Annotated in this window: 61 protein-coding genes, 1 pseudogene and 1 riboswitch (2 of these 63 only partly in view); of the genes and pseudogenes, 16 read left to right on the top strand and 46 right to left on the bottom strand. The window is 41.9% G+C overall.

The features are described 5' to 3' along the window. Positions 1–317, top strand: the end of a protein-coding gene (locus C6Y03_RS05020; protein ID WP_106038938.1) for a S8 family peptidase. It extends 2,110 nt beyond the left edge of the window; 317 of the gene's 2,427 nt are visible here — the last part of the coding sequence; its start codon lies off the left edge, out of view; it ends in the stop codon at positions 315–317. A 309-nt stretch (positions 318–626) separates the two neighbouring features. Here C6Y03_RS05020 and C6Y03_RS05010 read toward each other — a convergent pair whose 3' ends face one another. The 3 genes from C6Y03_RS05010 to C6Y03_RS05000 form a co-directional block, all read right to left on the bottom strand. After that, on the bottom strand, positions 627–1,631 hold the full coding sequence (locus C6Y03_RS05010; protein ID WP_189318311.1) for an LLM class flavin-dependent oxidoreductase: 1,005 nt from the start codon (positions 1,629–1,631) through the stop codon (positions 627–629). Positions 1,632–1,685: 54 nt separating this feature from the next. Then, positions 1,686–2,435 (bottom strand): oxygen-insensitive NADPH nitroreductase, encoded by a 750-nt coding sequence (gene nfsA, locus C6Y03_RS05005; RefSeq protein WP_034660404.1) that lies wholly within the window; start codon positions 2,433–2,435, stop codon positions 1,686–1,688. A 110-nt stretch (positions 2,436–2,545) separates the two neighbouring features. Continuing rightward, the gene (locus C6Y03_RS05000) at positions 2,546–3,757 is read right to left on the bottom strand and encodes an FtsW/RodA/SpoVE family cell cycle protein (protein WP_066031564.1); all 1,212 of its coding nucleotides are present in this window, start codon (positions 3,755–3,757) and stop codon (positions 2,546–2,548) included. Positions 3,758–4,233: 476 nt separating this feature from the next. Here C6Y03_RS05000 and C6Y03_RS04995 point away from each other — a divergent pair, with 476 nt between their 5' ends. Next, on the top strand, positions 4,234–4,500 hold the full coding sequence (locus C6Y03_RS04995) for a spore morphogenesis/germination protein YwcE (protein ID WP_003215279.1): 267 nt from the start codon (positions 4,234–4,236) through the stop codon (positions 4,498–4,500). Between the two features lie 78 nt (positions 4,501–4,578). Here the strand turns inward: C6Y03_RS04995 and qoxD are convergent, their stop codons facing one another. From qoxD to C6Y03_RS04955, 8 genes are all read right to left on the bottom strand, one after another. Continuing rightward, positions 4,579–4,959, bottom strand: a complete 381-nt coding sequence (gene qoxD, locus C6Y03_RS04990) for a cytochrome aa3 quinol oxidase subunit IV (protein WP_003215204.1) — start codon at positions 4,957–4,959, stop codon at positions 4,579–4,581. Between the two features lies 1 nt (position 4,960). Then, on the bottom strand, positions 4,961–5,578 hold the full coding sequence (gene qoxC, locus C6Y03_RS04985) for a cytochrome aa3 quinol oxidase subunit III (protein ID WP_106038937.1): 618 nt from the start codon (positions 5,576–5,578) through the stop codon (positions 4,961–4,963). Next, positions 5,578–7,536, bottom strand: a complete 1,959-nt coding sequence (qoxB, locus tag C6Y03_RS04980) for a cytochrome aa3 quinol oxidase subunit I (RefSeq protein WP_034660406.1) — start codon at positions 7,534–7,536, stop codon at positions 5,578–5,580. Before qoxB ends, qoxC begins: the two co-directional genes overlap by 1 nt. A gap of 27 nt (positions 7,537–7,563) precedes the next feature. Next, positions 7,564–8,520 carry a cytochrome aa3 quinol oxidase subunit II gene (gene qoxA, locus C6Y03_RS04975; protein WP_095285740.1) on the bottom strand — a complete coding sequence of 319 codons (957 nt, stop codon included), beginning with the start codon at positions 8,518–8,520 and terminating at the stop codon, positions 7,564–7,566. Positions 8,521–9,035: 515 nt separating this feature from the next. Further along, positions 9,036–10,118: a M24 family metallopeptidase gene (locus C6Y03_RS04970; protein WP_106038936.1), complete on the bottom strand. Its 1,083-nt coding sequence runs from the start codon at positions 10,116–10,118 to the stop codon at positions 9,036–9,038. Positions 10,119–10,122: 4 nt separating this feature from the next. Beyond that, the gene (galT, locus tag C6Y03_RS04965; protein ID WP_106038935.1) at positions 10,123–11,643 is read right to left on the bottom strand and encodes a UDP-glucose--hexose-1-phosphate uridylyltransferase; all 1,521 of its coding nucleotides are present in this window, start codon (positions 11,641–11,643) and stop codon (positions 10,123–10,125) included. A gap of 35 nt (positions 11,644–11,678) precedes the next feature. Beyond that, positions 11,679–12,671 carry a UDP-glucose 4-epimerase GalE gene (gene galE, locus C6Y03_RS04960; RefSeq protein WP_106038934.1) on the bottom strand — a complete coding sequence of 331 codons (993 nt, stop codon included), beginning with the start codon at positions 12,669–12,671 and terminating at the stop codon, positions 11,679–11,681. Continuing rightward, positions 12,671–13,849, bottom strand: coding sequence for a galactokinase (locus C6Y03_RS04955; protein WP_411266084.1), 1,179 nt, complete (start codon positions 13,847–13,849; stop codon positions 12,671–12,673). The genes galE and C6Y03_RS04955 overlap by 1 nt, the downstream gene beginning before the upstream one ends. Positions 13,850–14,030: 181 nt before the next feature. Between C6Y03_RS04955 and C6Y03_RS04950 the strand changes: the two genes are divergently transcribed. After that, positions 14,031–14,876, top strand: coding sequence for an AraC family transcriptional regulator (locus tag C6Y03_RS04950; protein WP_034660412.1), 846 nt, complete (start codon positions 14,031–14,033; stop codon positions 14,874–14,876). 35 nt (positions 14,877–14,911) lie between these two features. On the opposite strand, the gene C6Y03_RS04945 is transcribed toward C6Y03_RS04950, so the two are convergent. Both C6Y03_RS04945 and C6Y03_RS04940 read right to left on the bottom strand, forming a co-directional pair. Next, the gene (locus tag C6Y03_RS04945) at positions 14,912–15,169 is read right to left on the bottom strand and encodes a hypothetical protein (RefSeq protein WP_003215318.1); all 258 of its coding nucleotides are present in this window, start codon (positions 15,167–15,169) and stop codon (positions 14,912–14,914) included. Between the two features lie 27 nt (positions 15,170–15,196). Further along, positions 15,197–15,580, bottom strand: coding sequence for a GtrA family protein (locus C6Y03_RS04940; protein WP_012011676.1), 384 nt, complete (start codon positions 15,578–15,580; stop codon positions 15,197–15,199). A 456-nt stretch (positions 15,581–16,036) separates the two neighbouring features. Between C6Y03_RS04940 and C6Y03_RS04935 the strand changes: the two genes are divergently transcribed. The 3 genes from C6Y03_RS04935 to C6Y03_RS04925 all read left to right on the top strand — a co-directional run bounded on the left by C6Y03_RS04935 (position 16,037) and on the right by C6Y03_RS04925 (position 17,827). Further along, positions 16,037–16,177 (top strand): anti-repressor SinI family protein, encoded by a 141-nt coding sequence (locus C6Y03_RS04935; protein ID WP_008345506.1) that lies wholly within the window; start codon positions 16,037–16,039, stop codon positions 16,175–16,177. A gap of 296 nt (positions 16,178–16,473) precedes the next feature. Next, positions 16,474–17,163 (top strand): class I SAM-dependent methyltransferase, encoded by a 690-nt coding sequence (locus C6Y03_RS04930; protein ID WP_106038932.1) that lies wholly within the window; start codon positions 16,474–16,476, stop codon positions 17,161–17,163. Next, positions 17,156–17,827, top strand: coding sequence for a glycosyltransferase family protein (locus C6Y03_RS04925; RefSeq protein WP_034660733.1), 672 nt, complete (start codon positions 17,156–17,158; stop codon positions 17,825–17,827). The genes C6Y03_RS04930 and C6Y03_RS04925 overlap by 8 nt, the downstream gene beginning before the upstream one ends. 140 nt (positions 17,828–17,967) lie before the next feature. Here C6Y03_RS04925 and C6Y03_RS19320 read toward each other — a convergent pair. From C6Y03_RS19320 to C6Y03_RS19125, 4 genes and pseudogenes are all read right to left on the bottom strand, one after another. Beyond that, positions 17,968–18,117, bottom strand: a pseudogene (locus tag C6Y03_RS19320) (transposase); the annotation flags it as partial. A 125-nt stretch (positions 18,118–18,242) separates the two neighbouring features. Further along, positions 18,243–18,527 carry a hypothetical protein gene (locus C6Y03_RS04920; RefSeq protein WP_017360144.1) on the bottom strand — a complete coding sequence of 95 codons (285 nt, stop codon included), beginning with the start codon at positions 18,525–18,527 and terminating at the stop codon, positions 18,243–18,245. Beyond that, positions 18,517–19,644: a Rap family tetratricopeptide repeat protein gene (locus C6Y03_RS04915; protein WP_106030651.1), complete on the bottom strand. Its 1,128-nt coding sequence runs from the start codon at positions 19,642–19,644 to the stop codon at positions 18,517–18,519. Before C6Y03_RS04915 ends, C6Y03_RS04920 begins: the two co-directional genes overlap by 11 nt. A gap of 331 nt (positions 19,645–19,975) precedes the next feature. Continuing rightward, complete coding sequence (locus C6Y03_RS19125) at positions 19,976–20,143, bottom strand: hypothetical protein (protein ID WP_155758699.1); 168 nt, start codon at positions 20,141–20,143, stop codon at positions 19,976–19,978. Positions 20,144–20,750: 607 nt separating this feature from the next. Between C6Y03_RS19125 and C6Y03_RS04905 the strand changes: the two genes are divergently transcribed. After that, positions 20,751–21,329 (top strand): hypothetical protein, encoded by a 579-nt coding sequence (locus C6Y03_RS04905; RefSeq protein WP_126268974.1) that lies wholly within the window; start codon positions 20,751–20,753, stop codon positions 21,327–21,329. A 466-nt stretch (positions 21,330–21,795) separates the two neighbouring features. Here C6Y03_RS04905 and C6Y03_RS04900 read toward each other — a convergent pair whose 3' ends face one another. Beyond that, on the bottom strand, positions 21,796–22,173 hold the full coding sequence (locus C6Y03_RS04900) for a hypothetical protein (RefSeq protein WP_106030652.1): 378 nt from the start codon (positions 22,171–22,173) through the stop codon (positions 21,796–21,798). Between the two features lie 177 nt (positions 22,174–22,350). Next, positions 22,351–23,139, bottom strand: coding sequence for a YkgJ family cysteine cluster protein (locus C6Y03_RS04895; protein WP_106030653.1), 789 nt, complete (start codon positions 23,137–23,139; stop codon positions 22,351–22,353). A 353-nt stretch (positions 23,140–23,492) separates the two neighbouring features. Here C6Y03_RS04895 and C6Y03_RS04890 point away from each other — a divergent pair, with 353 nt between their 5' ends. Next, entirely contained in the window at positions 23,493–23,807 is a 315-nt protein-coding gene (locus tag C6Y03_RS04890) for a DUF485 domain-containing protein (protein ID WP_034660734.1), read from the top strand. Beyond that, positions 23,804–25,345 (top strand): solute symporter family protein, encoded by a 1,542-nt coding sequence (locus tag C6Y03_RS04885; protein WP_034660414.1) that lies wholly within the window; start codon positions 23,804–23,806, stop codon positions 25,343–25,345. The genes C6Y03_RS04890 and C6Y03_RS04885 overlap by 4 nt, the downstream gene beginning before the upstream one ends. A gap of 26 nt (positions 25,346–25,371) precedes the next feature. On the opposite strand, the gene C6Y03_RS04880 is transcribed toward C6Y03_RS04885, so the two are convergent. The 4 genes from C6Y03_RS04880 to cidR form a co-directional block, all read right to left on the bottom strand. Further along, the gene (locus C6Y03_RS04880) at positions 25,372–25,746 is read right to left on the bottom strand and encodes a nuclear transport factor 2 family protein (protein ID WP_060597556.1); all 375 of its coding nucleotides are present in this window, start codon (positions 25,744–25,746) and stop codon (positions 25,372–25,374) included. A 134-nt stretch (positions 25,747–25,880) separates the two neighbouring features. Further along, complete coding sequence (thiE, locus tag C6Y03_RS04875) at positions 25,881–26,549, bottom strand: thiamine phosphate synthase (RefSeq protein WP_106036402.1); 669 nt, start codon at positions 26,547–26,549, stop codon at positions 25,881–25,883. 35 nt (positions 26,550–26,584) lie between these two features. Then, positions 26,585–27,358: a hydroxyethylthiazole kinase gene (gene thiM, locus C6Y03_RS04870; RefSeq protein WP_106038931.1), complete on the bottom strand. Its 774-nt coding sequence runs from the start codon at positions 27,356–27,358 to the stop codon at positions 26,585–26,587. Between the two features lie 17 nt (positions 27,359–27,375). After that, on the bottom strand, positions 27,376–28,263 hold the full coding sequence (gene cidR / locus C6Y03_RS04865) for a cidABC operon transcriptional activator CidR (protein WP_003214744.1): 888 nt from the start codon (positions 28,261–28,263) through the stop codon (positions 27,376–27,378). 164 nt (positions 28,264–28,427) lie between these two features. Between cidR and C6Y03_RS04860 the strand changes: the two genes are divergently transcribed. Beyond that, positions 28,428–28,811 carry a CidA/LrgA family holin-like protein gene (locus C6Y03_RS04860; RefSeq protein ID WP_012011691.1) on the top strand — a complete coding sequence of 128 codons (384 nt, stop codon included), beginning with the start codon at positions 28,428–28,430 and terminating at the stop codon, positions 28,809–28,811. Beyond that, entirely contained in the window at positions 28,805–29,485 is a 681-nt protein-coding gene (locus C6Y03_RS04855; protein WP_034660418.1) for a CidB/LrgB family autolysis modulator, read from the top strand. The genes C6Y03_RS04860 and C6Y03_RS04855 overlap by 7 nt, the downstream gene beginning before the upstream one ends. A 35-nt stretch (positions 29,486–29,520) precedes the next feature. Here the strand turns inward: C6Y03_RS04855 and C6Y03_RS04850 are convergent, their stop codons facing one another. Then, on the bottom strand, positions 29,521–30,702 hold the full coding sequence (locus C6Y03_RS04850; RefSeq protein ID WP_106038930.1) for a class I SAM-dependent rRNA methyltransferase: 1,182 nt from the start codon (positions 30,700–30,702) through the stop codon (positions 29,521–29,523). 118 nt (positions 30,703–30,820) lie between these two features. Between C6Y03_RS04850 and glxA the strand changes: the two genes are divergently transcribed. Further along, on the top strand, positions 30,821–31,204 hold the full coding sequence (glxA, locus tag C6Y03_RS04845) for a glyoxalase GlxA (protein ID WP_034660421.1): 384 nt from the start codon (positions 30,821–30,823) through the stop codon (positions 31,202–31,204). Positions 31,205–31,314: 110 nt separating this feature from the next. Here glxA and C6Y03_RS04840 read toward each other — a convergent pair whose 3' ends face one another. The 3 genes from C6Y03_RS04840 to C6Y03_RS04830 all read right to left on the bottom strand — a co-directional run bounded on the left by C6Y03_RS04840 (position 31,315) and on the right by C6Y03_RS04830 (position 33,518). After that, positions 31,315–32,043 carry an amino acid ABC transporter ATP-binding protein gene (locus C6Y03_RS04840; RefSeq protein ID WP_060597561.1) on the bottom strand — a complete coding sequence of 243 codons (729 nt, stop codon included), beginning with the start codon at positions 32,041–32,043 and terminating at the stop codon, positions 31,315–31,317. After that, the gene (locus C6Y03_RS04835; RefSeq protein ID WP_003215015.1) at positions 32,040–32,684 is read right to left on the bottom strand and encodes an amino acid ABC transporter permease; all 645 of its coding nucleotides are present in this window, start codon (positions 32,682–32,684) and stop codon (positions 32,040–32,042) included. The genes C6Y03_RS04840 and C6Y03_RS04835 overlap by 4 nt, the downstream gene beginning before the upstream one ends. Before the next feature lie 69 nt (positions 32,685–32,753). Then, entirely contained in the window at positions 32,754–33,518 is a 765-nt protein-coding gene (locus C6Y03_RS04830; RefSeq protein WP_106038929.1) for a transporter substrate-binding domain-containing protein, read from the bottom strand. 528 nt (positions 33,519–34,046) lie between these two features. Here C6Y03_RS04830 and C6Y03_RS04820 point away from each other — a divergent pair. Both C6Y03_RS04820 and C6Y03_RS19120 read left to right on the top strand, forming a co-directional pair. Next, positions 34,047–35,132: a Rap family tetratricopeptide repeat protein gene (locus C6Y03_RS04820; RefSeq protein ID WP_060597562.1), complete on the top strand. Its 1,086-nt coding sequence runs from the start codon at positions 34,047–34,049 to the stop codon at positions 35,130–35,132. A gap of 19 nt (positions 35,133–35,151) precedes the next feature. Beyond that, complete coding sequence (locus C6Y03_RS19120) at positions 35,152–35,292, top strand: hypothetical protein (RefSeq protein WP_162839379.1); 141 nt, start codon at positions 35,152–35,154, stop codon at positions 35,290–35,292. 48 nt (positions 35,293–35,340) lie between these two features. Here the strand turns inward: C6Y03_RS19120 and ywaC are convergent, their stop codons facing one another. The 5 genes from ywaC to C6Y03_RS04795 all read right to left on the bottom strand — a co-directional run bounded on the left by ywaC (position 35,341) and on the right by C6Y03_RS04795 (position 41,584). Beyond that, positions 35,341–35,973, bottom strand: coding sequence for a GTP pyrophosphokinase YwaC (gene ywaC, locus C6Y03_RS04815; RefSeq protein WP_003215004.1), 633 nt, complete (start codon positions 35,971–35,973; stop codon positions 35,341–35,343). Between the two features lie 94 nt (positions 35,974–36,067). Beyond that, positions 36,068–37,081 (bottom strand): ABC transporter permease, encoded by a 1,014-nt coding sequence (locus tag C6Y03_RS04810; RefSeq protein ID WP_106030657.1) that lies wholly within the window; start codon positions 37,079–37,081, stop codon positions 36,068–36,070. Then, positions 37,078–38,574, bottom strand: coding sequence for a sugar ABC transporter ATP-binding protein (locus tag C6Y03_RS04805; protein ID WP_106030658.1), 1,497 nt, complete (start codon positions 38,572–38,574; stop codon positions 37,078–37,080). The genes C6Y03_RS04810 and C6Y03_RS04805 overlap by 4 nt, the downstream gene beginning before the upstream one ends. Positions 38,575–38,643: 69 nt before the next feature. Further along, positions 38,644–39,762, bottom strand: a complete 1,119-nt coding sequence (locus C6Y03_RS04800; RefSeq protein ID WP_106030659.1) for a sugar ABC transporter substrate-binding protein — start codon at positions 39,760–39,762, stop codon at positions 38,644–38,646. 168 nt (positions 39,763–39,930) lie between these two features. Continuing rightward, a riboswitch (SAM riboswitch) is annotated at positions 39,931–40,040 on the bottom strand. Positions 40,041–40,156: 116 nt separating this feature from the next. Further along, entirely contained in the window at positions 40,157–41,584 is a 1,428-nt protein-coding gene (locus tag C6Y03_RS04795) for a DUF1565 domain-containing protein (RefSeq protein ID WP_106039020.1), read from the bottom strand. 368 nt (positions 41,585–41,952) lie between these two features. On the opposite strand from C6Y03_RS04795, the gene C6Y03_RS04790 reads away from it, so the two are divergent. Continuing rightward, positions 41,953–43,044 (top strand): branched-chain amino acid aminotransferase, encoded by a 1,092-nt coding sequence (locus C6Y03_RS04790; protein ID WP_060597564.1) that lies wholly within the window; start codon positions 41,953–41,955, stop codon positions 43,042–43,044. 314 nt (positions 43,045–43,358) lie between these two features. On the opposite strand, the gene C6Y03_RS04780 is transcribed toward C6Y03_RS04790, so the two are convergent. The 13 genes from C6Y03_RS04780 to sigY all read right to left on the bottom strand — a co-directional run bounded on the left by C6Y03_RS04780 (position 43,359) and on the right by sigY (position 54,649). Further along, entirely contained in the window at positions 43,359–43,757 is a 399-nt protein-coding gene (locus C6Y03_RS04780) for a hypothetical protein (RefSeq protein ID WP_034660737.1), read from the bottom strand. 117 nt (positions 43,758–43,874) lie between these two features. After that, positions 43,875–45,203, bottom strand: a complete 1,329-nt coding sequence (locus C6Y03_RS04775; RefSeq protein ID WP_106038928.1) for a 6-phospho-beta-glucosidase — start codon at positions 45,201–45,203, stop codon at positions 43,875–43,877. Continuing rightward, positions 45,200–45,526, bottom strand: coding sequence for a PTS lactose/cellobiose transporter subunit IIA (locus C6Y03_RS04770; protein WP_003215078.1), 327 nt, complete (start codon positions 45,524–45,526; stop codon positions 45,200–45,202). The genes C6Y03_RS04775 and C6Y03_RS04770 overlap by 4 nt, the downstream gene beginning before the upstream one ends. 26 nt (positions 45,527–45,552) lie before the next feature. Continuing rightward, positions 45,553–46,902 carry a PTS cellobiose transporter subunit IIC gene (gene celB, locus C6Y03_RS04765; protein WP_060597567.1) on the bottom strand — a complete coding sequence of 450 codons (1,350 nt, stop codon included), beginning with the start codon at positions 46,900–46,902 and terminating at the stop codon, positions 45,553–45,555. A gap of 14 nt (positions 46,903–46,916) precedes the next feature. Further along, entirely contained in the window at positions 46,917–47,222 is a 306-nt protein-coding gene (locus C6Y03_RS04760; RefSeq protein ID WP_034660433.1) for a PTS sugar transporter subunit IIB, read from the bottom strand. Between the two features lie 122 nt (positions 47,223–47,344). Next, entirely contained in the window at positions 47,345–49,288 is a 1,944-nt protein-coding gene (locus tag C6Y03_RS04755) for a BglG family transcription antiterminator (RefSeq protein ID WP_106038927.1), read from the bottom strand. 237 nt (positions 49,289–49,525) lie between these two features. After that, the gene (locus tag C6Y03_RS04750; RefSeq protein ID WP_106038926.1) at positions 49,526–50,140 is read right to left on the bottom strand and encodes a class F sortase; all 615 of its coding nucleotides are present in this window, start codon (positions 50,138–50,140) and stop codon (positions 49,526–49,528) included. 70 nt (positions 50,141–50,210) lie between these two features. Beyond that, positions 50,211–51,593 carry a copper amine oxidase gene (locus C6Y03_RS04745; protein WP_106038925.1) on the bottom strand — a complete coding sequence of 461 codons (1,383 nt, stop codon included), beginning with the start codon at positions 51,591–51,593 and terminating at the stop codon, positions 50,211–50,213. A gap of 123 nt (positions 51,594–51,716) precedes the next feature. After that, positions 51,717–51,830, bottom strand: a complete 114-nt coding sequence (locus C6Y03_RS19315) for a hypothetical protein (RefSeq protein WP_223250414.1) — start codon at positions 51,828–51,830, stop codon at positions 51,717–51,719. 83 nt (positions 51,831–51,913) lie between these two features. After that, a complete protein-coding gene (gene gdhA, locus C6Y03_RS04740; RefSeq protein WP_095285627.1) occupies positions 51,914–53,284 on the bottom strand; it encodes an NADP-specific glutamate dehydrogenase in 1,371 nt (456 codons plus the stop codon). Between the two features lie 314 nt (positions 53,285–53,598). Then, entirely contained in the window at positions 53,599–53,811 is a 213-nt protein-coding gene (locus tag C6Y03_RS04735; RefSeq protein WP_034660437.1) for a hypothetical protein, read from the bottom strand. After that, positions 53,808–54,119 (bottom strand): YxlC family protein, encoded by a 312-nt coding sequence (locus tag C6Y03_RS04730; RefSeq protein ID WP_034660438.1) that lies wholly within the window; start codon positions 54,117–54,119, stop codon positions 53,808–53,810. The genes C6Y03_RS04735 and C6Y03_RS04730 overlap by 4 nt, the downstream gene beginning before the upstream one ends. After that, entirely contained in the window at positions 54,116–54,649 is a 534-nt protein-coding gene (gene sigY, locus C6Y03_RS04725) for an RNA polymerase sigma factor SigY (protein WP_106036395.1), read from the bottom strand. Before sigY ends, C6Y03_RS04730 begins: the two co-directional genes overlap by 4 nt. 511 nt (positions 54,650–55,160) lie before the next feature. On the opposite strand from sigY, the gene C6Y03_RS04720 reads away from it, so the two are divergent. Continuing rightward, a complete protein-coding gene (locus C6Y03_RS04720) occupies positions 55,161–56,171 on the top strand; it encodes a pectate lyase family protein (RefSeq protein WP_471666317.1) in 1,011 nt (336 codons plus the stop codon). A gap of 57 nt (positions 56,172–56,228) precedes the next feature. Here C6Y03_RS04720 and cydC read toward each other — a convergent pair whose 3' ends face one another. Beyond that, positions 56,229–57,671, bottom strand: partial view of a thiol reductant ABC exporter subunit CydC gene (gene cydC / locus C6Y03_RS04715; protein ID WP_106038924.1) — the 3' portion only. It continues 291 nt past the right edge of the window; 1,443 of the gene's 1,734 nt are visible here — the last part of the coding sequence; its start codon lies off the right edge, out of view — the gene reads right to left on this strand; it ends in the stop codon at positions 56,229–56,231.

Below are 57,671 nucleotides of genomic sequence, written 5' to 3'. Positions count from 1 at the left end.
AGCCTGATTATCCGCGCGTCACTTCGGTTTCCGTCGAGCCGGATAACCGTGCTGGAAGCTATGTCATTAGCAGCTATCTGCCTGGTGGCGCTGAGAACCTTGCATTTCTCGTCTACTCGACAGATGGAGAGTATTTAGGTGAAGCAGGTGTTTATCAACATGTAGATAAAGGAGAACACCGCGTAAAATGGAATGGCACGATCAATCAAGGTCAAAAGCTGGAACCTGGTGAGTATACAATGCTTGCGTATGCAAGTTTGAAAGGGAAATCAGACACTGTTCAAACGAAGGAACCCTTCGATATTTATCCTGAATAAACGTGAATCACAAGAAAAGCCTTGTATGAGCGGATTAGCTCATCAAGGCTTTTTGATTATATATGGAGGAAAGAGAGTTTGATGTTGATATTGCTATGGATCGTTTCTTTTTTGACTGCTTTTTTTCTAACGATCACTTTGGTGTATTTTTTCGAAACATCCTCGTCCTTTTCATCAACCATGCGAGCTGACGGTCTATGTGTCCTTCATTACCCGCTTAGTTTGCTGGTGACAGCCGCGTTTATTTTCATCATGATGCTCCTTTTCCCCCTCTATTGGCTGCGTGGACGGTAAACAGACATACATACGTTATGCATCAAAGGCTTCTTTTAATAAACGATACGATGTGAGCCGGTCTTGCATGTGGTGAGTGATCGTCACAGCGATTACTTCATTTGTACGATACGCTTTCGCTAGTGCCGTCAGCTGCTTTTTCACAGAAGATGGCGTTCCAACCACCATCCTTTGACGATTGGCAGCCACTCGTTTTTGTTCATATGGACTGTAGGAATAAGCTTGTGCCTTTTCATATGAAGGAAAGCCCCCGAGGTTTTGCCCCTGTTCATTGGCGAGTAAGGATAAATCTAAGCTGACTGCCAGTTTTTCTGCCTGTTCCTCTGTTTCAGCACATAAAACGAAGACCGCAAGACTGACGCGCGGCTCATCACCGAATGCTGAAGGTTCGAACCGGTTGATGTATTGCTCCACAGAATCTTCTCCGCCTTCGCCATTGATAAATAGAGCAAACGTATAGCCTGCACCTGCTTTCGCCGCAAGTCTTGCACTCCCTCCGGAGGAACCAAGAATCCATACCTCTGGTGCAGTCTCTACCTTCGGAGAAGCGGTTAAATGGGGCAGCGGGTAAAATTCATCCGCTAGGTCGTGTAAATAGACCTTCAATTCTTCTACCTGCTCAGGATATTGATCACCTAGTCGTTTTCGTTCACCATGATGAAGGGCAATGGAGGAAATGGGCATACCACCAGGAGCACGTCCAATCCCAAGATCAATTCTGCCAGGAGCCAGTGCTTCGAGAACCCTGAAGTTCTCTGCTACTTTATAGGCACTATAGTGAGGCAGCATCACACCGCCTGAGCCAATACGTATATGTGACGTAACGGCTGATAAATGACCGAGTAGCACCTCTGGACTCGACCCTGCAAGCCGGTTTGAAAAGTGATGCTCTGATACCCAAAAACGGTGATAGCCCCACTTCTCTGCCTGCTTTGCCAATTCAACCGTTTGCTTCAATGCTTCAACAGGTGTTGCATCTCCGATCAAAGGAGATTGATCCAGTATACTTAATTTCATCATGCTGCACCTCTTACAGAAATCCCCCTCTCTCAATCGAAAGGGGGGATGTCTTATTTATTTTCGATTAAAGCCCTTCTCTTTAACAAATTCTCCAAGGAAGGCACGCTTTGGCTGACTAAAGCCGCGAAGCATCTGCTTAGACCAAGTATCTTTTCTCTCTCCGTTTGTTCGTTCTTCATAATATGATGAAATACGATCATCGTATTCTTTTAAATAACGATCCACATGCGCTTCATCTTGCTGATATGCATTTTCATGATAAATGAGTTCAACTGGCAGCCGTTCCTTTTGTGACGATTGACTCGCTGGATGTCCGACAGCCAGACCAAATAACGGCAGCACATAAGATGGCGTTTCAAGTAATTCAGACACTTCTTTCAGTTGATTACGCAGACCGCCAATATAGCAGATCCCAAGTCCCATTGATTCTGCGGCTACACTCATATTTTGCGCAGCGAGCGCCGTATCAATGACGCTAATGAGAAAGGCTTCCGTATTCTCAAGCGCCTCCTGATGATTTTCCCCTGCTTTTTTTGCAATATCATCATGGCGTTTCAAGTCTGCACAGAAGACAAAGAAATGCCCATTCTTCTCAACGTATGGCTGATTCCCAGCCAGTTCAGCAAGCTTGGCCTTCTTCTCTTGATCTGTCACTCCAATAATACTATACGCCTGTACATAGCTTGATGTCGAAGCAGCCTGTGCACTTTTAATGAGTGTCAGCACCTCTTCTTCGGACAAACGCTCGTCTGTAAACGAACGGATGGACCGATGATTTAATATCGTTTCTATCGTTTTGTTCAATTCGAAGACCTCCTTCACTTGTACTATCATATGACAAAGACATATGGCTTTTCAAAAATTAAAACTCGCATGAAAAAAGACAGTCTATACTTAGACTGCCCTTACCCGTTTTATTTAAATAAATAACTTTGGTATTTCGTTAATTGAACACTTGCGTTATAAGCAATCCCGAATCCAATGAGGACAGATAAGACAGAGCTTCCTCCGAAGCTGATAAATAGGAGCGGAATCCCTGTTACAGGCATCACGCCTATGTTCATCCCAATGTTCTGGAACGTATGGATCACAATCAGTGCTGTATATCCTACACAGAAGAATGACGCAAACCGGCTATAAGGATGGATACGGTCGATCAGCACGACAAGCCGATAGATCAAGAAGAAGAACATGATCACAACAAACGCACATCCGACAAAGCCAAAGGCTTCTCCTATAATGGAGAAAATCATATCTGTTTGTGCCTCTGGGACATAGACTTTTAAGTTTTTAACCCCATTCCCAAAAATCTGTCCAGCACCAATAGCCATAATGGCCTGGTCTACTTGATATTTATCAGACCCAGACGCATCCTGAGTCTGCGCTTGGTTGGCTGACGTAGAGCTATCAGGCAGCCAAGCGGTAATCCGGTTAATCTGATACTGCTGAATGCCAATTGTTTTCGCAACATCAGGGAAGAGAATGATCACGGCTAACACAGCGGCAACTAAAAGCACAACCACAGAACCGATGAGAGAAATCAGCTTCCAATTAACCCCTGATAAAAACACCATCACAACGACAATAAACATACAGACAGCTGCCGTACCTGCGTCCTGTAAGAAAATCAGTCCAACTGGAACGGCTGCTACACCGGCAATTTTTAATAGTAGGAAGATATCATCTTCTAATGTCCGTTTTCCTCTAGGGCTTGACTTACCGATGACAGATGCAAGCATCATAATCAAACCAATTTTCATAAACTCTGAAGGCTGAAGTGTCCCAATCCCTGGTATCACAAACCAGCTTTTTGCACCATTTTTAATTGGAGCAAAATCATGACCTCCGATTTGTGCAGGAGCGACTTTCAGAAAAAGTAACAACAGTATGCCACCTATAAAAATATAGAGGCTTAGCTTCTCTAATTGCTCCAAATCAAAGTAATTTATGGCTACAATACATATAACTCCGACCATGTAGTAAATAATCTGCCTCGTCCATGCATTAGATCCATACTGTCCAAATTGACCCGCAGCATAAATCGCAATGACACTGATGGCAAAGAAGGCTAAAAATATAAAAATTAAATCCCCTTGATAGTACGGAGATGTATTCTGCTTGTTCATGAACTAACCACCCTTATTACAAAACATAAAAGCCCTTATTTATATTAGATTGAATTTTTCACAAAAGCAACTCACCTTAAATATGACGGAAGATACATCCGAAAGGTTCCAATCATTTTTCAAAAAATGAAATACTTTTCATTCTAACAATAGGAAAAAATTCCTCTATACTCTTTCCATTCATCCGATCATGAGTCCTTTAAAAAGATTATTTTACAGATATTAAGGGGAAAATTCAATGACCTATGTGGCGATATGACAAGCAATTATCAAGCCAGCATAAGCTGTACGGAGAGAAAAGGAAAAAGCCACTTTCTACGGAATAAGGCCTATTTTCCAATTATTGAGTTTACTTCAAAGTCAATTGTGGTATAATACTTGTAACAAAATGTTCACAATATCTCCTAAAAACAGACACAATTGCATCCTGACCTCTCATTTGATTTGGATATCAACTTACAAAGGAGTTGGATACGATGGATATGTTCTTTGCGTACCTATGTATTGCAACGGCTACACCCCTGTTTTTATGGCTTGAAAACAGAAAAATTGCACTAGCTTCTATTCCACCCATTATGATTATGTGGATTTTCTTCGGTCTTTACATGACGAGCAGTTTATCTCCAGCAGGACATACCTTCATGATCGCATTCTTTGCCATTAACGTCATTTTGGCACACATTGCAGCGTTTCTCATTTATGGACTTCCATTCATTCGCAAAAGATTCAGCAGCACCAGATAAATCACGCACCACCTATTGGAGGCGTAATCAACATCATGATAAAAACCACTCACCTTTGAGGGATGAGTGGTTTTTTTATTATTTCTCTGAATGCTCAGACTGCTTTGGCGCAGAAGGTGAATAACCATCTTTGCTGTTCTCTCCGTGGCTGTAGTGAGCCGCAAAGATCCAAACAGATCCGATAACGAAGATAATCGCACAAAACAGACCAAACAATGTATTTCCGACTTGAACAGTTCCGTTCTCGCTTTCTGTCATGTGCATAAACATGAATAGCTGCAAGAACGCTTGAATGAAAGCAAAACCAAAGATAATCCATAGTTTTGCAGAACTGCCAATTTCAGCTCCAATGGCAATCCAGAATGCTAAGATTGTTAGCACAATGGATAGGATGAAGCCAACTACGTGTTTCCAAGGGAAGTGTTCGTGCTCTGCTGAGGAATTTGTTTTTCCAGCCATATCACAAAAGCCCCCCTAATCCGATCAAGTAAACAGCTGTGAAGATGAAAATCCATACAACATCAAGGAAATGCCAGTATAGACTTGAGATAAAAATCTTCGCTGCTGTTTGTGGAGTTAATCCACGTTTTTTAATTTGGAACAAGACCCCGGTAATCCAGAAGATACCGATGGATACGTGTAGTCCGTGAGTTCCTAAAAGTACAAAGAATGCAGACCAATACGCACTTGTATGGATGCTCGCACCCTCATGTACATAATGGAAGAACTCGAAAATCTCAAAGCCAACGAAGCCTGCACCTAGAAGCAGTGTCAGAATCGTCCAAATGATAACCCCTTTTGTACTTCCACGGCGCATTTCATGAACAGCAATCCCGCATGTAAATGAACTAACCAATAGCAGGAATGTCATGATCAATACAAGCTTCATATCGAACAGCTCAGCTGGTAAAACGCCGCCAGCTGTTCTGCCATGAAGAACAAAGTAGGTCGCAAAAAGTGTTGAGAATAACACGATTTCCGCGCCAAGGAATATCCAGAAACCAAGGATGTTTAAACGTCCTGTTTCAGACTGATATTCAAGCGGTGCATTTGCATAGCTGCTATCATTATGTCCCATTACTTCTGCGCCTCCTTATTCTTTTTCTCTGTTTCAATCACTTCTTCAACAGGAATATAGTAGCCATCGTCATATTCAAATGAGCGTAGAATCATTGTTGCGAATACACCGATTAAGCCAATAACGCCAATCCAGTACCATTCAAATACAAGACCGAATGCACCAAGTCCGAAGAATGCAGACATGATGAGTGGTCTGCCTGAATTGTGCGGCATGTGAATTTTCTTGAATTCTTTTTCAGGATGAACGTCTACGTTGTTTTGCTTCCAATGATGGAATGCATCTGGTGTTGTCACTTCTGGAAGTGCTGCAAAGTTATAATGCGGCGGAATTGCAGAAGATGTCGCCCAGTCAAGAGTACGTCCATCTCCCCAGCTGTCTCCAGACACTTCACGTTTCGCGTGTCTCCAGCTGTAGTAGATGTTGTAGCAAAGGATGATGAATCCGATACCCATCATAAATGCACCAATTGTTGAAATAAAGTTTAGTGCAGTCCAGCCATCTTCTGGTCCATACGTATAAATACGTCTTGGCATTCCTTGCAGTCCTAAGAAGTACTGCGGGAAGAAACAGATGTTAAATCCGATCATGAATACCCAGAAGAACCATTTGCCGATTCTTTCGTTTAGCTTGTAACCAAACATTTTTGGATACCAGAAAACAAGACCAGCAAAACAAGCAAAGACAGTACCTGCGATTAATACATAGTGGAAGTGGGATACAAGGAAGTACGTGTTATGGTACTGGTAATCCGCAGCTGCCATCGCAAGCATAACCCCAGTGACACCACCGATAACGAAGTTCGGGATGAAACCAAGTGCCCAAAGCATTGGTGAAGTAAAGCTGATACGGCCTCGATACATCGTAAAGAGCCAGTTAAAGATTTTCACACCTGTTGGTACAGAAATCGCCATTGTTGTAATCGAGAAGAATGAGTTAACCGCTGCACTGTTCCCCATTGTAAAGAAGTGGTGAACCCACACAAGGAAACTAAGAACAGAGATTGCCACAATCGATACAACCATCGCTTTGTAACCAAACAGCTGTTTTCTTGAGAACGTCGCAAAGATTTCTGAGAAAATACCGAAAGCCGGCAGGATGACGATATATACCTCAGGATGTCCCCAAATCCAGAAAAGGTTCGCCCAAAGCATTGGCATACCGCCTGCTTCGAGTGTAAAGAATGCAGAACCGAATAAACGATCAAATGTCATAAGTGCTAAAGCAACTGTTAATACAGGGAATGCGAATACGATGATGACAGACGTAATCAATGTTGTCCATGTAAACATTGGCATACGCATAAGTGTCATACCTTTTGTTCGCATTTTTAAGATGGTCACCATGAAGTTAATACCTGTCATAAGTGTACCAATACCTGCAATTTGGAGCCCGAGCAAGTAATAGTTCTGTCCAGGTCCTGGTGAGAAATCATTTCCGGCGAGCGGCATGTAACTCGTCCAGCCTGCACTTGGTGATCCTCCAATGACGAAGGAAATGTTGAACAGCATCGCTCCAACCATGAATGTCCAGAAGCTAAGGTTGTTCAAATAAGGGAATGCAACGTCACGTGCACCAATTTGAAGAGGAACAACGACGTTGATTAAACCAATTAAAAATGGCATCGCCATGAATAGAATCATGATCGTACCATGCGTTGTGAAAATTTCATTATAGTGGTTGGAATCTAAAAACGTATTATTAGGAAGCGCCAGCTGTGCGCGCATCATCAGTCCGTCTACCCCACCGCGGAAGAACATAATCACAGCAGCAAGGATATACATGATCCCAAGCTTTTTATGATCAACTGATGTTAGCCATTCTTTCCAGAGCCATTTCCACTTTTTAAAGTAGGTTAAAACAAACACGATGGCAATGGAAGTAAGAGCGATAGAAATTTGCGCACCAAGAATTAATGGGTCTCCAGTTACAAAAAACTCATCCCATTTCAAATGCATAACGGCCTCCTCCTTTCCTTAGTCAGTTTATTCATTATCTAGTTTTCTTTTATAGTTCTTCACATTCTCGAAAGGATCTGTTTTGGAATGCGGAGAAACTGATTGGTAACCTAAACGTTTGCGTGCTTGGAGTGCGTATTCAGAATCCTCTCCATGCTTCGCAAAGGATAAATGTGTTGATGAGAATGTCTGCACATCTGCAGCATCCGGAAGCATCAAGTAGTCATACGTTTTCTTCGTTAACTTTGGTGCTTCTTTCTTCGTTTTGCTTACCCATTTATCATAGTCAGACTGCGTCATCGCATTGACTTTGAATTTTTGCTGAGCAAAGCCCTCGCCTGTGAAGTTGGCGTTTCTTCCTTCATATGTGCCAACTTGATCAGCTTGAAGATATTGTTCCATCTCCATTCCAGCCATCGCATACTTCTCCCCGCCTAGCTGAGGAATCCATAGTGATGCCATTGTATCAGCGGAAGTGATTTTGAATAAAACCGGCTGATCTTTTGGAATGTTTAAGTAGTTCACTGTCTCAATATTTTCCTCTGGATAGCTAAAGATCCATTTCCAATCAACAGCTGTAGCATAAACGACAAGTGGATCTTTATGGCTTGTTGCTTGAGGTGCCTCTTCCAAAGAGTAAATTGTTTTTACAGTTGGAACCGAAAGGGCAGCAACGATTAATATTGGGATCACTGTCCAGATAACTTCTAGAAGCGTATTCCCGTGTAGTTCTGGGTTATAAGAGGCGTTTCCAACGTCCTTACGCTCACGGTATTTAACCAAAATGATGGTAAACAGTACAAATACCGCACCAACGATAAAGAGCATGAATCCGATGGATAAAAGGATTAAGTCTTTTTGTTGTGCTGCGACAGGTCCTTTAGGATCTAAAACAGCGATATTGCTGCAACCTCCTAATAAAAAAACACTCACGAGCATCGCTAATAAAAGCATAGGTTTAATGGCTCTGAACAAGAAGATCACCATCCTTCCTTAGATAATGTATAAATTGCTGAATAATTGTGAAAAGCCATCTGCCTTCGAAAACTTTTCTTCCCTTTGTAATGCTATCAAAATCTGTTAGAGTTAGCTTCCCTTTTTTCAAAAGTTCATTTATTTTTCAACAGATTTCTATTAAAATGTCATAAATTCGACATAAATTTATATTATTGCACACACAATAAATTTCTAGGATTTTGAAAAGTTGAGAGTTGAAGGCAAAGGACAAACAATCAAGAACTTTGTCAAATTTAGGTTTACCACAATAAAAAAGTTTGGTCGAATTTCAATTTAACTTAATGAAATTTTATCTAGGTAAACAATTTTGAAATAGGTATCCCCACATTTAACAAAAACCTTACTCATTTTAACGCAAGTTCACAAGAAAAGAAAGTATCGATTCTCTGCGATACTCTGTAAGAATTGGTAATGATGCTGAATTAGTGGAATCTCGCTAAAGACTTCCAGCAAAAAACCGGCTCAGCGCCGGCACTCTGCATTTATTCATCTCTCACTAAGATGTCAGGTCGTCTATAGATCTCCCCTTCATGTTCAATGTCCATGTACGTCCACTTGCCTGTATAGGTTAAAAAGCGGTTGCCCTCTTTTTCTACTACTATCGTATCCTCTGATTTCAGTCCAGGCAATGAAGGATTCCACGTAAACACTTGATGCAGCTGAATTTCTTCCTTCGATGAGGGAACAGCAATGATTTCCCTAGATACAAATCCCGTCTTTCCCCCTTGATGAAGCTTTTTCCAGCTATCAGGGAAGCCCTCTTTTTCATACTGAGCAATACCTGCTTTCAGTACATCTCCTAATGTTTTACCAGGACGTGTGGCGGCATTCATGACTGTATCAATTCGTGCAAGCCGCTCTTTGTTCTCTTCAAGCTCCTTTGGAAGCTGACCAAAGTAAACAGACCTTGAGACATTCGCTACGAGCCCGTGCCGTTCTGCACAGAGGACAACAAGCGCGTGCTTTTGAAGTGCTTTCTCTGTTGGAATCGGGTGACGGTATTGATGGATCCGGTCATCCGTTGCCACAAGCAGGACTTCTATCGTCATCCCTTGTGCAATGGCTCTTTGAGCAATAAGCGAAGCAATTTCGTGTTCGGTCTGCCCTGGCACGATTTCTTGACAGACACTTTCTACAATGACCGCTGTTTCATGACAAAGGATTTCATATTGACTGAGCAGCGAGGCAGTAAGGATCGATCGAACATGTGACAAATCCGGCTCGATCCATTCGAATCCATCCATTTGAATGTCCGCCCCAATTCGTTTACCTTTTGTGAGTTCTTGAATGTAGGAGGTCTCATCCTCATACCAATCCATTGTGACCACCTGAAAGGGATGATCGACATACGCCATTTCCTCTTCAATGATCCGCTTTTCTTCCATTTGATTCACAATGAGGACGAGGTCGTCTTTTAAGACGAGCAGCTGGCACACGCCCTCTGGCGTATTTAACACAATGTGATTCCTTCTTCCGCCTGTCAGCCAGGAGAAGTTATTTCGCTTTTGAATCAAGACACCATCAAGCTGCTTTTCTTCCATTAGCTCTCTTACTTGTTCAATCATCTAATCACCTGCCTGTATGAAGTGTTTGAATGAAACGGTTAAAAGCTGTTTTCCCTTGCTCAGTTCTTTTAAACACACCCGCCTGCGAGAGAATTCGAGAAAAAATAGAGCCAATTTCTTGTTGTAAAATGGTTTCGGTATTGTCCTCTGTAAAGGTGTTCTCTTCAAGCAGCCGCTTTGCCCATGTTTCGTGTTTCATGATAGCAGGACGGGCTTTGATTTCTTCAAGAGGACTTTCGGATAGCAATGCCTCTTTTAATTGGCTTAACTCCTCTGCTAATCTGCCAGGAAGGACAGCAAGGCCCATGACTTCAATTAATCCGATATTCTCTTTCTTAATATGGTGAACTTCTTCGTGCGGATGGAAAATGCCGTCTGGGTGCCGCTTGTCTGTACGGTTATTACGCAGCACTAAATCTAATTCATAGTCATCCCCGTGGCGTCGCGCAATAGGTGTAATGGTATTGTGCGGAGTCTCTCCTGTATGAGCGATCAGCCCCACCTCTTCATCTGAATACAATTTCCACTCATGTAAGATAAAGTCTGCTGCGTCCGCGAGCGACTGCCGCTCGCTGCTTCGAAGGCGGATCACAGACATCGGCCATTTCACAATGCCAGCTCGCACATCCGGAAAGGCTTTGAGAGAAAAGACTTCTTCCATCTCTGCTTTCGCCATCGGAAATTCATGTGCACCGCCCTGAAAATGGTCATGACTTAATATACTGCCTCCGACAATCGGAAGGTCGGCGTTCGACCCGATGAAATAGTGCGGGTATATAGATATGAAGGAAAGCAGTCGTTCAAAGGTTTTTTTGGTGATGCTCATTGGCTCATGTTTACCTTTGAACACTATGCAGTGCTCGTTGTAATACACATAAGGTGAAAATTGCAGAAACCACGATTCACCTGAGAGTGTCACAGGAATAATCCGGTGATTCTGTCTCGCTGGATGGTTGATCCGCCCCTCGAAGCCAACGTTTTCTTTACAAAGGAGACAAAGAGGGTATTGCTTTTGACTGAGCTTCTTGGCTTCAGCGATGGCTTTGGGGTCCTTTTCCGGTTTTGATAGATTAATGGTGATTTCCAGCACACCATTGTCTGTTGGTGTAAACCACTGTACATTTTTGGCGATCCTGCCTGTATGAATATAGTGGGCATGCTGCTGCATCGCATAGAACCAGCTTGTAGCTGCCTCTGGTCCCTCATGTTGGCGTTTTTCTTCAAACATCGCATAGATGACACTTGGAGGTGCCACCAAGCAGCCCATGATTTTCGCATCTAGTAAATCACGATACGTATCCGTCCCCTCAGGAATAAGGCCTGTTTCTACTGCCCAATCCAGCATCGGCATTAAAATGTCTTCAAGGTCTCCTTCTCCTGAGACTGTTCTTGCTTCAGCGTCATCGAGCCCGAGCACCTCAAGCAGCCGATTTCTCGTATAATCGATATCTAGTGATGTCATCAGCTCTTTATTGATCCCGTATTGAATCAGCTGTTCCAATTTTTCAAAAATATCAATCGCCATTCCCTCTGTCCCCTCTCTTGCCTGCCTGTTACGCTTTATTCACTTCGGTAGCCATCTGGATGCTTCTGAAACCAATCCCACGCGCTCTGAATGATCGTGTGAAGGTCAGCATATTGAGGTGTCCATCCCAATTCTTGCAGCGCTTTTTCAGAAGAAGCAATCAGCTTTGCTGGATCTCCCGCGCGTCTTTTTGCCACTTGTGCCGGGATGGCATGCCCCGTGACTTTTCTGACAGCTTCTACGACCTGCTTCACGGAGAAACCTGTTCCATTCCCTAAGTTGTAGGTCGCACTGCCTTTTCCAGCACGCAGCCGGTCAACGGCTAAGATGTGCGCCTCTACTAAGTCCATCACATGAATGTAATCTCTAATACACGTGCCGTCCTCTGTCTCATAATCATCACCGTAAATCATGATCTGATCCCGTTTTCCTAAAGCAACTTGCAGAATAATTGGAATGAGGTGTGTCTCAGGCTGATGATCCTCTCCGACAATTCCTTCTGTATGGGCACCAGCTACATTAAAGTACCGAAGCACCACGTATTCTATTCCATACGCTTGCTCAGACCACTTCAGCATTTTTTCAATCGCTAATTTTGTTTCTCCATAAGGATTCGTTGGGTTCGTTTCATCCGTTTCAACGATCGGCACGCGCTTCGGTTCACCGTATGCAGCAGCAGTTGAAGAAAAGACGATGTGTTTCACATCAAATTCATTCATTATTTGTAGTAAAGCGGTTGCTCCGCCGACGTTGTTGTCATAGTACTTAAGCGGGTCTGTCACACTCTCCCCGACAAGTGAATCTGCCGCAAAGTGCATGACCGCTTCTATTTGATGCGTTTTGAAAACCTGTCTTAAAAAGACGTGATCCCGTAAATCTCCCTCTTCTAAGACAGCTCCTTCCAAAACAGCTTCTTTGTGGCCTGTCTGCAAATTATCCACTACCACTACTCGTTCGCCTTTCGCTAAAAGAGCCGCCACCGCATGACTGCCTATGTACCCTGCTCCTCCACAAACTAAAATTGTCATCACATTTCCTCCTTCGTGAGTTCTCTTGCGCCTCCTCCAATTCCAGCTGTGTAAAAAGAGGCTTGAAGTCCTGTTTTCTCTTGATACATCGCACCAGTTTCTTCTATAAATGAACCCAGCAGCTCTTCTTTCACAATGCTGATCGTGCATCCGCCAAAGCCTGCACCTGTCATACGGGAGCCAATCGTCCCAGGGTGACGCCAAGCCGCTTCTGCTAGTGCATCTAGTTCAAGTCCTGTTACTTCATAATCATTCTTTAAAGAAAGATGAGAAGCCTTCATGAGGGCGCCTAACTTTTCAATTTTATCATCTTTCAAGAAATTTATCGCTCTTATGGTCCGCTCATTTTCCATCACGACATGTCTTGCACGTTTGCGGCATATGTCATCTTCAATCAAGTGGGCAAGCCCCGAAAATTCATCCGCAGTGAGCTCACATAAGTGGGTGATGTCGATTTTTTTCCGAAGATCATTTAAAGCTGATTGACACTCTGCCCGGCGCTCATTGTATTTGGAATCAGCCAGTGTCCGCTTTTTGTTTGTATTGGCGATGACAAGCGCCAGTCCCTCTTGTCGAAACGGACTGTATTCAAAGGCAAGGGTGTCACAATTGAGCAAAATGGCGTGATCTTCTTTTCCAAGAGCAATCGAAAACTGATCCATAATCCCGCAATTGACACCAATAAATTCATTTTCTGCACGCTGTGAAAGGAGGGCAAGACGGGCATTTGAAACGCTGAATGAATGCCATTCATTGATGAGAACAGCGGTAACAAGCTCAATGGAGGCAGAAGAAGACAGGCCTGCACCATTTGGAATATTGCCGCCGTATACAATATCAAAGCCTTCTTCGATCTTCATCCCTGTTTCGATAAACTGACTGAACACGCCCTTCGGATAATTCGCCCAGCCGTCCGACTCCAAGTAAGCGATTTCAAAAAGGTCGAATTCTTTCACACCATCGTCATCAAAGTTCAAGGAATACATTCTCACGCGGCCATCTGAACGCTTCGCACAAGCAGCATACGTTCCGAGAGTAAGTGCGCATGGAAACACATGGCCTCCATTGTAATCTGTATGTTCACCAATCAAGTTCACTCTTCCTGGGGCAAAAAAATAGCGAAGTTCTTCTCCATCTCCAAATTGCTGGTGAAATGCCGCGCGTAACGTCTCGATCATATCCATTCCCCTTTTCTCTTCTGATACTTTTATTTTAGTTGTCCCAGCAACATCAGTTCAATGGTAAAAAAACCGTTAAAAAATACCCTTTTTTTGCTGTGAATGGTACGATGTGATATGAGGTGTAACATGATTCTAAATAGAAAAAGGTTGTTTTTTGCTGTGAAGGAGGGTTTCCAATTTGAAGAAGGAAGCATTTGCATTTCGTTTTCACCATTCTGATGTGACATTGCCGGCGCAAATATGGTCTGTTGGCTGGGAAGTACAATCATCTTCGTTATATAGCTGGAATGGCGTGGAGCGGAAAGATCAGGGCAAGTGCATCTTTCAGCTCACACTGTCTGGACATGGCATGATTGAAATCGGAGAGAAACGTTTCAAAGTGTTGCCGGGTCAGGCCTTTCTCGTGAAAAGCCCAAGTGCCTATCAATATTATTTTCCAGAGGACAGTGAGCATTGGGAATTCCTTTATTTAACGCTTTACGGGGAAGCCTGCGATCTTTGCTTTGACCAATTTATTGACCAAGGAAAGCAGGTCATGCGTTTTCACCCAAATTCCAGACCGATCCGCCTGCTCAAGAACATTTATGATGAAGCCAGTGAAAGACGGATTACCAATCCATTTGAGGGGTCTAGCCTTGCTTATCAATTTGTCATGGAACTATATTCATATTTGCCAAAGCTTGAGGGACAAATGGAGAAATGGCCCGAGCCCATCGTTCAAGCTGCCTTGTTTGCCAGCCATCATTTTCACGAGGAAATTGGCCCGGACGATATGGCAGCTGCGGCACGTTTATCCAAAAGTCATTTTACGAGGGAATTCAAAAAGGCCACTGGCTTCACACCTATTCACTATCTAACCAATATCCGGTTAGAAAAGGCGGAAACGTTACTGAAAACAACAAAATACTCGATTGAAGAAATCGCCATACAGTGCGGCTACCGAAATGCGAATTACTTGAATAAAGTCTTTCGAAAGAAAATCGGCATGTCTCCAAAGCAACTGCGGGAAACAAGCGATGCATAATAAAAAGCAGCCGCTTTCACAATTGGCTGCTTCTTTTACGCTTTCGTCAGGTCAACATGAATTCTCCCTTGTCTTAAAACAATGGTCATTTGCGTGTCAGGTGTCATTAAGTTTTCTAAAATGTCCGTTGCCGTTTGAAGCGCAATGTCCATTCGGTTGATCTTTTCCTTTTCTTGTTCCGAAAACGCTTCTGGATGTGCGGTCATTTCTTTGACTAGCCTCAGCACTTGTTCATGCTGCTTTTCTGTTTGCTGATATATGACATCATATAATTCGTCTGGCCTGCTGCTCATTTCACATCACCTATCTTTTTTCATGTGTTAAATCGCATCTTCTTTTGTTTTCTTGAAGACGAACCATTTACTGGCGACATAATTCACGACCACAATCACAAAGTTGACAAGAATTTTTGCGACGGTTTCATTGAGCGCCATTTGGCTCACAAATAAAATCATCAGCCCCAGATCTACACCTAGAGACATGAGACGAACACTAAAAAATGAAGAAAGCTCACGCATAAGGCTTTTCGTATCACGAGCCTTTTGCTTGAAGACATACTTCTTATTGGTGATATAAGCAAAGAGAACAGCAAATACCCATGAAACAACTGTAGCTGTTTTATAATCCATGGAAAACATCTCAACGAATAAGTAGAAGCTGACTATGTTGACAATGGTTGTACACACACCCATCACAAGATACATGACAACTTCTTGATACTTTTGAAAAAGGCTATACATGTCTTTCTTCATTCCTTCTTGGTGGTTTCTGTTTCTTTTAGAATACCATCTTGAGAAGAACTTCCCAAACGAACAATATGTACGTCCTGAACAGATGAAATTTGTTCTACTTGATGGCAAATGTCAACCTAATTGGTTTATATAAGCCAAATGATTTAGGTCTTTTTCATTATTTTAATTTATAATCTTTTAACTGACTTTACAATTGTTTATTATTAGAAGTAAGAAATCAATATTTATGGGTTTTTTAGTCATTTTTTTAGGAACGTGGTAGGTGATAGATTTTACAAAATAGGTTAAATGTCATCATTTTTCGACAAAATCTATTTTGCGCTGTTTTCATCCACACGTACAGTTACTAGACGGTTTGTTCAAGTCATTGGTTGCAGATGAATATGTCTTATTGAACTGGAGGATATTATGGATACGCAAGTGAAAAGAAGAGTTGACGAAGAGTGGGTTTATTTGATTCAGGAAGCGAAAAAAATTGGACTAGGCATCGAAGAAATACAAGCTTTTTTAACATCCAACGGTGATCAGAAGATGATAAACAAACCGTAAATCAACGCCGTTATCCTTTGTCTTTCAGACTGCTTTGGCTAAAAGACTTGTCAATTGACCTTTTGAAAATCCTTTCATGACGATACGCTACAGTAATTGAACACCCCTTCATACCAATCCCTTCCACTCATGGGGTTCTGTCTTTCTATATTAGGAGGACAGTCCGTTTCCCGTTCTTTATATGATCCCTTTATAGCCGCTATTCATGAAAATTGTCATTCTCACGTTATAAAACCAAGCTCCCCACCCATATATTAAGCATGAAAACAATGAGAAAGCAGAAAGGTGGGTAGAGCGTGAGTTCAGATTCCCTTTCCTATTATCACCAAAAAAAGGATCAGTATTATCATGGCGTGAACCCGGTCATTGTCAGCCGTATTCGTGAGGAATGGACGTCTTTATTGGATATCGGATGCGGCACAGGCAAACTTGGAAAAGTCCTGAAACAAAAGGGCCGGACCATTTATGGAATTGAATCGTTTGAGGATGCAGCAAAAGAGGCTGAGCAAGAGCTAGATCATGTGCTATGCGGAAATATTGAACAGATGACTCTCCCTTACGAACATGAACACTTTGACTGCATCATTTTCGGAGATGTCCTTGAACATTTATTGGATCCGTGGGCCGTTTTAAAGAAGGTCAAACCCTTCCTTAAAAAAGAAGGAGTCATCCTGTCATCCATTCCGAATATCGGTCACATATCAACAGTTTTAGAATTACTAGCCGGCAGATTCACTTATACAGATGCAGGATTAATGGATCAAACACATTTACGTTTCTTCACCCTTCACGAAATTCATGCACTCTTTCATTCAGCAGGCTTTCGTATTCGCGAACTCGAAACCATTCGCGTAAAGCATCCTTCCTATGCAAGCGTGATGAGTGATTTACATGAATTACTCATGAAGCATGGCATTCGTTCAGATTTTCACGAGGCCGCTACCGCCTATCAGTATGTGTTTGAGGCGGTTCAGTTTCATGAGTAACCCCACCATCCTGTTTGTTTTATGTGTAAATGATGAATCGATGTTTCAGGCTTGCTTTCGGCAGCTCGCTTCACTTCCTGCTCCCCATGGATATCATGTGGAGGTTTTGCCGATTAGACATGCATCCAGTATGACCTCTGCTTATAATGAAGCGATCACCCATCCAGCTCAGTTTAAAATTTATCTTCATCAAGATACCTTGATTGTCAAACAGCATATGCTGCTTGAGCTGATCCCGCTTTTTTTACAGCATCCATCACTTGGGATGGTTGGGGTCATAGGTGCAGAAAGCGTGCCTGACAATGGGATTTGGTGGGAGAGTTCTCATTGCCGGGGGAAAGTCATTGAATATCGTCACGACACTTATCAGCTGCTTTCGTTTGAAAGAGGTCGTCAACAACAGGCGGAAACACAAGATTATATCAACGCTTCGGCGATTGATGGTCTTTTCATGGCGACGCAGTATGATGTGAAGTGGCGTGAGGATCTCTTTGATGGCTTTCATTTTTATGATGTTTCGCAGTCCTTTGAATTCGTCCAGCAGGGCTATGAGGTTGGAATTGCGAGACAAGAAGAGCCTTGGTGTATCCACAAATGCGGAGATCATTTTGATGCAGAAACATATGAAAAAGCGAGACAAACATTTCTTGCGAATTATCGATAGAAAGCACCCTTTTCGGGTGACCAGAATGTAGAGAAACTCATGTTTTTCTACATTCTTTTTTATTTTCCACGTCATGATGTTAGGTACCCGATAAACATCATTTTGAACAAAATAAGTGGATCGAGAGAAGGACGACCTTATTTCTCACTATAATACGGTTTTACTTTATCTATGATAAATGAAAAATCAATGTACTGATCAATTTTACGAAGCAAGTGATCGTGTTCAACCAATTGATCTAGTCATACAAATTCAGCTTCGTGCTGAGAAGAATGTCTAATGTGGAACATGAGAAAAACACCTTCCTTTAATATGCTTTTCTCTATTATAAAATGGGGAAATGTAAATTTTAAGGGGGAAAATAAAGCTGTCGAGATTTTCTCGACAGCCTGACCCTAAAGGTCTGTTTGATTCATCAAGTAGATAATCTAGAATCACGTGTTCCAAAACGAACATCAGGATTTTCACTAGAACGGGTTCCATTCCTCACAGCAAAATCGTTATCTTGTTGAGATAAAGTTATAAGAGGAAAATCCTCAGTAGTAACGCTACTGCCTGTAGCATTCCTTACAGTCAGATCAGTGGATTCTGGAGAAGTAGCATTTCTTGAATTCACATCAAAATCGACAGATGATAAAGAGATCACACCTAGCAATGCTGAAGCACTCAAAAAACCAGTAAGAACCGTTTTAAAATTCATATGAACAGTCGCCCCTTTGGATTTGTTTTCGGGCGTACATCACTTTTTCATACATTTTTACAGATTCATCCATACGCCCATTCTCATTATAGTACCGAGCCGCTTCAAGCGCTAGGTCTTCCATATATGGATAACCCCTCTCATTCTCTAATTTTTCCAACGAGCTCAAGACTTCACTTAGGTTTGCTGTTTTTAAAAATAAAATTTCCAATACCATCAGCAACGATAAAAACAGATCATTTTTTCTATTCTTCGCTTCTTCCAAGCCTCTTTTGAAAAATCTTTCACCCTCAATAAATTCCTTTTGACTCAAATGAAATAACGATAATTCATAAAAAACCAAAAGCAACTCTGTAGCATTAATAGGCTCTCCTTCTAGAATAACCTGATTAAAATAAGCTAGTGCCCTATTAAAATCACCTAATCCTTTATAACAACACCCAATATTAAATAATGACTTCACAATCATTGGCTTATTAGAAATTGCCTTAGATTTTTCTAAAGCTGACAATAAATGAGGAAGCGCCTTTTCTCTGCATTCAAAATCAATGAAATTACCTGCCATAACAGTTAGACAATTAATTTCTCGAATCATATAAAGGGAATTGCTCTTATGCGCCTTATAAGTATCATAAGAAAGACCAACGTAATACATAGACACATGTGTCTGTTTCATGTGATAAAACACTTCAGATAATTTGTAATAAAATTCCGCTCTTTCTAACTCATCCCCTACTTGCTCCAGGCGCTTTTCCGAGCGCTTATAGAACACAATAGCTCTAATAAACTCACCATTTTTGAATTCATACATGCCTTGAAAAAAATTAAAATAGTATTCAAGAATGGCTGACATCTTTTTTCCTTGTCCTTCTACAGCTTTCAAGTAATCCGATTTTTCAAGTGGTTCTTTAGAAGGCTGCACATAGTCTGTCATCAATTGATGACGAAACTCCATCAACTGAAAATAAAGAACCGCCTGTTCATCTTCTTCCATGACATCTATATCTTTTCTAACCTCTTCCCTTAGCATCTGGGCCTCTTTAACATTGAATCTTTTTATATGCTTATACCATTCATTTATCTTGATCGCTACAACTGGAGACGGTATAGACGCCATCTACAATCCCCCCCTAGAAAACCAATTTTTAATAAATGTTAGCACAAGAATTCCTAATAAAACCCTATTTATCCATTAATATGTAAAATTTTCGGCATGACGCAAACACTTTTTAAGCAAGTAGGACACAAGACATATCGGTTTTTAGATGCTATCACAGCAGTTAACGCATTTATATCCCATATAAGCGTTCTTGAAGCATCACACTATGAAAAACCCGAGCATAAATAAAGATGCTTAGAAACGAATATGAACGCTCTTGGTGGTGTTTTTAAAATAGGTGCCATGTTTTTTAAGAAACAAAAAAACAGGCTCTTTAGCCTGTTCTTTATTATCCAGTGATGACCATATTGATGAATGGGACACTCAGTAAAAAGTAAACAACGGCAAAAACAACTTTATAACCCATCTCTTTTTCTTTATTATTCTTACGTTTTTTCATATAAACAGCAAAATAAGAAGCACCAATTAACATCATCAATACTGGTATTACAGTCATCATAAATTATCCTCCCTAATAAAAGAACCTATATTGCGGTCACCGCAACCCAAAAAGAAACTTTCCATCACATTACCAATTATCAAGAAATAAATGGTAGCATGGAAATATATCAAAGAAAGTGAGTGATTCTTATAAATCCATGTCTCCTATGCTTCTTTATGCAACCATTTTTTTGACTCTCTTATGATCCCCCAAAATAGGAACCTGTACAGAATTACAAGCAAGAAAAAAGTATAAACAAACTCAAAGGGAGAGAATGGTTCATAATCAATTATGTATGCATTAATAAACACTATTACCAAAGAAAACAATTCCATCAAAGAATCTATAAATCTGTTTTCTTTGAACACGTCCCTTGTCTTTTTGAAATTAAAGATGTCTTTAATTTCCACACTAGAAAGTCCTTTGATTAAAGCTAAACCTATCAAGTACACACCAAAAGACATCTCAAAGGAAAAACTCAACATCTGTGTGATTACACAATAAATCAAAGTGAATAAGAATAAATACATTTTATTACTCTCCTTAACCTCTAAGTATTCCACCCCAATAGAAGGAAATATCATGTATGCGTTACCCCAAAAAACAAATAGGAGTGGTACGTATGTTTAAAAAATTTCTAGTAGTGTTATGTGTGCTTACTATTACATTTGGTTTCTCTTCTCCAATGATTAGTCATGCCAGTCAAGGTAATAATGAGACCCCTCCAGTCAGTGTAGATAAAAAACAATTGGAATTAGCAGAGAAACTATCTAATTATTTCGAATTAGATAAGGATGGAAATATTCATTTTACAGCTGATAAAGAAACCCTTATGGAAATGGGAATTTCAGAACACGACAGTCTACTAATGACTTCAATGAAGTCAGAAGAATTTAGCTTTGAAGAGAATGAGAAAAAAGGTGACATGCAGACTTTAGGTTTTGTAGGTTTACACCTCAAATTAGGACCGAAAGTTAGAAGCATGAATGCCATAGTAGCAGGTGGATTTGCAGCCGGATATATCGGTTGGTACACAAGTCGAATTGCTGCTGCCGGACCATGGGGTGCTGGAGCAGCTGCGGCTATTACTGCTGGAACTTCTGGTGCTGTTGCATGGGCAGTTAAAAACAAATATAAGAAAGTTGATGTAGGCGTAAATATTATGTTTGTTAATTTAGCATATACTGTAAAAATACCTTAAAAATAACTGTTAAGCAACAATAAATAAAAAAAGCAGGCTCCAGTAAGAGCCTGCTTACTCTTAATATAAGACTTCAACACAAAATTTTTGAAATTCCTGAAAATATTTTGGTTCTGCATTAATTAGTGGTAAGCGTATAGAAAGTGTTGCAGCGTGCAGACGATCGGTAAGCCCTCACATTCTTCTCCTAGTAAAACAACCCTTTTTACATAAAAAAGAAGCCATTAACGGCTTCTTATGTTGATTTTCACTTTTCCACTATTTTATATCCGAAATCTATAAGGCACAGTTGAAAACCTCTCTTGAATGAATTTTTATCATCTTTATCTAACATACCATCCTTGTATGTTTCAATAAAGATTATAGCGCGCGACTATTCCATTTCGGGTATGCCGGCGTGTACCGGTACTAATTTATATTCCATAATACGATTTTCTCCTTGATCCTCGACTTCAAAATACCCTTTTTATAAAGCTATTTCAATTACGGCCACATCTTCACCATTGGACTTTGTTATGAAAGAAACCTCTTCTTCTGGAATTCCCACATTTATTAAAAATGACTGAAAAGCGTGGCTGCCTTCGCCGTTATAATTACTGGCTAAACCTTGGTAAATAAATAATTTATAGGCAACAGTCTCCACATACGTATAATATCTCACTTTTTGACCATTTCTAAAATGCGTAATACGTGTGACCTTTCCTAATGTCGGCAACAATGCTAAAGCAAAGTCTAAAGTCGGTTGGCTACTCTGTTCCTGAATAATGATTGTTGCTTCTTCCTTTTGAAATGGTGGTTTAAATTCTGTATGCTGCTCTAAATATTGTTCTTTAATAATTGCCATGTCTAAATCCTCCTTTAAGTTTCATGTTAAAATAACGAATTTCAGTTTTTTGTTGTGTGGAGAGAATGCGAACAAAACAGCTGCCCTGGAAGATCCAAAATGAGCTAAAACACGAATGAAAAAGTGTGGCCAACTATACAAGCGAAACGATTTCACGAATATTGTCTTTTATCTCGTTTAAATCAGATTAAATCCTTTTAAAGTGTATAAGTTTGCCTGTTCAAGTGACTGATTAAAATTGATTGGGCTATCATAATGATTATACTGCGCTTCTTTTTTTCCGGTCCGATCGAAGAAAATCTTAAACCAGTAATAGATCGGATAGGGCCTTTGTTGAATTGTACTTCCGTCTGGCAAACGTAAATGTACATATTCAACAGTCTCTGCCGTTTCATCTTCAACATTAGGAGTCATTGCAGCGTGTTCCACAGAATCAGGTATATACTCGCATATCTCAACACGAGTATCTTGATTGATGCTATGATGAGTCGAACCAAAAGAACGGCAAATCAGAGGGCGAGAATCGTAAATTGAACATGATTTTGTTTCTGGATCAAGTAGTGGACAAGGAAAGCTATTCCGTCCAACTGCCATGTGCTTCTTCATTTGTTCAACAATTATTGTGCCATCGTTCGTTGTATATATCTCCAAATTTCTCCATGTGTCAGGTCTTTCATTTTTAATTGTTTCACACTGATCCAAAGCAGTATCATATATTTTTTCTGCTCGATCTTTGCTCCAAGTCTTCAACTCACGCATAATAAATTCAAACTCAATTTCAGTTATAGAAAAATCCTCATAGCAGCAGTTATAACACCCCTCTTGACATGGAGGAATATTTCCTGTTGATTTTTGATAATCCTCTATTTTTCGTTCGTACTTTTTTTGTGTTTGGATAAGCCGTGCAGCTCTTGATTCAGGATGAATGTCACTATGACACTTTTTATATACAGAAACACGGGTCATTTCTTGAGATTGCCTTAACCATTTGCCTTTCCCCCTCTAACAACCGGATAAACCCATTAATTCCCAAACAATTTTATCATAGATTACTAAACCAGTACGAAGCAAAAAATACCGTCTTGCGCCTGCAAGACGGTCAGTAACCTTTCCATATTTCACTCTTCCAAGGCCGATATTTCATATAATAGAATGCTTGCCCCTTCTCGACTTAACACAATACCTCAAGATAAAGTCATGTTTTGATCAGGCTCAGCACCCTTTTCGGGTGCCTTTTTTATGATATACTGTCATAAACAACCAGATCGTCTCATATGCATTGGAGTACCTTGTCCCTAATTCGTACAAAGGAGGAAACAATGGCAGACAAAAAAGTTCATTATAAGAAGGTTGCCGCTTCAGAGGATTTTCGAAAACTTCTCGAGGAAAAACGCAGATTTATCGTACCGATGACGATTTTCTTTTTTCTCTTTTACTTTTCACTTCCGGTTGCTACATCTTACTTCACCTTTTTGAACACGCCGGCAATTGGCGCGATCTCATGGGCTTGGTTATTCGCCCTCACACAATTTGTGATGACCTGGGTATTATGTGGACTTTATGCGAGAAAAGCAGCTCAGTTTGACAAATATGTAAGCGCTTTAAAAACTGAATCAAGAGGTGATGACGAATGAGCATGACCGCTTTTATTTTATTCATAGCGATCGTAGGGCTCACATTGGTCATCACATATTTTGCTGCGAAAAAAACGAGCAATGCGAGCGATTTTTACACAGCAGGCGGAGGTTTGACTGGGTTTCAGAACGGCCTTGCCATCGCCGGGGACTATATGTCTGCCGCATCATTTTTAGGGATCGCTGGAATGATCGCGTTAAATGGATTTGACGGCTTTTTCTATAGCATTGGCTTTCTAGTGGCGTATCTTGTCGTTCTTTACGTTGTGGCCGAACCGCTTCGAAATCTAGGGAAATATACGATGGCCGATATGATTGCTGCACGATTTAAGCGTCCTGCCATTCGAGGGGTTGCCGCGTTTAACACAATCACAGTCTCTACTTTTTATATGATTGCACAGCTTGTTGGGGCAGGTGCATTAATCAAACTGCTTCTTGGCATTGATTACTGGATTGCTGTGCTGGTCGTAGGTGTCTTGATGACCATTTATGTCGTGTTTGGCGGCATGATCGCTACCAGCTGGGTACAGATCACAAAGGCTGTGCTTCTCATGCTTGGGACCCTGATTATTTCACTGCTTGTATTTGCAAAGTTTGATTTTAGTCTGCTGAAGATGTTTGAGGAGATGAAAACAGCGACCCCGCTCGGTGGGGCATTTCTTCACCCGGGAAATAAATATGATGTGCCTTTAGAGACACTGTCTTTGAACCTTGCTTTAGTGCTTGGGACAGCAGGTTTGCCGCACATTTTGATCCGGTTTTATACGGTAAAGGATGCCATTTCTGCGCGTAAATCTGTTCTATCCGCTACGTGGATCATCGGTATTTTTTATTTAATGACGGTTTTCCTTGGCTTCGGTGCTGCTGCCTTTGTTGGAACAGAAGCGATCACAGCAGCAGATGCAGCAGGAAATATGGCCGCTCCTCTGCTCGCCCAAGCCCTTGGAGGTGATTTATTATTTGCCTTTGTTTCCGCTATTGCCTTTGCGACCATTTTGGCAGTGGTAACTGGTCTCGTCTTATCCGCAGCGTCTGCCTTTGCCCATGACTTTTATAGTCAGATCATCCGCAAAGGGAAAGCGAGTGAACGGGAACAGGTGAAGGCGGCACGCTTTGCTTCCATCGGCGTGGCCATTCTTTCCATCATTCTTGCATTATTTGCCCAATCCTTAAACGTCGCTTTTCTTGTGTCACTTGCCTTCGCCGTGGCAGCAAGTGCAAATTTACCATTGATTATCTTCACTGTCTTTTGGAAACGATTTAATTCTACGGGTGCCATTGCAGGGAGCTTAGTAGGACTGCTGAGCGCACTGATCATCGTCTCGCTCAGTCCAAGCGTCTGGGACCCATCGGGAGCAGCCATCTTTACAGGAGATCCGCTCATCCCGCTGTCGAACCCTGGAATTATCTCGATCCCACTCGGATTCCTTGCCGCTTACTTAGGCACGATATTCTCCTCTGAAAAAGCAGATGAAGACACCTTTACGGAAATTCAAGTAAAGGCACATACAGGCATGCATATGGATACTGATTCATAAGGAAAAGCCGGCAGCGAGCCGGCTTTTTAATAGCGCTGAAATAACTCTGGATTTTTCGGAACGTTTTCTAAATAAACGATCTTTCCTTTGTCGTCCAGTTCTGCAATGTCAATTCCTTCTGCTGTATAGACACGGCCATCCGAAAGTTTCCCGCAAACAGCCCAGTTCGTTTCATACTTTCCGTCTTCTCTTTTTTTCCATCCATCCCACATATGCTTGATGTCTTCATGCACGTGGAAAAACGTGTTTAAAAACTGTGTAAACGCTTGGATGCCAGGCTTCTCGGCACCATTTAAGACAATCATGACATCGTCAGAAAACAATGCTAGCAATTCATCCATTTGCTCCTGTCCTTTTCCTGCTTCATCGTAGCGGCGAAAATACGTATCGAGCACTTCCATTGTTCATTCTCCTTTATTTACCTGTCATTTCGAAAATAATCGAACAATTTAATTGTACACAATTGTTTCTCACCTGTCTATTTTCCCTGAAATCAGAAAAGACATGAATTGAGTCAATCCATGTCTCCTACAGGTTAAAGAGATGCTTTTTCTAATGCAACAAGTGCTTTCAATTTTTCTGCTGCTTTTTTTGGATCAGCGCTCTGGCTAATGGCGCTAATGATGCTAATACCATCTGCCCCTGCTTGGATGACTGGTGCAGCATTGTCGTATGTGATACCCCCAATGCCAACAATTGGAATATGAAGACCATGACGACGTACTTCAGTGATCAAAGATACTCCTTGGACACTGCGTGTATCCTTTTTCGTTTCTGTTGGATAAACTGGGCCCATGCCGACATAATCTGCGCCGTCCTTCATGGCTTGTTTCACTTCATCTAGGTTATGCGTAGACACACCTAATATTTTATTCCCGATCCGTTGTCTGACGTCTTCTGCATTTGTGTCTTCCTGTCCAACATGAACGCCATCTGCATTAAGGTCTATCGCTAGCTGTACATCATCATTCACAATAAAAGGAACATTTGCTTCTTGGCAAAGCACTTGAAGTTGACGAGCCAATTGTTTCTTCTCTCCTCCTTGCAAGGCTCCCTCGCCCTTTTCTCGAAATTGAAACATGGTGATTCCGCCTTGAATGGCTTCTTTTACGACATCAAGCGGCGGTCTGCTTGTATTCGCTGTTCCCATAATAAAATAAACCGATAATTGCTGTTTGATTTGCTGTTGATCAGCCTTTGTCATGTGAAATTCCCCCTATTCTCCCCATAGTCACCACATCATCGCCAGTTGTGTGTGAGTGCATTTAACAATTCCATTTGAAACGTCCCTGGCCCTTTATCCTGAGTGTAATGAGCTGCCCTTTCAGCTGCGACACCATAAAACAGTAATGCAGCTGCTGACGCATGAATAGGCCGTTCACCCACTGCACAAAATGCCCCGATGACAGACGTCAGTAAACAGCCGGTTCCCGTCACCTTGGTGAGCCATTCATGTCCATTATGAATAGACAACACGTCCTCTCCATCTGACACCACATCGACTTTTCCTGTGATCACCACAACGGTCTGAAGTGTCCTTGCCGCTTGTTTGGCTAGTGCCGATACATCTCCGTTCGCTGCTTTCGCATCAACGCCTTTTGACTCCCAGCCATCCACTCCAAGTAAATGAGCCATTTCTGCAGCATTTCCTCTGACAACGGTCATGTTCACTTGCTCTAACAGCTGTTTTGCCGCTTTCGTTCGAAACGTTGTCGCACCGACGCCGACAGGATCTAATAGAACAGGTACACCATTTTCATTGGCAGCTTGTCCAGCCAGAACCATGGCCTCCACCGTGTCCTTTGTCAATGTGCCGATATTGAGCACAAGTGCATCCGCCAACTGCGCCATTTCAGCCACTTCTTCTTTGGCATTTGCCATGACTGGCGAAGCGCCTAAAGCAAGCAGACCATTCGCTGTAAAATTCGTCACGACTTGATTGGTGATATTATGAACGAGTGGATTTTCCGCTCGAACCCTCTCCAATAAATGAGACACGCAGCTTGTTTTCATCCGTATCGTCCTCCCTTTTACTCTGCTCCCCACACATAGGATTTAGTATGCTTTAACCATTCTCTTGCCGCAAACGACAAATAGCGATCCTTTCGCCAAATGACTCCTAAATGCCACGGGATCGACGTGTTTAAGGAAATGACTTTCACCTTTTCAGGATCAAGATCACGGCAGATCCGCTCAGGCAGAAGACCAATTCCCAAGTTCTCGGCTACCATCTCACTAATGAAATCCCATTGAGACGTTTCATAAATGACATTGGGCCGGAATCCCGCATTCATACATTCATTCAATATCCGGCTATGCAGAACAAAATCTTCTCGAAAGAAAATAAAAGACTCTTCCTTTAAATCAGCTAAATCAACCTTATCACGACCTGCCATCGGATGTGATGGATGCGTCACGAGCTTCATGTCTTCTTTAATAATGGTGTACGTATGAAAAATTTTATCATTTGCAGGCAGAACAATGACACCAATATCTAACGAACCATCTTCGACCCCTTCCTCTACTTTAATAGAGCCGTGCTCCACCAATTGAAATGTGACATCTGGATACTGCTGGCGGAATTCTCCCATGACATTCGGGAAAAAACTCGATCCAATCATCGGCGGCAGCCCGATGCGAATATGTCCTTTTTTGACATTCATTAAATCATTTAGCTCGCTCGTTAAATTCTGAAATGATTGTGTGATTTCACTCGCCTGTGTATACATCGTTTGTCCAGCATCTGTCATTTCAACCTGCCGGCCATTTCGATAAAACAACTGCACCCCCAGCTCATCCTCGAGATTTTTGACCATCTTGGAAATGGTAGGCTGCGACACATAAAGAGATTGTGATGCTTTTGTGAAGCTTTTTAACCTCGCCACTTCTAAGAAATATGTTAAATGTCTAATGTCCACATGACTCACCCTTCCTATAGACAAAAGGAATACTAACTATTCGATATATGTATTTTACCTATAACTGAACGTGCTGTACACTTTAAAGTAAGCTAATCAATTGGAACGTTGTCATGTTTTTGTGAAACAGTGAACAATTTATATAGAAAAAGGAGTGAAAGAAAGTGAAATTGCTCAAAACGCCGCTGATTGCTGTCCTTCAGATTATGGCTTTGTTTGTTTTTGCGAAATTGATGAATGTGCTCGCGGCCTTTTTGCATTTAAGAATTCCGGGCACGATTTTAGGCATTCTGGTCATTTTCTTATTACTTCATTTTAAAATCATTCAATTAAAATGGATTGAACTTGGCGCCGTATGGCTGCTTGGAGAACTGCTGCTATTCTTTATCCCGTCAGCAGTTGGTGTCATTGATTATGGAACATTGCTTTCTCAATCTGGCACAAGTATTGTCCTTGTCGTCTTACTTAGTACCTTTGTCGTCATGCTCTCAACTGGTATCATGACGCAAATGATTGCGAAAAGAAAGGAGCGAAAAAAGCTATGTTAGTTGGCGCACTATTTCTGATCTTAACGGTTCTTTTATATCTCGGATCAAAAGCGGTGTATAAACGGCATCCGAAGGTCTATGTCTCCCCATTACTTGTGACGCCGCTTGTCCTTGTCGTCTTGCTATTAATCGTCAACATTCCTTACGATGCATACAATCAAGGCGGTAAATGGCTCACGAATATGCTTCAGCCTGCGACTGTTGCTTTTGCCATTCCTTTATATAAGTATTTTCACATTCTGAAGAAGCATGCAGTGGAAATTATTTTGAATGTGGCTTGTGGTTCTGTCATTGCGATCCTATCAACAGCATTTATCGCCAAGTTGTTTCATTTGGATACAGGCCTTATTGAAAGTCTTGTCCCAAGGTCGGTCACAACACCAGTGGCGATGAGTGTGTCAGAAATGATTGGCGGCATGCCGTCCGTTACGGCTGTATTCGTCATTTTAACCGCACTGTTTGGGTCAATCATCGGTCCAATGGTCATTCGTTATTTCCGTATTGATAATGACATTGCCATGGGCGTCCTGCTTGGAACAGGTGCACACGGGGCAGGAACATCGAAGGCATTTGAAATGAGCTCCGTCTCAGGGACGATCTCAAGTGTGTCGATGATTCTTTCAGCTATTATTACATTATGTGCAGCGCCTCTCCTCATGTCGTTTGCCTTATAAAAAAGCCATTTCCTTTATCGGAAAATGGCTTTTTCTTATGCTTGGATAAAGACAACCTTTAAATAATTTCCTTCAGGATAATTCTTCGTTGTACGGAAATCCTCAGGAAGTGTATATTCTTCAAGGATACGATAGGTTTGCCCTGTTTCTTTAAAGGCCTGCGCAATAAATCCTTTGAATTTCTTCATACCAAATGCACTGCTATTCGTTGATGCCACAATGACGCCGTTCTCAGCTGTGATTTGGATGACTTCTATTAATAGCTTCTTATAATCCTTCGCCGCACTGAATGTGTGCTTTTTCGTGCGTGCAAAGGATGGCGGGTCTAAGATGACAAGATCATAAGTCCATCCTTTTTTCGCAGCAAACGGAAAATATTTAAAGACATCCATGACTTTCATATCCTGCCCGTCCACATCTATATGGTTGACTTCAAACTGTTCAGATGTTTTTTTCAAACTGCGGTTTGCGACATCTACACTTGTCGTCCGGCTCGCTCCGCCAAGCGCTGCTGCCACGGAGAAAGCGCCTGTGTAAGAAAATGTATTAAGCACGGTCTTTCCTTTTGCATAACGATCTCGAATCGCTTTTCTCACATGACGTTGATCAAGAAAAATGCCTGTCATCGCACCATCATTTAAGTAAACCGCTACGTTCATGCCATTTTCTTTCACGATGAGAGGAAATTCACCTTTCTCTCCCTTCACAAAATCATCATCTTCTATATACTGTCCAGACGTATCAAATCGTTTCTTTTCATAAATGCCTTTATAGTCTGGATATACGTGCTCAAGTGCAGCCAATACTTCCGCCTTGAATGTATAAACTCCTTCGCTATACCATTGGATGAGATAGAAACCGTCATAATGATCAATCGTGAAGCCGCCAATTCCATCACCCTCTCCGTTGAACACACGGAAAGCAGTCGTCTGCGCATCACGAAATAAATGCGTTCTGCTTTTCGCTGCCTGCTCAAGCTTGGAGACAAAAAAGGCTTGGTCTATTTTTTCGTTGGCATCAAATGTGAGTACCCAGCCGATTCCTTTATTTTGTACACCATAATATCCTTTTCCTAAAAAGGCGCCTCGCTCATCCACCCATTCAATCAGCTCGCCTTCTTTCACACCGCTTACATGCGATACAGCATCTTTGAAAATGAGCGGATATCCCTTTTTCACTTGTTCTGCAAATGTTTGTTTTAATGAGATTTTTTTCATTTGTGTCATCCTTATCCTAAATTGACTCTCTCTATCCTATCATATGAATGTATACGTTACTCCTATTATGATAAGATGAGGAGAAAAATATCAACACACCATAGAGGAGGCTCTTTTTTTGACGACATTACGATTAGATCATACAGGTATTATGGTCACAAATATTGATCAGTCCATTGATTTTTATGAAAAGGTCGTGGGCATGAAATTAAAGGATCGCATCACTCATACAAACGGAGTCATTGAGCTTGCATTTCTCGGTTTTAAAGATGAAACAGAAACGGAAATTGAGCTCATCCAAGGGTACAGCAGCGACCTGCCATCTGAAGGAAAGGTCCATCACCTTGCCTTTACAACAGACAATATTCATGCTGAATTCAATCGTATTCAAAAGCTGCAAATTGAATTAATTGATGAAGAAATTACGACGTTACCAAATGGATACTGCTACTTCTTTTTCAGAGGACCAGACCAAGAATGGATCGAATTCTTCCAGCGCTAATATTTCCTAGGAAATGGGGCCAGTTACCTTTATCATCATATAAACTGCGATATTTCTTAGGCTCCATAAAAGAAAAAGAGTAAGAGCATCCATATGCCCTTACTCTTTTTTTATAACACCTTACTAAGAAATGATTTTGTCCGCTCATGCTGCGGGTTTCCAAAGAGAGCCTCCGGTTTGTCTTCTTCGACAATATATCCGCCATCCATAAAGAGCACGCGGTCTCCTACCTCTCTCGCAAAGCCCATTTCATGTGTGACCACAATCATTGTCATGCCTTCGACGGCTAATTGTTTCATAACTGCTAATACATCCCCGACGACTTCAGGGTCAAGAGCAGATGTCGGTTCATCGAATAATAACACTTTCGGGTCCATTGCCAAGGCTCTTGCAATGGCGACACGCTGTTTTTGTCCACCAGATAATTGGTTAGGGTAGCTTTTGGCTTTGTCTTTTAAGCCGACCTTTTCAAGCAGGTCTATTGCTTTATCGACTGCCGCCTTCTTGTCGGCGCCTTTTACCTTCATCGGTGCGATCGTGATGTTTTCTAAAACGGTTTTATGAGGAAATAAATTAAAGTGCTGAAACACCATCCCCACTTCTTGTCGTACTTTATTGATATTCACCTTTGGATCTGTAATCGTATGTCCGTGGACAACGACTTCGCCAGCCGTAATATCTTCTAATTTATTGAGACATCTTAGAAACGTGCTTTTGCCTGATCCAGAAGGACCAATCACACACACTACTTCCTTTTCCTCGATGACTGCATTAATGTCCTTTAACACTTCGTGATCGCCAAAGGATTTCTTTAAATTTTTCACCGTAATCATACTCATTTGATATCAAATCTCCTTTCTGCGTAGCTAGCCAGTAGAGAAAGTAAATAAATGATCACGAAATAAATGATACCGACAATGAGCCAGACATTCAAAGGATCAAATGTTGCCGATGCTTGTACTTGTCCCCGCTGCATAATATCGGCGATTCCGATAATCGATAAGAGAGACGTGTCCTTCAAGCTGATGATGGCTTGGTTTGTAATCGCTGGAAGCATGCGGCGAAATGCCTGCGGAAGGACGATAAAGCGCATGTTTTGTCCCCCTGTAAAACCTAAGGAACGTGCAGCTTCTGTTTGTCCTTTATCAATGGACTGAATTCCTGCACGAATAATTTCTGAGAAATAAGCCCCTGCATTAATCGCTACTGTAATAATCCCTGCCGGCACTCGATCAAGCGATATGAATTCAAGTGTATTCAAACCAAAGTAAATGAAGAATAGCTGTACGATAAATGGTGTGCCTCGAATGGCATTGACAAAGACAAGTGCGATGAAGTTTAAGATTTTAAAAGGTGACAGACGGAATAATGCCACAATCAAACCGATGATAAATCCTAAAATGATGGCAACAACAAAGATATATAAAGTGGTTTGCAAACCATCCATTAAATATGGAAATGCATTAATAATCGTGTCCATGTTTCTCCCTCCCTAATTCACATACGGTGCCACATAAAGAAAGCGCGCTCGGAGCGCGCCTCGCTTGTGTTATGACTTCAAATATTTATCAATAATTTTGTCATATTCACCGTTTTTCTTTAGGTTCTCTAGACCTTTATTGATCTTTTTCAATAGGTCTTGTTTTTTCCCCTTCATCACAGAAATACCATACTGGTCTCCATTCAATCGGTCTCCAACTGTTTTCAATTTTAAATCTTGTTGTGCGATTGCATACGTAATGACAGGATAATCCTCTATTAAGGCATCTGCATTTCCGTTTGAAACTTCTTGGAACATCGATGGGCTGTCATTAAATTGAATCACTTCATACCCATATTTATCTGCGTTATCTGATGCAAATTTTGCACCTGTCGTCCCATTTTTAACAGCTAGCTTTTTCCCCTTTAAATCATCAATTGATTTGATGCTGCTGTCCTTTTTCACAACAACTGTCAGTCCAGCGTCGAAGTATGGATCTGAGAAATCTACCTTCTTCTTACGCTCATCTGTAATACTCATCCCGCCCATTCCTACATCAAGCTGGCCTGCCTGCATTGCTGGAATAATGCCTGAGAAGTCCATAGCTTCAAGTTTCACTTTGAAGTCTTGGTCTTTCGCGATTGCGTTAATCAGATCAACGTCTATTCCTTCATATTTACCGCCCTTTTCAAATTCAAACGGCGGATATGTTGTATCTATCCCTATTTTATATGTGCCTTTGCCTTCTCCCGAACCGCTGTCCGATTTTGATCCACAGGCTGCCATGACGAGCACAACAATGAGTCCCATGATCAGTAACATCGATTTTTTCATAAAACACGACCCCCTATTGTCAGTTTTGTCTAAATATTCGCAATACCAATAATACTATACCACGCTAAATCTATAGCGTGTGATATTTTTTATCAATACCAAAGATCCATACAATACTAGATCAATAGTCTCTTTAAATTTTACTTTTTTGCGAATAACTCATTTTATTCTAAAAGAAGAGTGATTCACAATCATGATGTGAGATAATCTTACGAAAAAACGAGACATCACCTTGAAAATCTCCGTTTTTCTAACATACGAAAACAGACTCTTGAATTACCTTCTTCTCTCTATTGATATCGTAATATATTTTTTCCAAAACCCTCTTTTTACCTAAAAATATGTAAACGCATACAAAAAAGATGGATGATCCCTATTTCTCTCACAACTGGTTGAATTTACATCAAAAAACATGTTTTACAAATTGCAAGAGAGCGCTTAAAATATAAGAAGATACTGAATATGGAAAGTGAATTCAGATGAATGGACATCGAACTAGATGGATAGATGAAGAAAGGAGGATATAAATTGGCCGAAACAGGTGTTTTGTCGTCCGTTGATGTAGCGAATATGTTAAATGACTGGTATGTCATGATGAAAAAAAGAGAAATACAAGGTGCGATCCAGCTAAAAGAAGAGATTCTTCAAGCGTTTGATCGAATGGAAGAGAATCAAGACGTCTTACTTTACTATCAATTGCTAGAGTACCGTTTTAAGGATCTCATCGAAGATACAGCTTCGTTGGATCATAGTCTTTTTGTTGATGAAAATGCGATCCGTACAGATGACATGCTCAGTTACTATTTCTATTTCTTTAAAGGGATGTATGAAATGCGCAGAGGCAATCAGGATACGGCATTTCACCTTTTAAAATTGGCCGAGGATAAATTAGATCTCGTGCACGATGACATTGAAAAAGCAGAATTTCATTATAAAACAGGGTGTCTTTACTATAATATAAGGTCCACGCTTCTCTCCATACACCACTTAAAGATGGCTTCATCTATTTATGACGCAGATCCATGTTATGTGAAAAAATCAATCAGCTGTCAAATGATGCTCGCTTTGAATTATGCTGATCAATCGAAATATGATGAGGCAGAGTCATTATTTGAAGAAGTGATTCATTCACTAGAACAAATGGAAGACCCAGATTTACTTGGTCACGCGTATTGCAATGCAGCTTTTATTAAAAGTCTTAGAAATGAATACAGTGAAGCTGTGCCGCTCCTAGAAAAAGCTTTATTGATCGAGACATTTGAAACGTCTTCTCCAGGCGGCTACTTACTTGCCATGTATGCCTATACAAAAGCACTGTTCAAGCTGAAAAAGCCTGGTTTGTTCCACTATTATGTACAGCTTTCACTACAAAAAGCAGAAAATTTAAAACAACGAAACATTTCACTTAAATTATCCATTTTAGAAACACTTATGCTTCAGCCAGACAACATGATGGAGCAAATCAAATCTTATTGTGATCAATTAGAATCTATGAATTTCCTTGTCGATCTTGAAGCCATCTGTCAGGATGCAGCTGCTTACTTAACGGATCTTGGACTTCATGAGGAATCCACTTATTTCTGGAACAAGGCGTTGTCCTTAAAAACTTGTTAAAAATATGGAGTGATGTATGATGAAAAAATGGTTTATCACAACTGCGATTTTGACACTCTTGATAACAGGTGTTTCCATTGGCGCTTCTATCCAAAAAGACAGCCAATCTGCACAATCTCAAGATATCATTCAAAAGAGAGACCGCGGCACCAATCCTTAAAAATGAAAAAGAGCAGCTGTGAATATAACAGCTGCTCTTTTCTATGCGCTAATCAATTTCTCGTTTAATATTTTGCATTTTTTCATCTAAGTAATGGGCGATATCTGCCGCTTCCTTCAATTCATCGGTCAGCTGATGAGGGACATCGTTTTGCAGTTTATAATAGATTTTATGTTCAAGGCTCGCCCAAAAATCCATCGCTATGGTCCGCACCTGAATCTCAACCTTCACATGCTCCACACGATTCGTTAAGTACACAGGGATTTCCACAATTAAATGAAGACTTCTGTAGCCATTTGGTTTTGGATGTTGAATGTAATCCTTCACTTCAAGGATTTTTAGATCCTCTCTTTGCCTCAATACATCCATAATATTATAGATATCTTGAATAAAAGAGCAGATGATACGGACACCTGCGATATCATGGATATACTCCTTGGCACATTGTGTTGTGATGTCACATCCTTTTCTTGCTAATTTATTTACAATGCTTTCAAAGGATTTGATTCGTGATTTTGTATGCTCTATTGGATTGTGTCCATGGATTAAATTATATTCCTGGCTGATAATTGAAAACTTTGTATCCATTTCATCTAATGCAAATTTATATACTAATAATTCATTTTTCCAGTCTTCCATGACGTTTTTCAAATCTTCTACATGAGTTGCTGACATATTCATTTCTTTTTGTCATCTCCTTTTGGGAAACGGCGGCTGCACCGCTTTCCGTTTACTAGACGGAGAAAGGACTCAAAAGGTTTTAAAAAATACGTCGTCAGCCTCGCTGTTTGTAATACGTTAACGCCAGCGCAAGCGCGAGTACAGAGCCTTTCACAATATCCATCGCGTAATAAGGGACAGACATCATCACAAGTCCATTTTGCAAAATACCGATGAGCACAGCCCCAATAAACGTACCAAATGCATTTGGCTTTCCTGCTCCCATGACGGAAAAACCGATAAAAGCTGCCGCTACGCCATCCATTAAATAAGGTGCGCCAGCATTTATTTCCGCTGTCATCACCCTTGATGCCAGCACAATACCACCGATTGCTGCAAATAAAGCCGAGAGCAGATATGCTGCGATTTTATATTTGTTTACATGAATACCGGACAATCGAGCCGCTTCCTTATTCCCTCCAATAATGTACATAAATCGGCCGTGCTTTGTGTAGGTCATGAAAACATGTGCAAATAGCACAATGGCTGCCATTAAGAGAATGATATATGGCACCTGGCCGATTTTGCTGAAAAAGGCGGGGATTGTGCCCGTTGAGAATGTACCGTCAGACAGCACCATGTTTTCAGAAATGGTCGCCCCTTTCGTATACGTTTGAGCCAGTCCTTGAATGATAAACATCATAGCTAATGTCATGAGCATATCTGGAATTTTCATTTTGACAATCATCAAGGCATTGAGTAAACCAACAATAAGGGCAGCCGCTAGCGCAGAGAGGATCGCAATCAGCGGGTTTTGCGAAAACCACACGAACATAGAAATCACAATTGCATTCGATAACGTTGCGACTGATCCGACTGATAAATCAAAGCCGTTTACTGCCAATGAGATGGTAAGGCCCACCGCAATAATGGTCACAATGGAGATAGACCGTAATATATTGATGATATTCCCTGATTGCAAAAACGCTGGATTCGCTGCCGCAAATACCACAATCAATACGACAATGGTTAAGATCGTGCCATATCGATAAAAGAAATCAAATAGATGAAAGGATGGCCGCTGTTTTTTCATTTGCTGCACAGGGACTGGAATTTGTCGTTCACTCATAATTGTCCTCCTGTTGAATGATATAAAAGCTCTTCCTCAGTCGTTGGCGCAGTCATTTCCCGGGCAATGCTGCCATCATACAGCACGTAGACTCGGTCTGCGATACCTGCAATCTCCGACAGCTCACTTGACGCATAAATCACAGATTTCCCGCGGGCGGCAAGCTCTGCAATCAGGGTGAAAATATCTTTTTTCGCTCCAACGTCAACGCCTTTTGTTGGTTCATCAAAGAGATAGATATCCGCTTCAGCCAGCAGCCATTTTCCTATGGAAATCTTCTGTTGATTTCCACCGGATAGATGCTTCACCTTTGCTTCAAGAGATGGGGTTTTGACACCAAGCCGTTTGACGATTACGTCTGCTTCCCGCTTTTCCTTCGAACGATGTAAGAAGCTGAACACTCTTGAGAATGAACGAAGACTTGCAGCCGTTAAGTTCCATCCCACGCTCTCTTCTGTTAGAACCCCTTCCTTTCTACGTTCTTCCGGCACAAGGGCCATTCCAGCTCTCACGGCTTGATGAGGCGATGTGATGCGAACGGTTTGACCATGAAGCTGCACAGTTCCCGTCTTTTTTTCTGAGGCGCCGAAAAGGGCTTTACACAATTCCGTTTTTCCAGCACCGACAAGGCCTGCAATTCCGAGAATTTCTCCCTTTTTCACGTGAAGATGAATGTTGCGTAATTTATGCTGGTCGTTTAGCTGCTTCACTTCAAGCACAATAGGTGCATCCTTCAAAGGTGTACGGAGCGGGAATTGCTCCTCTAATGGCGCACCTAGCATTTCTTCAATAATCTGTTGCGGATTTGTATCTTGAACGAGGTGTTTTGCGACATCGGTTCCATTTCGCATCACTGTCAGTTCATCACAGATGGTGAAAATTTCAGGCATGCGATGGGAGATAAACACAATGCCCGTTCCATTCTGTTTCAGCCGATCAATCATTGAGAATAACTTGCTTGTTTCTGTATGACTAAGAGGGGCCGTTGGTTCATCTAAGATTAAAATGCTGCATTTAATCGAAACGGCCTTGGCAATGAGCACCATCTGTTTTTCTGCAAGGGTCAGATCACTCACAAGGCGTTTTGTGGAGATGTCGATGTCCATTTCTTTTAATAGTTGAGCTGCCTTACGGTGCAGCTCTTTCCAGCCGACAAATGTTTTTTTCTCAATCTGATGCATCATCATATTCTCACCAACACTTAAGTAGGGAACTAGCGCCGTATCCACTTCTTGATGGACCGTCTGCACACCATATGAGGCCGCATTCTTTGGGGTTTGAATGGATGCCGCCTGACCATTGATATGGATGCTTCCTTCATAGTGCGAATGAGCGCCAGAAAGAACTTTCATTAACGTGGACTTCCCAGCACCATTCGCTCCAATCAGCGCATGAACCGTCCCTTTTTTTAATGTAAAATTCACTTGATCTAACGCTTTTACTCCTGGGAATTCAATCGAAATATGTTTCATACAAACAAGCGGCGAAGTCATAGGTGTCCTCCTTCTCATGATCATCATCTGAAAAACGAAACACTCTCTATGGAAGAGAGTGCACGTCGTTTATTTTGTATAATGCTTCTTCAAGGTCTTCATCCAATCTTCTTCAAAAGCAGTCGATGAGCCGAACCCCTTCACTTCGTCTGCAAGATTGACCATATTGATGGCTTTTCCTGCTTGTTGAAGCTGATTTTGCGAGATGAGAGAGGCCTCAAGGTCATAGGAAGATGGCGTTTTCTCACCCGCTATTTTCTTCGCAAGAATTCTCACATCAACAGCGCCGATGAGCTTCGGATCAACCGCTGCTGTGTACTTCCATGGACTTTCTTTCGCTGTCATTTCTTGAAGATCAGCATTTGACACATCAATCCCGTAAATCTTCACTTCTGTTCTTCCTGCTTCCTTTAGCGCTCTTGCTGCGCCAATGGCAAAGGCATCCCACGTGGCAAAAATAGCGTCAAGTTTACCCTTTGGATATTTATTCAGCATGGCTGCTACTGCATTTTGCGTTTGAACAGACGTATCAGAGGAAGCAATGCCAAAGCGGTCAAGTTCCTTGATCCCTTTGTGTTGGTTGAGCGTTTCTTGATAGACCTTGTTTCGTCTCACCATTGGCGGGAACCCATCTACCCAGAGGTATGCAATATTTGCTTTTCCTTTAAAATCAGATACGAGTGCGTCTAATGATTTTTTCGCTAATTGTTCGTCATCTTGAGACGTCACTGTGACCCCTTTGATGTCCTTCAGCTTAGGATTCGAATCAAACGCTACGACTGGAATGCCCTTCGCTGTAATCTTTTTCACGTCAGCGACGGTCGCCTCGTCGTCCCCATGAGAGATGATAAAGCCATCATAATTTTCTTCCAGCGCCTGAGAGATCGCATCATGGAATTTCGCTGTATCTCCATTTGCGGTGTAGACATCTACCGTAAAGCCAAGCGCTTCACCTTCTGCCTTCGTCCCAGCTAAAAACTGCGCTGTATGATCATCTCCTCCGATTTTACGGATGACTTTAATTTTTGCTCCCTGTCCCTTTGCAAATCGCTTCGGTACATTGTCAAAGGAGACCTTTTCGTTCGCATTTGCCTTTGAGCCTGCACTTGATCCAGTGCCGCAGCCCGTTAATAGGATCGTCAATACCATTAATAATATAAGACATGATGTAAAATGCTTACGCTTCATTGCTGTTCCTCCTCAAGTTGTTTTTATTTTCCACATCGGAAAACTAGGTAAAACAGTGGGAAAACGCCAGTAAACTGTTCTTTCATTTGAAAAAGAGACGAAAAAAAGCCTCTCCTGGAAGAGAGGCTTGATCACCGTTGCATGAAACATGTATCGGGAAGTCTTCCTCTCTTATCTGTCAAAGCTGTAACAGCTTTGCAGGAATTAGCACCAATTTCTATAGTAGAAACGGTTGCCGGGCGTCATAGGGCCAGTCCCTCTGCCTCTCTTGATAAGAGATCCGTTATGAAATTTTGTTTTAGTTAAAATGTCTTCTTTACTTTAATGTGATGTCACATCAATGTCAATGATTTTTTTGAAAATTTAAAACAATGCGTTTGTGGTTCAGACATGCTTAACTTCCGATGATTTTCTTAGCAGGTGATGATTTCTTCAGGCGAAAGTCATATTTTTTCTCATTCACAAATTGTGGATTGAGGTGTGCTGATCCTTTATCTTGGCCGCTTTTCAAGAGATACGTTTTGTAGCCTTCCATCCATTTCCCACGCCATACCCACTGTGATGCCTTTGCACCTTTTCGGTCGTCATACACGTTCTTCTGGAAGGTATTCTTTTGATTCACTCCATAAAGATTCACGACTAAGTAATGCGAGGCACTCGCTGTCATAATATTATTCGTGATTCGATTGTTCACGGCTTGATATTGCATCAACAATTGACCGCCTTCTAAGCCGGCTGTGTCATTTTTGTACAAAATATTATGTGAGATCGTCGTATTTGTTGTTCCGCCTCGCTTTTTATCATAGCCGCCAATTGAAATACCTGTATAACGGTTCAAATACACTTGATTGTGTTCGATGCGAATGCGATCTGCCATTTTTCCGTTATGTTCACTTGTGACTTCAATCCCCAGGTCATTGTGATGTGTGATGTTATGATCAATCACAATGTCCTTCCCGCCATCAACATAAATTCCGCCAGCGGAGATGTCTTTGCCATAGGCTGGATTCCCTGCACTCGTAATCTCATATACTTTGTTTTTAGATACGACACCATTTCTGACTTGATCGTACTTTTTAGAAGGTGCTACGTTCTCAAAACCAATTAAATCAATGCCTATATTATCTGTGTGGCGAACCGTGTTATGTGTCACACGGAACTTGTTGACGTTCCCATTTAGCACAAGCGCTTCACTGAAGCCAAGCTTTAATTTTTCAACAGTGTTTCCTTTGATTTCAATGTCTTCAATGGCCGCAGGAGCTTTTGTTCCATAGACCGCAATGCCGTGCGCATTCCCATTTTTGTGTTTCGTCTGAATGTCATACACTCGGTTGTTGAGCAGTTTGACGCCTTTGCCGCTTCCTTTGATGAAAATACCGACTGGTGTCACATCTTCCTTATTCGTCTTGAGATGTCCCACCGTCAGACCTTTGAGGGTGATGTAGCTTTTTTGATCGATCGTGACAAGACCGCCATCTGCTTGATTTCCTTTAAGAGAAGCCCCGCTAATGACAGGTTTTTCTTTTCCGTAAGCTTGAAAGATAACGGGTGTTTTCTTTGTACCTGAATGGCGGACAATCAATTTCTCTTTGTATGTGCCGCCTCTCATGTAAATGGTTGCCCCGGCTTTCGCCATACTTGCCGCTTTTTTCAGCGTGCGAAAAGGTTTTTGCTTCGTTCCCGGGTTTTTGTCGTTTCCGTTTGGCGCCACGTAATAGGCAGTTCCCTGCTTGGCGCCAGCCTCCTCTGTCATCGCTTGACAGCCGAAGCTGATCACGGTCATGAATAAAATAAGTAAAATGCCTGATATCGCTCGTTTCATCTTGTTGTGTGCTCCTTTCACTTCTCTTCTTCCTTTATCGGTTAAAAAAAAGAGGATTAAAAAATGAGAATGCCCCTTGCAATGTACTAGTCAAAAGGTGTATGGTTGAAAGAATATCTTACAGGAAAATCATCCGCTTTTAAATTGTCAGATTAATCAGTTAATAATGCATTTGGATTTTATTTCTTTATTAAAAAGGGGTGTCATGAGGCAGACTGACGGCAGAGAGAAGGAAAGCGCTTTAACAGATTTTTCTTATCTGAATTCCAGAAAACCTATTGCTAATATTTTGTGAAGGTATAGAATAGAATCATAATTATTTCATATTATTAGAATTTTCAAATAATCAAACAGCAAGGAGATTTACGATGCCAAAACAACCCATCCGCGTTGAACTTAGTTCAACAAAAAAACCAAAACCTCAATCTGATCAACTTGAATTCGGAAAAATCTTCACAGATCACATGTTTGTGATGGATTATTCCATTGATCAAGGCTGGTACGATCCCAGAATTATACCTTATCAGGCCATTCCAATGGACCCAGCTTCGATGGTCTACCATTATGGGCAATCTGTTTTTGAAGGCTTAAAAGCTTATGTTTCTGAGGATCAGAAAATTCTCTTATTCCGTCCGGAAAAGAACATGGAACGCTTAAACAGATCCAATGACCGCCTGTGTATCCCGCAAATTGATACAGAAACGGTTTTAGAGGGCTTAAATGAACTCATTCGCATTGATAAGGATTGGGTACCTGATGCAGAGGGCACTTCCTTGTATATCCGTCCATTCATTATTTCCACTGAGCCGTATTTAGGCGTTGCGCCGTCAAGCACGTATAAGCTGCTGATTATCTTATCTCCAGTGGGATCTTACTATAAAGAAGGCATCCACCCGGTCAAAATTGCAGTTGAAAACGAATTTGTCCGTGCCGTTAAGGGCGGGACAGGAAATGCCAAAACAGCTGGAAACTACGCCTCAAGCCTCAAGGCACAGCAAGTCGCTGAAACCAAAGGCTTTTCACAGGTTCTTTGGCTTGATGGAGTCGAGAAAAAGTACATTGAAGAAGTCGGGAGTATGAATATCTTCTTTAAAATCAAAGGAGAAATCGTGACGCCTGAATTGAACGGCAGCATTTTAGAAGGCATCACCCGTAACTCTGTACTTGAGCTGTTAAAACATTGGGGTATTCCAGTGACAGAGCGTAAAATTTCGATTGATGAGTTAATTGAAGCACATCAATCAGGTGAGCTTGAAGAAATCTTTGGAACTGGAACGGCGGCCGTCATCTCTCCTGTCGGGGAATTAATTTATCACGATCAGCCATATGTAATTCAAGATGGTCAAACAGGTGAAGTATCGAAGAAATTGTACGAAGCCATTACTGGTATTCAAAAAGGAACACAGCCAGATATCTTCGGCTGGACAGTAGAAGTCGACTCGGTCGTCAAACAGACTTAAGCATGTAAAAGAACCTTTCAGTCATGAAGGGTTCTTTTTTTGTTTATTTACCCCTCCAATATACCTTATAATGGTAATCATACGTATAAGGAGTGATGGTATGTTTTTTACTTATCTACTAGCGTTCTTAGGTATTTGCATCGGATCGATGATCATAGCTACAGGTTTCGACGATTCACCGTTCCTCACCCGGTTTCTATTTAAGGTTCTCGGGATTTTTATCCTTGTTCTTTCCATTACTTTTGTAAAGGTTAGACGAAAGAGGCTACACAACAAAAAGGCGAAATAGACTCAGATGTCCAGTCAGCCGCCCATCAAATCGTGCACCAAAACAAGACCGATACCCCCACAATCGCCCCTGCATATATCCACTGTTTCCTTTTTATGCTCCGCTTTCTTTCGATCAGTAAAAAGATCTCTGGTAAAAAGACGATGATGATTTCTAGGATAAAGACAAGATAATAAACAAGCGGCATGGGCTGGAAATCAAAGTCTCTTTCATCTCCACCAATCGTTGCGAAATACATCAACAGGTTGGTCACTGGAATGGTAAAACAAACGAGCAGGCGGAGAACATAAATCCACACATACTGTCTATGACGAATAAGACCAATAAATGAAGCAATGATGCCATACAAAAACAAGACCACTGTGCCGTAACTCATCAGTGGTTGAACGATAAAGCCGTAAAGCATTAAACCAATTGCAACCATATTCAAACCGTCCTTTCTTTGAAGCCATACATGCTGTTTTTTCTATCATACACTTCTTTCTTGAATTCCCATATGGGGCAATGATAAAAAACGACCCCATAAAGGGGCCATTTTGTTTTACGCTTTGACTGATTTGAAGAATTGCGGTAAATATTCACGATGCGCTTCGAGCATTTCATCTAAAATTTGCTTTGCAATTTCATCAGATGGGACAAGCGGATTAATCGTCATCGCCACAAGAGCCGTCTCGTAATCTCCTGTTACAGCCGCTTCTGCTGCCACACGCTCGAATGATTTGATTTGTTGAACGAGCCCTCTCACAGCTACAGGCAGATCGCCCGTCGCAATTGGTTTTGGTCCGTCCTTCGTAATGATACAGTTCACTTCAACCGCTGATTCAGCCGGAATGCTGGCAATCGCCCCTCTGTTCACTGTATTGACAGGTTGGATGTCATGCTTATCATTATAGATGGAGCTGATTAAGTTACATGCCGCATCACTGTAATACGCCCCGCCTCTTTTTTCGAGCTGCGGTGGTTTAATCGATAAATCAGGATTTTTATAGAGCTCAAATAATTCTTGCTCGACCTGCTGTACAACCTCTGCTCTTGTTCCTTTTTCTTGGGCCGCTTTTTGCTCTTCTTCCAGCATATCTTTCGTTTTATAGTAATAGCGATGATACGGACATGGGATCACCCCTAAGCCTTTCACAAAAGAAGGTTCCCAGTTTTTCGCTTCAATGTTCTTCATAGACCACTGACTATTCGGATTTCCCAATTCATCGAGCACTTGATCCATAATGCTGACCCCGTCTAAATACACATCTAACCCATAGACCATGTGATTGAGGCCCGCAAACTGTACCTCGATCCGCTCAACATCTACATCAAGCGCCTTGGCAATCCCCATTTTCATCCCAATTGGTACATTGCATAGACCGACTACTTTTTTTAGATTTGTGTAGCGTAATACAGCTTCTGTGACCATGCCTGCCGGATTTGTAAAGTTCACAAGCCATGCATCTGGACAAAGTTCTTCCATATCCTTCACGATATCTAGAATGACTGGGATGGTTCGAAGTCCTTTATATAAACCGCCTGGTCCGTTCGTTTCCTGACCGATGACGCCGTATTTGAGCGGGATTCTCTCATCTTTTGCCCGTGCTTCCAGCAGTCCTACACGAAATTGTGTCGTCACGAAATCTGCGTCCTTCAGGGCTTCCCGGCGGTCAAGCGTCAGGTGTACCTCAATCGGCAGACCCGCTTTTTCAACCATGCGTTTCGCGAGAGCGCCCACGATGTTTAACTTTTCCTGACCCGCTTCAATATCCACTAGCCATAATTCCTTTACAGGCAATTCATGATATCGTTTGATAAACCCTTCGACAAGCTCAGGCGTATAGCTCGATCCCCCGCCTATTGTGACAATTTTGATTCCATCTTTCATGAATTGACACCTCCGAGTTGCTTCATTTTTTCATGGAGCTCGATGATTTCCGCCGCGAGTTCCTTGACGGTCATTGCGTTCATGAGATGATCCTGTGCATGGATCATTAAGAGACTGATGTCGGTCTTTTCTCCTCTAATTTCTCCTTGGATCAGCTCTGTTTGTGCGTGATGCGCCTCATTTAACGCGTCTTGTGCTTCCTGCAATTTTTGCTTCGCCTCATCAAAATTTCCTTGCTTTGCACATGTAATGGCCTCCATCGCGGAGCTTCTGCCATTCCCGCCGTGTAAGATGAGTTGAAACACAATTTGTTCCATTTCCATCGGCCGCATCCCCCTTGTTTCCTCTATTACATGCTGACGACATTTTCATCAGTTGATGCTTTTGTTTCTAGCTCACTTTCTTCTTTTAATTTCTGCTTATCCCACATTCTAAAGAATGGGTAGTATAAAGCGAATGACAACGCCAGGTTAATCAGCTGCATGACAGCACCAGAGATTTTGCCTCCTGTGGCGAGATAGCCTGAAATGATGGGCGGCATGGTCCATGGGACAGCAATCCCCGCCGGTTTTGCTACAAGTCCTGTGCTCATTCCGATATACGTGGTGATGATCATCATGATTGGCGTAAGGATAAACGGAATGAGAAGCATTGGGTTCATGACAATCGGCATTCCAAAAATGATCGGTTCGTTGATGTTAAAGATGGCTGGCCCAATGGCAAGTCGGCCAAGCTGTTTCATTTGTTTACTTCTGGCACGTAAGATCATCGTCAGCACTAAAGCAAGCGTTGCACCGCTTCCGCCGACATTGATGAAGATTTCAAAGAACTGCGCTGTGAAGATATTTGGCAGCACTTCTCCTGCTTGGAATGCGAGACGGTTCTCATCCATCGCACCGAGCCAAATTGGGCCCATGACGCCGCCGACAATGGTTGCTCCGTGAATACCACATGCCCAGAGGAGCATTTGCACACCAATGGCGACAATACTTCCGCCTAAGCTTCCACCAAGAATGGAAAGCGGTGTGCCAATTAAGACCGTGATGATATTATGAATACTCTCAAATGGTGTCATCTCAATCACAAGTCTAACGACCCAGATCAGCGTGATGACCACAAAACCTGGAATAAGTGCGATAAACGATTTACTCACTGCTGGCGGTACACCATCAGGCATCCTAATGACGATATTCCGCTGGACAATGAATCGGTAAATTTCAGTTGAAAGCATGGCAATAATCATGGCAACGAATAACCCTTTACTGCCCATCAATGTGACTGGAATTCCCCCACCTACTAGGATGGCTTCTGTTGAGCCTTCAGGTGTGAAAGGAACTTGATATGGTGTCGCCAAAAGGAAAGCTGCAACAGCGATCGCACCAGATGATAGGGCATCCACTGCATACTTTTCAGCAAGCCTGTAGGCAATCCCGAAGGTGGCAACAAGTGCCATAATGTCAAAGGTTGCATTAACAGGATAGGATAGTTTCGTGGCCCATTCAGCTCCGAAGATACTTGCCATAAAATCGCTGTATCCTGGGATCGGAAGGTTGGCTAAAATGAGAAACAGTGAACCGACAATAATGAGAGGCATGGTTAAAACAATTCCGTCACGCAATGCTTGTAAATGTCTTTGAGCGGCAATCTTCCCTGCAAACGGCATGACCTTCTCTTCTAGAAATCGGTTGAATCCATTCATCCCTTCCGCCTCCTTTATCCGTTCACTAACTGTTCAGCAGATTTTAAAACCTCAGCCCCATTACATACGCCATAATGCACGGTATTAATGACGTCGACTGGAATTCCTTTTTCTTCTCCGAGCTTTTTCATTTGTGGTAATAAATATCGAACCTGTGGTCCTAATAAAAGCACATCGGCTTGATCAATATGACTTTTCGCTGAATCTCCAGATACTGCCCAAATACGATAGTCTTTTCCTTGTTCTTGTGCGCTTTTCTCCATTTTTGTGACTAGTAAGCTTGTTGACATACCTGCTGCACAAACCAATAAGATGTTCATGTGTAAACGCCCCCTTTTGAAATTGTGAAGCTTTTCTTTACACATTCATCATATTATGAAACCGCTTTCATAAACACCTATACTTTTTCCTTTAGGAAGCGGAAAAAGTTAAGATCACACTGTTAGTTCTTGTACGAAGGGACCTTTTTATACATGGTATCCAGCATGTCTTCAAATGTATCACAGGCGATGAGATGCTGAATGAATTTCACATTATGCACAAGCTCGCCCAGCAGACGGTACATCCCTTTTAAATCTTTGGCATTCTCTTTTTCGACACAAAGCAAGCAGACAAATTGAACTTTTTTCTCTCCCCATATGATCGGTTTTTCTAATGTACATATCGCCCAAAACGTCTCTTCTGTCAGCGGCGTCATAGGGTGCGGAATGGCTGTATAATGCCCGAAGGATGTAGGAGCAGCCTCTTCTCTTTCCATCACAGAAGGTGTAAGCTCTGCTGGTGCTAAACCCATATCGATGATTTTTTCCGTGAGAAAGGTGATGACCTCTTCCTTTGTTTGAAAGGCGCATTTTGTAAAGACCAATTCCTTTTTCATATATTGAGAGGCCAATGTCACCCTTGTTTCACTCGTCAGGGCTTCTTCAATTTTTAAAAAGTCGCCGCCTCCTAAAATGGTGTTTACTTGTATGACTGGAATCGGTAAATCCATCTGAATCGGGACCGTTGTAATAATCAAATCCAGGGCATGTAAAGACACATGCGGAAGCGAATAAAGCTCTGCTGTTCCTAAAATGGTCAGTTTTGACCCAAATTGTGACCGCAAACGATCCTGAAGCAGCCTTGCACTCCCTGCACCAGATGCACAGACAATGAGACATCGCTTCGGCGGAATCTCCATTTTCCTCCGCTCTAAAGCCGCACCAAAATGAAGCGCCATATATCCGATTTCATTCTCATGAATACTCAGCCCCTCCTCTTCTTCTAGGACCCTGCTGGCGATAATACCTGCTTCAAAAGCAAGTGGATACCCCGCCTTTATTTCATCAAGCATCGGATTTCTTAAGTTCATTCCATATTTACACCGGGTCATGGCTGGCTTTAAGTGCAGACTCAGTCCAATCATTAATTCCGCATCGCCGGCTAAATCAAGCTGCAGTTTTTGATCAATGGCTTGGAGCATAAGCTGAACAAGACGGCTCGTGTCATCATCCACAATTTGTTTTTGACCACTCGATGAAAAGGACTGTACCATTTTGGCTGTTCCTAATAAATGAATGGCGATATAGACGATCTCCTCTTGTGGAAAAGAGACGTCCAGCAGTCCTTCAAGGCATTCCACCATTTTTTTAGCGACCTTATATTCCTTTGCCTGTGGTATCTCATTGATTTCCTCTGGCAAAACAGATACATAGTTTCCGTGTCTAATCCGTTTGCAGGCAATCGCAACATGAACGATTAAATTATTCATGCAAATGTCTGATAGATTCATTCTTTCTTCATTGATATAATCAATCATTGTTTTCTGAATCAATTCCAATTCATGTTTTGGTAAAATGGTGACTGCTGTGTTCAGCATCGTTTGGTAGGAACGGCGTTCATTGAATAAATATTCTGACATACAATAACGAATTTTCATCTCCGATCCTTTGATTCGGCAGCCTTTATTCGGCTTCGCATCCAGCTTCAGATCAAAGGGCTCAAGCTTGCGTTTGACCCATTTCATATCGTTACTCATCGTCGATTTACTAATAAACAGCTGGTCCTGTAAGTCTTCCAGTTTCACATAAGACTCTGCGAGAAGCAGCTTCTTTAAAATAAACCGAACGCGCTCCTCCGGCAGAACAGCCAGTGGCTCTTCCTGTTCGACCTCCTCTTTCATAAAACGGCGAAAGGCATTCTCATCGTTGATCAACAGCTCATAGCCAGCTCCTCGAACAGCTGATACAGCCGCTTGATAAGGAGCGAGACGGTCGTTCAGTTCCTTGATGTCTGTACGAATGGTGCGGCTTGTCACTTGTAAGCTGACAGAAAGCGCAGCGCTTGTGAGCGGGGTCTCCGCTGCCATGAGCTGACTTAAGATGTGCGCCAGTCTTTTACTCAGCATCAGATCGGCCTCCTTATGTAAGGGTGGAGAATCTGCCTTGTCTGGACAGGGTGTATACGCTTGCAGTTCTCTTCATTACTCATATTCTACTGAAAAGAAATAAAAATTGCCAACTCATTTATATGACAAACGCCCCTATTTATACAACAAACCATATCTAATGACCTATGAATCTTTTTGTAGGACTCTGGCAGAAACCATCAAAAAAGGCGCTACACCTCCGTGTCATCGCCTTTTTTATGAAGGGATCAGCTGGGTAAAGACAACCAGTCTCTTTTCATGAGTCCCTGCTGCATGATCAAATGTCCCTGTACACGTAATGAAATTGAGATTCCGTGTAAAAGCGTACCCGAAAAACGCATTCGGCTTTTCTTCACGCGGATAGCTTTGCACTTTGATCACTTCAAAAGTTCGCTTTTTTCCTGACGAGGACGTCACGATTACCTTGTTTCCCTTTTTTAGCTCCTTTAATCGATAAAAAACAGAAGGTCCCCATTTATTATCAACATGGCCATTCATGACGGCATTTCCTTTATCTCCTGGCTTTGGACCATCTTTAAACCAAGCTGTGTTGTCCATATTTTTTGGGACGCCCATACTGCCATCCTTTGATAAAGTTGTTTTCTCCAACTTTGCTTTGACATCAATCGCCGGAATCGCAATTTCAGCCGGGACAATACCAGACGGTTCGTCTTTTAACATGTCTTGTGAATGAGACTGTTTTGCGGCTTGGTTTGTTGTCATTTTTTCAGGAGATGAGGTTGTTTTAGAGGATGACGAATCATCCTTAGATGGTGATGCGCAGCCCGTGATGATGAGAAGCATCAGAAGACCAAACAACCACCTTTTCAAGTCAGTCTGCCTCCTTTTAAAGAAAGGAACGGCACGATTGTGCACGTTCCCCTTTCCTTTTTATACGAGCTTAATTTGATGTCTTACGGCGAGTAAGGAAGAACGCACCCGCTGCACCGCCGGCTAGGATCAAACTTGCGATCATTCCCGCAAATGCTTCATATGACATACCTAAAGGACCGGCTGTGCCTCCCATACCTGTTTTAGGCATTTCATTAGGCATCTTGGATTTGAACATTTCAGGATGCTGATCAACAATTGCTGCTGTGACATCTTGACCGACCATGAACATATGACCGTACGCCTCTCTCACTGTTGGATAAAGCTGATCATATTCGCCTTTATGGTATGACGTATATGTTTTGATCAGCTTATCAATATGCATTTTTAAGCCAGCCTCTAAATCTGCTGCCTTCAAACGTCCATTTGTCGCTTGATCTAAAAATTTCGCTTGCTTCATTCGATACGCATCTAAGTTTTTCACCGCTTTTTCTTTCGCTTCTTTATCTCCTGATGCATCCGCTTTGACATAATCAACTAAGTAACCGATATGGCTTGACCAAATGTCTTTGAATTGTTTTCCTGCATCCTTGCCATAAACAGAGGCAATCGCACCTGATAAATCATTTGTGTTTTCGTTCAAAGCTGCCGCTGCTTGATCAAAGTCCTTGCTGCCATCATTTCCTTTTTGCATAGCAACGACCGCAAGCGCCAAATGCTCTGAGAACAAGTAGTTTAAATCTTCACGAAGGTCTGCTGCTGGTGTGTCGACTGATTTGTGATCAAATTTCCCAGGAAATTGATCTGTGATCGCCCACGATACGCCTTTACCGACTTCAAACATATGATGAATGGATTTTCTAACCGTTTCATAGGTCGTATCAAAATCCTTTTCAGTGTAGCTATCAAAGGCTTTTAACAGTTCATTGACGTGCATTTTTAAGCCTTCTTCTAGTTCGCTAGCTTTCAATCTGCCGTCTGTTGCTTGATCGAGCATATCGGCTTGTTTCATGCGATATTGGTCAAGCTGCTTAACTGCTTTCTTTTTACCTGCTTCATCTTTCTTTGCCGTTGCTTGTACATAATCAACAAAGTAGCCGATATGACTTGACCAAATGTCTTTGAATTGTTTCCCTGCTTTTTTTCCGTACACAGAAGCGATGGCTTCCGATAAGTCATTTGTGTTGTCATTTAGCGCTGCCGCTGCTTGTTTAAAATCTTTGCTACCGTCAATTCCCTTTTGCATTGTGATGACTGCTAAGTAGGCATGCTCCGAAAATAACTGGTCTAGTGCTGCTCGAAGATCGGTTGCTTTGTTTGACACCTCTTGTGACGAAGATGTCTTCTTTGCCTCTCCATGCATATGTCCTTCGTGTGCACTTGCGCTATAAGCTGCCGGAAATAGTAATGCTGCGCTAAGTGGAATGGTTAAAATCGCTTTTTTCATGTTCATCTGTTTTTCCTCCTCTTTCCGTTTGTTATGTACTTAACGGAGTGAGGCATGACTTGGATCATTCAAATCTATTATTTTTTCGTTCAGGGCACAATCGGTAATGCTTGCATAAAAAAAGCCGGATTATCCGGCTGATACGTTACGACGTTTAGATGCTTTTCGCTCTTTATATATTTTCCTCACCACTGGATAAATCACTGGTGCCCATTTGACAATTTGTTTCAGCCATTTTTTCATTTCTCCCGCGCCTCCTTATTGTCATTCTTACAAGGACGATTCCCCATCTTTTCATGAAATAAACAGGTGCGGGAGAGCAGGAGTTAAATCACGCCTTGTGCGATCATCGCATCTGCCACTTTGCGAAATCCTGCAATATTTGCTCCTACGATTAAGTTTCCAGAGTGTCCATATTCATCTGCTGTCTCTGTACACCGACGATAAATCGTCTGCATCATTTGTTTCAGCTGATCATCTACTTCTTCAAATGTCCAAGACATTCTTGCACTATTTTGTGCCATTTCCAGTGCTGAGACACCTACCCCGCCAGCATTCGCCGCTTTTGCCGGCGCAAATAGAATATCATTCTGTTCAAACACTTTGACTGCCTGAAGAGTAGAGGGCATATTAGCTCCTTCTCCTACCGCAATGACACCATTTTCCACGAGCTGCTGCGCTTGCATCTCAGATATTTCATTTTGCGTTGCACATGGAAGCGCAATATCACAAGGAACAGACCAAATTTGTTCACAATCTTCAATCAATTCGGCATGCGGGTGAATGTCTATGTATGCCCCAATCCGTTGATTGCTCACTTCCTTTAGCTGCTTCACGGTCTCAAGTGAAATGCCTTGAGGATCATAAATCGCTCCGCTTGAATCACTGCAAGCAACGACCTTACCGCCTAGCTCCATGACCTTTTCCATCGCATAAATAGACACATTACCTGATCCAGACACAACAACTGAATGCCCTTCAAATTGCAGTCCATGCGCTTTTAACATTTCTTCCATAAAGTACACCAGTCCATAGCCTGTCGCTTCTTTTCTCGCTAAGCTGCCTCCAAATCCAGGACTTTTCCCTGTGAGCACACCCGCCTCATAAGCACCGCGCATTTTCTTGTACTGTCCGAACATATAGCCAATTTCGCGTGCCCCTACGCCAATATCACCTGCTGGTACATCTTGATCAGGTCCAATATATCGGCTGAGTTCACTCATAAAGCTTTGGACGAAACGCATGATTTCTCCATCAGATTTCCCTTTAGGGTCAAAATCTGATCCACCTTTTCCCCCGCCGATCGGCATACCAGTCAGTGCGTTTTTAAAGATTTGTTCAAATCCTAAAAACTTAATAATGCTTGCATTGACAGATGGGTGGAATCGAATGCCTCCTTTATAAGGACCGATGGCACTATTGAATTGAACCCTGAAACCCCGATTGACTTGTACTTTCCCCTCATCATCTACCCAAGGTACACGAAATACCACAAGCCGCTCAGGCTCAATGAGTCGTTCTAAAATGCCCTGTTTTTCATACTCTGGGTGTTTTGCAAAAACAGGAACGAGTGATTCTAGAATTTCTTTTACGGCTTGCTGAAATTCCTCCTCACCAGGATTTCGTTTTTCCACCTCCTCTAACACACGGTCGATGTAGCTTTGTGCTGTTTGTGCTGCTCGATCTAAGGTCAACATGTCTCTTCTGCCTCCTTTGTATATCTTCACACATTTATCCTGTTAGATTTTCTAACGCATATTGAGATTAATTTAACACCATTTGTAAAATCTGATCAATACTGATAACAGATGAAAATGATGCCGATTTGAGATGGATCAAGCAGCCGCAGCAATCGTTTTTAGAAAGTATCTCTTGCAGAATGACTATTGTGCTAGAAATGATGATTTAGACGTTATATATCCCGCACTCTTTGACAAATAGATGAATCATGAATGATTTCTAGTTGATCTTCAACCCGAAAAAAAGGCCTAAAGTTTTATAGGCCGTCCGCTCAATCTTTTCGGATCTTCTCATCTTTCTTTCGATCAGGGTACACGACACAAAGCCAATATAAAATAGAAGACGATGGGAAATTAATTAAACCGACAATGCCCCAAAACCACTTATAGCGCCCTCTTTTCTTTGCATCCATAAATAAAAGAAACCCCTGCGCAAACAATAACGGCAATGCGCACAATAAGATGATCATCTCCGTCTGACTCATAAGGAAGACCCTCCTTTAATGTGTTGATATTCCTTGATGCCGACAACGACGCAGAGCGGCACACTCACTACTTGAAGAAGAATGAAGATGATAGGCAAATGGGTGATGGCAGCGACAAATAGTGCCAGAATGGTCAGACTGATGAGAACGTACGCCAGTACTTCTTGTTTAAAACGCCTTTTCTCTTGTTCCTTTGCCTGCTTCAGCATCATCATGACAGCCTGCTCACTTGGCTCTTTCACTTCAATTTGTTCATCTAGCTGCTGTAACTCTTCCTTTAAACGTTCGGTGAACTGATCTTCCTTCATTGAGACCACTCCTTTCGAATTTTCTTTAATCCATGATGAACCCTCGACTTCACAGTGCCTTCTCTCATACCGAGCATTGAAGCAATCTCTGGATAAGTAAAGCCATAATAATAGTGCAAAATAATCGGTGCTCTCTCCTGTGCCTTCAATTCGTTTAGAGCATCCCACATTTCATGCCATGTGTGGCCCTTTTGCTGAATGTCCCATTTGAAGCGGCGTATGGTCTCTTGATTCGCCTTCCCTTCTCTTAATTGTTCACGTTTTCTTTTCTTCTGGTGATCTAAAAATTGTCTAGATGCAATGGAAATGAGCCATGTTGAAAATAAGGAATCTCCTCTAAATGAAGAAAGTTTCATGTACGCTTTCAGCATCGTTTCTTGCATGATTTCTTCTGCCAGCTCTTGTTGAAGGGTGAGCTTCATTATATAACGGTAAAGAAAGGAATAATGATGACGATAAAGGGCTGTAAATGCAGCATCATCTCCCTGTTTTGCCCGCTGAATCAATAATGTCTCTTCTGTCTGCTCCAAACACACCCCTCCTTCCTTTTCTTCTCTTATTCATGTGACGACACGGATGACGACATCGTTCAAAATAGACTTAATTTTTTTAACTTGGCTCCTTTTCTCCTTGTTGATCCAGTATTTGATTCATTTTATATCCAACTTTTTCTTATGTAATGATTATGACATTCTTTCGTCCCTAACAAAATGGTGAGTTCGTAATCATCTTGATTTTCTATCAAGCGAAGAGCCTCTCCCTCATAATCACTAGGTCATCCCAATACCTATCGTCAATGATCCTTGTCTCATTTAGATGAAAATAAAATAATCATGGCCTTAGTTTCCTAGAAAATCATGGAATACACAGCGCCAATTCTTAGCCGATGATACCTTTTTGCGTGCTATGCTCTTCCTACATTCCGAAAAAGGCGATACTGGCGAAGAAAGGGGGGAGCAGTTGAATTGCAGCTTATTTTTGGAAACGTTTACATTAAAACAAAATAGAATGGAGATGTTGACTTTGAAGAAAAAAGTTCCAATGTTAGCTGGTGTGTTAGCGGTTGGTCTCGTGACTTCATTATTTGCACCTAATGGGGAGGCAAAAGCGGCAGCCAAGTATCCAGAAAGCCCTTCTATTATGGCCAATTTTAATCAACAAGGATTCTCCACATTAAATGGCGGTACAACAGGCGGTGAAGGCGGTAAAACCGTCACAGTCAAAACTGGAAATGAACTATTGGCTGCCCTCAAAAGTAAAGGAACAAACGAAAAATTAAAAATTGTTGTCGACGGGACGATTGCCCCTTCTAATACATCTGCCAATAAAATCGATGTGAAAGATACAAACAATGTCTCGATCGTCGGCAAAGGCACGAAAGGTGAATTTAATGGAATTGGTATCAAAGTATGGCGTTCCAATAACGTCATTATCCGCAACCTGAAAATCCATCACAGTAACATCGGTGACAAGGATGCCATCGGAATCGAAGGCGCTTCTAAAAACGTATGGGTCGATCATAATGAGCTGTACAACACATTAAACTCTGGGAAAGATGATTATGATGGATTATTTGATGTGAAAAAAGACTCCGACTATATTACCTTCTCATGGAACTATGTTCATGACAGCTGGAAAACGATGCTCATGGGCAGCTCTGATAACGACAACTACAACCGAAAAATTACGTTCCATAACAACCGTTTTGAAAACCTGAATTCTCGTGTACCTTCTATGCGCTACGGGGAAGGTCATGTGTATAACAACTACTATAAAGGCATTCATACCACAGCGATCAACTCTCGTATGGGCGCGAAGATGAGAATTGAGCACAACGTATTTGAAAATACAAATAATGCGATCGGCAGCTGGGACAGCCGTCAAGTCGGTACATGGCATGTCATCAACAACTCATTTATTAACAGCACAGGCAGTCTGCCAACGTCTTCAACAGGTACGTACAACCCTCCTTATCACTACTCTTTGCTTAACGTAAACAATGTCAAATCAGAAGTGGTATCAAATGCTGGTGTTGGAAAGGTAAACCCTTAAAACCACAAAACGTTCGGGCAGAGATCTCTGTCCGAACGTTCTTGTTATTTCGTTTATTTATATTGTAGAAAATGGACGATCCATCTCATACAATTTTTGATAGCGCAGGTTTTCTCTCAGTAAATCCTGATGCTCCCCCTGCATCTCAATTTGTCCATCTTCAATAAACATAATGCGGTCACATGCCTCACAGCCAGTGAGATGATGGGTAATCCAAATGACCGTTTTTCCTTTTAACACACGAAAGATGGTTTCAAGCAGCTCACGCTCTGTGCGCGGATCAAGTCCGACGGTGGGCTCATCTAATACAACAATCGGGGTGTTTTGCAGCAAAATCCGGGCTAATGCCATCCGTTGTCTTTCTCCACCTGAGAAACGAATCCCTGTCTCCTGCACACCGGTGTGATAACCTTCTGGCAAGGATTCGATGGTATCGTGCAGCTGCACTTGTCTCGCTGCTTCTTTTACTTGCTCTTCTGTCGCATCTGGAGAGCCTAAGCGAATATTGTTTAAAACAGAGGTATCGAATAAATACGGCTGTTGATTGAGCACTGACACATAGGTGGACACGGTTTCTCGAATGCTTTCTACCGGTTTTCCCTGGATACTGACAGCTCCTTGATTTGGCACGACAGCTCCTTCTAACAATTTCAAAATAGTCGATTTTCCTGCACCACTTTTTCCTAAGAGAGCAAGTGATTCCCCTTGCTTCAGTGAAAATGAGAGGTGCTTTAGCACGTATTGGTGCGAATCATACCGAAAGGACACTTGATCAAAACAGACAGCTTCACCTTGAGAAATAGCTGAATGATCCACTGTCTTGCGCTCAGATTCTCCTTCATACGAAAGCTTTTCATAATGATTTAATCTGCTGACAGCATGCTGATAGACTGGAATATCACCTGCTGCATCTGAGAGTGGAAGAAAGGCTTCTGTTAACGGAAACAGCACAAGCACGAAGGCTGCAATTAGTGTGTGTGACATCGAGCCTGACTGAACGACCGAACCGCTCCAATACACGACAAACACGACAGCTCCTCCAATCATAAGCTGTGCAAAAAACTGGCGCAGACGGATAAACCGGTGCTTGGCTGCTTCAAGCGCTAACAGCTGCGCTTCTTTCTGTTCATATTCATCAACAAAATCTTTCTGCCTGCCGCTAAACAGCCAGTCACTAACGCCCATGACTGCATCTGTTAAATGGCTGTACAGTTCATTTCTGCCTTTTTTCATTTGAATTTGTCTCGCCCGGTTCACTAGCACTGTGACGTATGGGAAAACAAATACGAGAAGTGCCATATAAAGCAGCATCAGTCCAGCAAAAGGCCACGAGAATAGACCAAGTGCCCCAATGGATGCGGCATATAAAAGCAGCGCCCCGATGGATGGAAAGATGGTTTTTAAATAGGCGTCCTGCAGTCTCTCGACATCATCTGACAGGAGCCCAAGCATTTCACCTGTACCCAGCTTTGTCTGTTTCGCACTTCGTTCAGCCATGTC

Origin of the sequence: Bacillus sp. LNXM65 (assembly GCF_002998575.1) — a bacterium.
In the GTDB taxonomy this organism is placed as follows: Bacteria; Bacillota; Bacilli; order Bacillales; family Bacillaceae; genus Bacillus.
Note: the sequence above shows the minus strand (reverse complement) of the source record. Positions and strands in the feature narration are given on the sequence as shown.

Coding starts and splice junctions, on each gene's coding strand:
- C6Y03_RS04775 (WP_106038928.1), bottom strand. CDS start 45,203: ATGAAAGATGGAATCAAAATTGTCACAATAGGCGGGGGATCGAGCTAT.
- C6Y03_RS04720 (WP_471666317.1), top strand. CDS start 55,161: ATGTTAGCTGGTGTGTTAGCGGTTGGTCTCGTGACTTCATTATTTGCA.
- galT (WP_106038935.1), bottom strand. CDS start 11,643: ATGGCGATTGATATTTTTGAAAAATTGGAACAGCTGATTCAATACGGG.
- ywaC (WP_003215004.1), bottom strand. CDS start 35,973: ATGAATATGTCAGCAACTCATGTAGAAGATTTGAAAAACGTCATGGAA.
- C6Y03_RS04920 (WP_017360144.1), bottom strand. CDS start 18,527: ATGAATTTTAAAACGGTTCTTACTGGTTTTTTGAGTGCTTCAGCATTG.
- C6Y03_RS04730 (WP_034660438.1), bottom strand. CDS start 54,119: ATGAAGGAAGATCAGTTCACCGAACGTTTAAAGGAAGAGTTACAGCAG.
- C6Y03_RS04790 (WP_060597564.1), top strand. CDS start 41,953: ATGCCAAAACAACCCATCCGCGTTGAACTTAGTTCAACAAAAAAACCA.
- C6Y03_RS04925 (WP_034660733.1), top strand. CDS start 17,156: ATGAGTAACCCCACCATCCTGTTTGTTTTATGTGTAAATGATGAATCG.
- C6Y03_RS04970 (WP_106038936.1), bottom strand. CDS start 10,118: ATGATTGAACAAGTAAGAGAGCTAATGGAAGAAAAGCAGCTTGATGGT.
- C6Y03_RS19120 (WP_162839379.1), top strand. CDS start 35,152: ATGAAAAAATGGTTTATCACAACTGCGATTTTGACACTCTTGATAACA.
- thiE (WP_106036402.1), bottom strand. CDS start 26,549: ATGACAAAGGCTGATCAACAGCAAATCAAACAGCAATTATCGGTTTAT.
- C6Y03_RS04855 (WP_034660418.1), top strand. CDS start 28,805: ATGTTAGTTGGCGCACTATTTCTGATCTTAACGGTTCTTTTATATCTC.
- C6Y03_RS04805 (WP_106030658.1), bottom strand. CDS start 38,574: ATGACTTCGCCGCTTGTTTGTATGAAACATATTTCGATTGAATTCCCA.
- qoxD (WP_003215204.1), bottom strand. CDS start 4,959: ATGGCTGGAAAAACAAATTCCTCAGCAGAGCACGAACACTTCCCTTGG.
- C6Y03_RS04915 (WP_106030651.1), bottom strand. CDS start 19,644: ATGGCGTCTATACCGTCTCCAGTTGTAGCGATCAAGATAAATGAATGG.
- C6Y03_RS04940 (WP_012011676.1), bottom strand. CDS start 15,580: ATGTATCTTGTGATGGGTGTGTGTACAACCATTGTCAACATAGTCAGC.
- C6Y03_RS04800 (WP_106030659.1), bottom strand. CDS start 39,762: ATGAAGCGTAAGCATTTTACATCATGTCTTATATTATTAATGGTATTG.
- C6Y03_RS19315 (WP_223250414.1), bottom strand. CDS start 51,830: ATGAAAAAATGGCTGAAACAAATTGTCAAATGGGCACCAGTGATTTAT.
- C6Y03_RS04945 (WP_003215318.1), bottom strand. CDS start 15,169: ATGAGCAGCAGGCCAGACGAATTATATGATGTCATATATCAGCAAACA.
- C6Y03_RS05010 (WP_189318311.1), bottom strand. CDS start 1,631: ATGATGAAATTAAGTATACTGGATCAATCTCCTTTGATCGGAGATGCA.
- C6Y03_RS04780 (WP_034660737.1), bottom strand. CDS start 43,757: ATGGTTGCAATTGGTTTAATGCTTTACGGCTTTATCGTTCAACCACTG.
- C6Y03_RS19125 (WP_155758699.1), bottom strand. CDS start 20,143: ATGACTGTAATACCAGTATTGATGATGTTAATTGGTGCTTCTTATTTT.
- C6Y03_RS04880 (WP_060597556.1), bottom strand. CDS start 25,746: ATGGAAGTGCTCGATACGTATTTTCGCCGCTACGATGAAGCAGGAAAA.
- qoxC (WP_106038937.1), bottom strand. CDS start 5,578: ATGGGACATAATGATAGCAGCTATGCAAATGCACCGCTTGAATATCAG.
- C6Y03_RS04735 (WP_034660437.1), bottom strand. CDS start 53,811: ATGAGTCAGACGGAGATGATCATCTTATTGTGCGCATTGCCGTTATTG.
- celB (WP_060597567.1), bottom strand. CDS start 46,902: ATGAATGGATTCAACCGATTTCTAGAAGAGAAGGTCATGCCGTTTGCA.
- C6Y03_RS05000 (WP_066031564.1), bottom strand. CDS start 3,757: ATGAACAAGCAGAATACATCTCCGTACTATCAAGGGGATTTAATTTTT.
- C6Y03_RS04755 (WP_106038927.1), bottom strand. CDS start 49,288: ATGCTGAGTAAAAGACTGGCGCACATCTTAAGTCAGCTCATGGCAGCG.
- galE (WP_106038934.1), bottom strand. CDS start 12,671: ATGACAATTTTAGTTTGTGGAGGAGCAGGGTACATAGGCAGTCATGCG.
- C6Y03_RS04835 (WP_003215015.1), bottom strand. CDS start 32,684: ATGGACACGATTATTAATGCATTTCCATATTTAATGGATGGTTTGCAA.
- thiM (WP_106038931.1), bottom strand. CDS start 27,358: ATGAAAACAAGCTGCGTGTCTCATTTATTGGAGAGGGTTCGAGCGGAA.
- C6Y03_RS04795 (WP_106039020.1), bottom strand. CDS start 41,584: ATGAAACGAGCGATATCAGGCATTTTACTTATTTTATTCATGACCGTG.
- C6Y03_RS04905 (WP_126268974.1), top strand. CDS start 20,751: ATGTTTAAAAAATTTCTAGTAGTGTTATGTGTGCTTACTATTACATTT.
- C6Y03_RS04995 (WP_003215279.1), top strand. CDS start 4,234: ATGGATATGTTCTTTGCGTACCTATGTATTGCAACGGCTACACCCCTG.
- C6Y03_RS04900 (WP_106030652.1), bottom strand. CDS start 22,173: ATGGCAATTATTAAAGAACAATATTTAGAGCAGCATACAGAATTTAAA.
- gdhA (WP_095285627.1), bottom strand. CDS start 53,284: ATGTTGACCTTAGATCGAGCAGCACAAACAGCACAAAGCTACATCGAC.
- C6Y03_RS04885 (WP_034660414.1), top strand. CDS start 23,804: ATGAGCATGACCGCTTTTATTTTATTCATAGCGATCGTAGGGCTCACA.
- qoxB (WP_034660406.1), bottom strand. CDS start 7,536: ATGCATTTGAAATGGGATGAGTTTTTTGTAACTGGAGACCCATTAATT.
- C6Y03_RS04745 (WP_106038925.1), bottom strand. CDS start 51,593: ATGAACATGAAAAAAGCGATTTTAACCATTCCACTTAGCGCAGCATTA.
- C6Y03_RS04830 (WP_106038929.1), bottom strand. CDS start 33,518: ATGAAAAAATCGATGTTACTGATCATGGGACTCATTGTTGTGCTCGTC.
- C6Y03_RS04850 (WP_106038930.1), bottom strand. CDS start 30,702: ATGAAAAAAATCTCATTAAAACAAACATTTGCAGAACAAGTGAAAAAG.
- C6Y03_RS04895 (WP_106030653.1), bottom strand. CDS start 23,139: ATGACCCGTGTTTCTGTATATAAAAAGTGTCATAGTGACATTCATCCT.
- C6Y03_RS04955 (WP_411266084.1), bottom strand. CDS start 13,849: ATGATCGAGACGTTACGCGCGGCATTTCACCAGCAATTTGGAGATGGA.
- C6Y03_RS04760 (WP_034660433.1), bottom strand. CDS start 47,222: ATGAACATCTTATTGGTTTGTGCAGCAGGTATGTCAACAAGCTTACTA.
- C6Y03_RS04935 (WP_008345506.1), top strand. CDS start 16,037: ATGGATACGCAAGTGAAAAGAAGAGTTGACGAAGAGTGGGTTTATTTG.
- C6Y03_RS04810 (WP_106030657.1), bottom strand. CDS start 37,081: ATGAGTGAACGACAAATTCCAGTCCCTGTGCAGCAAATGAAAAAACAG.
- C6Y03_RS04770 (WP_003215078.1), bottom strand. CDS start 45,526: ATGGAAATGGAACAAATTGTGTTTCAACTCATCTTACACGGCGGGAAT.
- C6Y03_RS04890 (WP_034660734.1), top strand. CDS start 23,493: ATGGCAGACAAAAAAGTTCATTATAAGAAGGTTGCCGCTTCAGAGGAT.
- C6Y03_RS04840 (WP_060597561.1), bottom strand. CDS start 32,043: ATGAGTATGATTACGGTGAAAAATTTAAAGAAATCCTTTGGCGATCAC.